Below are 56,734 nucleotides of genomic sequence, written 5' to 3' on the forward strand. Positions count from 1 at the left end.
TCAAGGATTTCGCCATCAAGGACGGGCTGCACGTCTTCGGCCGTGCTGCACCCGGCGAGCCCGAGACGCTGAGGCTGAAGAGCGCCGAGGCCGAGAGGACTGCTCTGCTTGCCGCGCTCGACGGCCGCCATGTCGCCGCTGGGCCGGCGGGCGCGCCGGCGCGCGGCCGTGGCGACGTGCTGCCGACCGGCCGCAACCTCTTCACAGCCGATCCGCGCACCATGCCCACCCCGACCGCCTGCGACCTTGGCAAGGCGGCTGCGGACGAGGTGCTGCGCCGCTATGCCCAGGATCATGGCGACTGGCCGCGCTCGCTAGTGATCGATCTCTGGGGCAGCGCGAGCCTGCGGACCGGCGGTGAGGAGATCGCGCAAGGGCTGGCCCTGATGGGCTGCCGCCCGCAATGGGATGCCGCGACGGGCCGTGTCACCGGCATCGAGGTCCTTCCGCCCGCCGTGCTTGGCCGGCCGCGCATCGACGTTACATTCCGCATCTCCGGTCTGTTCCGCGACATGTTCCCGGCACAGATCGCACTGATCGATGCCGCTGTCCAAGCTGTCGCCTCACGCGACGAGGCCGATGGCGAGAATCCGCTTGCCGAGGCCTTCCGTCATGCAGGCAAGGCACCGCGCCGCGTGTTCGGCACCTCGCCCGGCACTTACGGGGCAGGCATCGAGGAACTGCTTTCGAGCGGCAGATGGGGCGAGCGCGAAGAGATCGGCCGCGCCTTCATGGAGGCGACCTCTCACAGCTTCGGCGGCACGGACGGCGACGGCGAAGCGGCGCCGGGCGCCTTTGCCGAACGGCTGTCCCAGGCCGAGCTGCTGATCCACAGCGGCGACGACCCCGGCCGCGACATACTCGAGGGTTCGGCCGATGTCGCCTTCATCGGCGGCTTTGCCGCAGCCCTTGCCGCGCTTGGCCGCAGCGCCGACCTGATTGCGCTCGACACGACCGATCCAGCTCGCCCACGCGCGCGCTCGGTCGTCGAGGCTGTCGCGCGGGCGGTCCGGGCGCGCGCCGTCAACCCGCGCTTCATCGAGGGCCAGATGCGGCACGGACCGCGCGGCGCGGCCGAATTCGCGGAGACTGTCGACCGGCTTGTCGGTTTTGCTGAGACGACCGGCGCAATTCCGGGCGCGCTGATCGAGGCCGTGCACGACGCCTATTTGGGCGACGCGAAGGTACGTGAATTCATGCTGCGCGAGAACCCGGCCGCGGCCCGCTCGATAGCCGAGCGGCTCGCGGCGGCGCGCCGGCGCGGCCTCTGGCACCCGCTGCGCAATTCGATCGACGACGACCTTGCCGCCCTGATCGCCGAGGCACGCTCTCAGGAGATCGCCGCATGAACGCGCTACTCCGCCGAGGTCTTTGCCCGACGCTTGCTGCGCCGATGCAGACCGGCGATGGGTTGCTGACACGTCTTAATCCTGTCGCTTCAGGATTGTCGCCCAAGGCATTGATCGCATTATCTGAAGCGGCGCAGCGCCACGGCAACGGTATCACCGAGGTCACGGCGCGCGGGAGCCTGCAGATCAGGGGGCTGACGGCGAAGTCGGCCGCACAACTGGCAGCCGAGGTCGACGCGCTCGGCATCGAAGTGCGTGGCGGTGTTCCGGTCGAGACGGGCCCGCTCGCCGGGCTCGACCCAGAGGAGATCGCCGATCCGCGCCCGCTCGCGGCGCGCATTCGTGCCGGGATTGCGGGGGCGGGTCTCGAAGCTCGGCTTGGGCCGAAAGTGTCGGTCGTGGTGGATGGCGGCGGGCGGTCTGGCTTGGATGAGGTGGCGGGCGACGTTCGGTTGACGAGATGCGGCGTCGCCTGGGAACTTGCCGTGGCCGGGGATGCGGCTACGGCAACTCATCTCGGCGAGTTTGAGCAAGATACTGCATGCGACGCGGCGCTGGCGATCCTCAGTGAGATTGCGGCACTTGGCCGAGAAGGCCGGGCGCGAAACTTATCGCCTGAAATCCTGAGAGAGATCATTGTCAAAGTTCGGCGCTCTACGGCGCCCCCCTCTGTCCTGCCGGACATCTCCCCCACAAGGGGGGAGATTGCGCTGTCATCGAGGATTTTGCCAATCGCCAACGCTGCAGGAGATGCGGCTTCCTCAAAGCGGCCGATCTCCCCCCCTGTGGGGGAGATGTCCGGCAGGACAGAGGGGGGCGCCGTAGAGCGGAAGCATCGCAATCATTATGTGGCGCCAGCCGGCATACTTGCGCTGACGAACGGCCAATTTGCCCTCCCAGCGGCCCTTCCCTTCGGCCATCTGCACGCCGCGCAACTGATCGCCTTCATCACGAGGGCCGAATCCCTCGGCGCTACCGAAATCCGCCTCGCACCCCGACGCACCCTCATCCTGCTCTGCCCCTCGGAATCCTCGGCTAACGCCATCCGCGACGCAGCAAGGCAAGCCACCCTCATCATCGACCCCGGCGACCCGCGCTCTCGCATGGCCGCCTGCCCCGGCGCGCCCGCCTGTGCTTCGGGTCATATTCCGGCGCGCGCGATCGCGGCAGATGTCGCCCCAGCCTTGCCATCCGGTTTCGACCTGCACGTCTCCGGCTGCGCAAAACGCTGTGCCAGGCCAGGCCATGCCGGTCTCACTCTGCTCGGCCTTGACGACGGCGCCGGCCTGGTGGTCGAAGCCTGGGGAAAGCAACCGATCGCCAGCGTCGCAAAGAAAGATACCGTGGCCGCATTCCGGCGCGTCGCTGCGCTCATTGCAGCCGAAAGACAGTCCCGCGAGGGCGAAACCGCCTGCCTGAACCGCCTCGGTGCGAGCCGGCTGGCGAACGCGTTTGTCGGCTCGGAAGCCGATGCATTTGTAACCAAGGAGCCTGTGGAAACCCGCCGATGACCGCATATGAGTATATCAAGGACGGCACGGCGATATATGAGCGCTCCTTCGCCATCATCCGCGCAGAGGCGGATCTGTCGCGCTTCTCGCCCGAAGAAGCAGATATCGCCATCCGCATGATTCACGCCTGCGGCCAGGTCGAGGCAACGAAGAATTTCGTCTTTTCAGGAGACTTCGTCGCGGCGGCGCGCGAGGCGCTCGCAGCCGGCGCGCCGATCTTCTGCGATGCCGAGATGGTCGCGCATGGCGTCACCCGCGCGCGGCTGCCAGCTGGCAACGATGTGATCTGCGCGCTGCGCGACCCGCGCACGGCATCGATTGCGGCACGGATCGGCAACACGCGCTCGGCCGCGGCGATCGAGCTCTGGGGCGAGCGGCTCGAGGGTGCGCTGGTCGCGATCGGCAATGCGCCCACCGCATTGTTCTATCTCCTGGAAAAGATTGCAGCCAGCGGCCCGAAGCCGGCCGCGATCATCGGCATGCCGGTCGGCTTCGTAGGTGCGGCCGAATCGAAGGATGCGCTGGCGGAAAGCGCCCTTGGCATTCCTTTCGCGATCGTGCGCGGGCGGCTCGGCGGCAGCGCGATGACCGCCGCCTGCATCAATGCGCTTGCGAGGGCAGGCATATGACCGCGGTCGGCCATCTCTACGGCGTGGGCACCGGTCCCGGCGACCCTGAACTGCTGACGCTGAAGGCTGTGCGCGCGCTGGAAAAGGCGGACGTGCTCGCCCATTTCGCCAAGCGCGGCAATGGCAGCAATGCGCGCAGGATCATCGAAGCATATGTGCGGCCGGGCTGGATCGAATTGCCGCTGCTCTATCCGGTGACGACGGAAATCGACAAGGAACACAACGACTACCGAGTGCTGCTGACGAATTTCTACGAGGAATCCGTCGCCAGGATTGCCGAGCACCTCCAAGCGGGCCGCAACGTTGCCGTGCTGTCGGAAGGCGATCCGCTTTTCTACGGCTCCTACATGCATCTGCATGTGAGGCTCGCCCCTCGTTTCCCGACCGAGGTGATCCCCGGCGTCACCGCCATGTCCGGATGCTGGTCGGCGACAGGCCAGCCGATCGTTCAGGGCGACGACGTGTTGTCGGTGCTGCCGGGCACAATGAGCGAAGAAGAGCTGACGCGGCGGCTCGCGGATACGGATGCCGCGGTCATCATGAAGGTTGGCCGCAACCTGCCGAAAATTCGTCGGGCGCTGGAGACGGCAGGCCGGCTCGGCTCGGCGATTTATGTCGAGCGCGGCACAATGCAGAACGCGGCTTCGATGCCGCTCGCCGACAAGCGGTACGATGACGCGCCCTATTTCGCTCTGGTGCTGGTGCCCGGCTGGGAGGATCGGCCATGACCGGCCGCCTGACCGTCATCGGCCTCGGGCCCGGCAGCGCCAGCCAGGTGACCCCGGAGGCCGCTTCCGCCGTGCGGGCCGCGCGGGAATTCTACGGCTATAAGCCTTATCTCGACCGGCTCGATCTTGCAGACGGACAGATCCGCCATGCATCGGACAATCGCGAGGAGATCTCGCGGGCTGAGGCCGCATTGGCACGCGCCGCGGAAGGGATCGATGTGGCGGTGGTCTCGGGCGGCGATCCCGGCGTCTTCGCCATGGCCGCGGCGGTCTGCGAAGCGATCGAGGCCGGGCCGGACAAATGGCGCGAGATCGAGCTCACCATCATTCCCGGCGTGACGGCGATGCTGGCGGTCGCTGCGCGCATCGGCGCGCCGCTCGGGCACGATTTCTGCGCGATCTCGCTCTCCGACAATCTGAAGCCATGGGAGCTGATCGAGCGGCGGCTCGATGCGGCCTCGAAGGCGGGATTCGTGATTGCGCTTTATAACCCGATCAGCAAGGCACGGCCGTGGCAGCTCGGCAAGGCGTTCGAGCTGCTGCGCGGGAACCTGCCGGCATCGACGCCGGTGATTTTCGGGCGAGCTGCCGGCAGGACCGACGAGCGTATCGAGATTTTTTCGCTCGGCGAGGCTGACGCGGGCAAGGCCGACATGGCGACCTGCGTGATCATCGGCTCGCCCGAAACGCGCCTCCTCCGACGAAAGGGCAGCCAACCACTGGTCTACACGCCGCGCTACGCCACGGAGGCAAGCCGCTGATGCGCAAGCGAGACGGCATCCCTTACGGTCTCGACTGTTTCCACGTCCTGGCGTTCAGGCCGGCGGATCAGAACGACCTCAACGCCGAGCTCGCGCGCCGCGACGATCTTGGCGTAGGTCGCCGCGCCGCCGCTGTTCTTGGCAAGCACCACGTCGATCTTCTCGCCTGCAAGCAGCGTTCGTTCCTCCGCGAGGGCGAAGGGGCCGCGTGCTTGGATGTAGCGAGCATCCGGCACGGCGAGCGGCGGATCGATGGGATCGACGCTGCGCACGATATAGGAGTGGTGCGGCGCGCCCGAGAGCGGCGCCAGTTCCTGTCGGCCGAGCGTCACGAACACCCGGCGCGTGTTCGCTCCGAGCTTGTAGACCGCATCGGCCACCGAGCCGGCTTCGATCCAGCGGTCGCCCTCGGTCTGCCGCCAGGCGGGCCTCGATACTGCGAAGAACTCGACTCCGGTTTCAAGCGCTGCCAGCGCCGCGTGCCTCGACATCTGTGCCGCGAAGGGGTGCGTTGCATCGATCAAAAGGTCGATCTTGCGTTCATCGATATATTCCGCAAGTCCGCCCGGGCCGCCAAATCCGCCGATCCTCAGCGGCACGGGATAGCCTATCGGATCGCGCGTGCGGCCGGCGAGCGACAGCACCACCTCGATATTGCGCTTCGCCGAAAGGTGGCCGGCAAGCTCGCGCGACTCAGTCGTGCCGCCGAGGATCAAAACGCGGTGATTCATCATGGCCTCTGAATTGCGGCTCGAAACTGCTTCGCGCCGTCCATGGCTGTCGATCGTCGGCATCGGCGAGGACGGCGTCGCCGGTCTGGGCAGCGAAGCCCAGCGCCGCGTTTCCGAGGCCGAATTCGTTTTCGGCGGAAAGAGACATCTGGCGCTTGCGGCATCTCTTATCAAGGGCGAAGCACGACCGTGGCCATCGCCTTTCGACACTGCCTTGGGCGACCTTGTCGCTTTGTCGGGCCGCAGGACCTGCGTTCTGGCGTCGGGCGACCCTTTCCTGCACGGTGTCGGCGCGACGATTGCACGCAGGATTGCAGCGGAGGAGATCCATGTCATTCCGGCGCCGTCTGCTTTCAGCCTGGCAGCGGCCCGGCTCGGCTGGCCGCTCGCCGAGGTCGAAGCGGTTTCGCTGCATGGCAAGCCGATCGAACTGATTCGACCCTTGCTCCACCCTTCCCGGCGGGTGATAGCGCTGACCTCGGACGAGAGCGGACCACAGGCGATCGCCGCGCTGCTTTCCGAAAACGGCTTCGGGCTTTCGATGCTGACCGTCCTCGAAGCGCTGGGCGGGGAGCGCGAGCGTATCCGCTCGACAAGGGCGAACCGGTTCGCGCTTGACGATGTAGCCCCGCTCAATGTCGTGGCGGTCGAGGTGGTGGCCGGACCGGGCGCGCGCGTGCTGCCGCTCGCGCACGGCCTCTCCGACGATCTGTTCGAGCATGACGGCCAGATCACCAAGCGCGAGATCCGCGCTCTGACGCTTTCGGCGCTTGCGCCACGCCGCGGGGAACTTCTGTGGGACATCGGCGCCGGCGCCGGCTCGGTCGCCATCGAATGGATGCTTGCTGCCCCCTCGGCGAACGCGATCGCGATCGAGGCGAATACGGAACGCGCGGCGCGGATCAGGCGAAATGCGCTCTCGCTCGGCGTGCCCGGCCTGACCGTGGTCGTGGGCTCGGCGCCTGCGGCGCTTTCCGGATTGGCCCGGCCCAATGCGATCTTCATCGGCGGAGGCGGCAGCGATGAGGGCGTGCTCGACACTGCAACAGACGTGCTGCCCTCCGGCGGGCGGCTGGTCGCCAACGCGGTGACGATCGAGATGGAGACGCTCCTGCTCGGCCGCCACGCCAGTCTCGGCGGTGATCTCACCCGCATTGCCATATGGCGCGCGGCGCCCATCGGCTCGATGCAGGGCTGGCGGCCGGCGATGCCGGTCACACAATGGTCATGGGTTAAGCCATGATCGTGGCGGGCATTGGCAGCCGCAAGGGCGTGGCGACCGAAGACGTGCTCGCTGCGATCGACGCGGCGCTTGCGGCACATGGGCTGGTGCGCAGCAGGCTGGACCGGCTTGCGACGGCGCCGCTCAAGGCCGATGAGCCTGCGCTGCATGGCGCCGCGAATGCGCTCGGTCTCGAACTAGTCGTCGTGCAGGATGCGAAGCTGGCTGAGGTCTCGGATCGGACAATGACACGGTCGGAGGCTTCGCTGGAGAAGGCCGGCACGCCGTCGGTCTCGGAAGCCTCGGCGCTCGCTGCGGCCGGGCCAGGAAGCCAACTGCTCGGGCCGCGTGTGGTTGTGGGAGCAGTGACCTGTGCGATTGCGATTTCGGGAGAGGGTAATCTCCCATGAACAAGCGCTTCATTAAAGCCCCCCTCTCCGGCCCTACGGGCCACCTCTCCCCCACTTTGTGGGGGCGAGGAACCGCTGCCGCTTGGCCGACGCTAATTCAGCTTGGGTTCCTCGCCCCCACGAAGTGGGGGAGAGGTGCCGAGCAAAGCTCGGCGGAGAGGGGGAACGTGAAGAGCGGATACGTTTCCGATCTCGCCCCAGGAAATATCCCATGACCGTCCATTTCATCGGCGCCGGGCCGGGTGCTGCCGACCTTATCACCGTGCGCGGGCGCGACCTGATCGGGCGCTGCCCGGTCTGTCTCTATGCCGGCTCGATCGTTTCGCGGGAGCTTCTGCAATATTGCCCGGAAGGCGCGCGCGTCGTCGACACCGCGCCGATGTCGCTCGACGAGATCGAACTGGAACTCGTGGCCGCCCATCGCGAGGGCAAGGATGTCGCGCGGCTGCATTCGGGGGATCTCTCGGTCTGGAGTGCGGTCGCCGAACAGATCAGGCGCCTCGAAAGGCAGAACATCCCCTACACTTTGACACCCGGCGTGCCGTCCTTCGCAGCCGCAGCGTCAGCGCTCGGCCGCGAGTTGACCATCCCGGCAGTGGCACAGAGCCTCGTGCTGACCCGCGTCTCCGGCCGGGCTTCAGAGATGCCGTCGGCCGAGACGCTCGGTGCCTTCGGCCGTACCGGCGCGACGCTGGCGATCCATCTGGCGATCCACGCATTGCCGCAGATCGTGGCCGAGCTCACGCCGCTTTACGGCGAGGACTGTCCGGTCGCCATCGTCGTCAAAGCTTCGTGGCCCGACGAGCGCATCCTGCGCGGAACGCTGGCGACCATCGAGGCACAGGTTGCGGCCGAGCCGATTGAGCGCACCGCCCTGATTTTCGTCGGCTGGTCGCTGCAAGCCGAGGATTTCCGGGAAAGCGCGCTCTACGATTCAGCCTATCAACGGCGCTTCAGGGGACGGCAGGGGTGACGAAGCTTTCAACTACTGCTCGGCCTGAACTCCGTCCTGCCGACCAGGGCCCCGCCACGGTCGAACACGGCGAGCTCCAACGCGATGTCGGGACGGCGCAGGACCGCGGCGGCCGTCCGCCAGGCGCGCTCGGCGATGTGATCGCCGAGCGCAATGCCCGCTGCCGCTGCGAGCTGGAACGCTTCCGCAACGGTGTTCGCAGCCCGGATCTTGCCGGCAAGCATCTCGCCGCCGCCGGCCTCGACCGCCACCGAGGCGAGGATGTCGAGGTCGGGAGCGCCGCGCTTCGAATGCACGTCGAGCATGCCTTGCGCGAGCTTGGTCATCTTGGCGACGCCGCCGGCCACGCTGACCCGCTTCACCGGATGCGCGCGAATGTATTTCAGCATGCCCCCGACGAAATCGCCCATGTCGATCAACGCGATTTCGGGCAGGCCGTGCAGTGCCTGGATGGCCTTCTCCGACGTCGAGCCGGTCGCGCCCGCGACGTGATCCAGGCCGGCCGCGCGTGCCACGTCGATACCGCGGAAAATCGAATGGATCCAGGCCGCGCACGAGTAGGGAATCACCACGCCCGTCGTGCCGAGGATCGAGATGCCGCCGATGATGCCGAGGCGCGGATTGAGCGTCCTCTCGGCCATCTTCTCGCCATCCGGCACGGCGATCTCGACCTCGAAATCGCCGGCGCTGCCCGCCGCCTCACAAACCGCCTCCGCGATCATCTTGCGCGGCACGGGGTTGATCGACGGCTCGCCGGGCGGGATCGGCAGGCCGGGGCGTGTCACAACACCGACGCCGGGGCCGGCCTTGAAGGTCACGCCGCTGCCCGCAGCGCCGTGCCGGACGGTCACGCGGAGCAACGCGCCATGTGTCACGTCCGGATCGTCTCCGGCGTCCTTCACCACGCCGACGCGGGCAAAGCCGTCGCCCGTTTGCCATTCGGCGAGGGCAAAAGCGACGCGTCGTCCGCCCGGAAGCCCGATCTCGACCGGATCGGGAAACTCGCCCGTGAGCAGCGCCGCGCAGGCAGCCTTGGCCGCGGCCGCCGAACAGGCTCCGGTCGTCCAGCCGCGTCGCAATTGGCTTCTCTCTTCGCTCATGGCCGGAGGTATAGAACCCCGCGCCGTGTTGGACAAACAGGTACTTGAATGAGGCTCGAACAATCGCTTGCCCGGCTTTCGCCCAAGCTTCCCGAATTCGAGGCAGGCCATGTCTGGCTCGCCGGCGCCGGACCGGGCGCGGTCGGCTGCCTGACGCTCGACGTTCTCTCCGCGCTCTCCCAGGCCGACGCGATCGTCTATGATGCGTTGGTGGACCCGTCGATCCTCGACGCCGCTCGCGAGAATGTGCAGCTCCACTTCGTCGGCAAACGAGGCGGTCGCGAGTCGGCGCGGCAGGACGACATCACGGCGCTGCTGATCCATCTCGCCCGCGACGGGCAGCGTGTGCTTAGGCTGAAGGGCGGCGACCCATATATCTTCGGCCGCGGTGGCGAGGAAGCGCTGGCGCTGGCCCGTGCCGCCATCCCGTTCCGCATTCTGCCCGGCGTTACCTCGGGCTTAGCGGCGCTGGCTAATGCCGGCATTCCGGCGACGATGCGCGGCTTCAACAAGGCGATCACGCTGGCGACGGGTCATGCGGCAGGCACGCCTGACGACGTCGACTGGGCGGCGCTCGCCCGGGCCGGCCAGCCTATCGTCGTCTATATGGGACTGAAGAACCTGCCCGAGATCGCCAAGGCGCTGATCGGGGGCGGGCTTGCGCCCGCGACGCCCGTCGCCGTCATCATGGCTGCCACGACACCGGTCGAACGCGTGCTGGTGGCAACGCTCGCCACTGTCGCCGAGCGCGCCGCCGCCGACGGGTTCGTTTCGCCGGCCCTGATCGTCGTCGGCGATATAGTGTCGTTGCGAGCCGAGCTTGCCGGCGCGGCGGCGGAGGCGAAAAGCGCGTGAGGGGGCACGTCGGCATGCCTTGCATGGAAGGTTGGCGCACTGCGCGCGCCCCTCTGTCCTGCCGGACATCTCCCCCACAAGTGGGGAGATTGGACGGCCGCTATGGTTTCGCCAATCGCCAGCGTTGGAGATCGACGAAACCGTCGATGACAGCCAATCTCCCCCCTTGTGGGGGAGATGTCCGGCAGGACAGAGGGGGGCAACGTAGAGCACCGGCCCAACCCGGAGAGCAAAAGTCATGACCGCCCGCGGCCTGATCATCGCAGCCCCTCGGTCGGGCTCGGGCAAGACCAGTGTGACGATCGGCCTGCTGCGCGCCTTCGCGCGGCGCGGGCTTACAGTCGGCGGAGCGAAATCCGGGCCGGACTACATCGACCCGGGCTTCCACACCGCCGCAACGGGACGGCCGGGCGTCAATCTCGACAGCTGGGCGATGCACCCTGCCCTGCTCGCGAGCCTGGCGCACGGCAGCATCGATGGCGCGGACCTGGTGATTGTCGAGAGCGCCATGGGCCTGTTCGACGGCATCCCAGCCGAGCCCGGCCGTTCGGGCGCAGCCGCCGACCTTGCGCGGCTCTACGGCTTGCCGGCGCTGCTCGTCCTCGACGTCTCCGGCCAATCGCAGACGGCTGCGGCAATTGCCAAGGGTTTCGCGGTCTACGACCCCGCCGTCAGGATCGCCGGCGTGGTGCTGAACCGCGTCGCCAGCGAACGCCATCGCCGGCTGGCAGCGGACGCCATCGAAGCGATCGGCCTGCCCGTCGTAGGGGCAGTCATGCGCGATCCGACCCTGTCGCTGCCCGAACGCCATCTCGGCCTGGTGCAGGCGAGCGAGCACAAGGCGCTCGAAGAATTCATCGAGCGCATGGCCGATGTGATGGAGAAATCGCTCGATCTAGGCGCGGTCCTTGCGCTCGCCGCGCCTTTTCTGCCTCCGGCGGGCAGCACCGCCCATGCGCTCGCTCCGCCCGGTCAGCGTATCGCACTGGCCGAGGACGCGGCCTTCACCTTCCTCTACCCGCATCTTGCCGGCCAATGGCGGCGGCAAGGCGCGGAGCTGGTGCCCTTCTCGCCGCTTGCCGACGAGCCTCCGTCGGAGGATTGCGACGCCTGCTGGCTTCCCGGCGGCTATCCCGAGCTTTATGCCGGCCGCCTCGCGGTTGCATTGCGGTTTCGCACCGGAATGGAGCACTTTGCGGCGACAAGGCCGGTCCACGGCGAGTGCGGCGGCTTCATGGTGCTTGGCAAGACGCTCGAAGATGCCAATGGAAAGACACATGAAATGCTCGGCCTGCTCGGTCACTCGACCAGCTTTGCAAGGCGCAGGATGAATCTCGGCTACCGGCAGGCGCGGTTGAGGAGCGACTGTCCCCTCGGCGGTGCCGGCGATACGATCCGCGGCCACGAGTTCCACTATGCGCAGATGCTCGATGACGGAGCCGACGAGCCGCTCGCCGACATCTTCGACGGCCAGGGCCAGCGGCTTGGCGCTTCGGGCGGCCGCCGCGGAAACGTCACCGGCACCTTCTTTCACGCGATCGCCCAGGGTTGAACATGGAGGACCGCTTCTCGCCCTCCAGGCTTCTCGCCGACATTGCAGCCTGCATCGGCTTCTTCACGCGTCTGCCTGTTGCCGGGCTCGGTTTTCGCGAGGTCAGCTTCGCCAATGCGCTGTGGGCTGCTCCGGTCGCCGGCGCGATCGTCGGCATTCTTGCAGGTCTCACCTTCGGCATCGCGAGCTGGATGGCCTTGCCGCCGACGCTGTCGGCCGTTGCGGCACTTGCCGTCGCACTGATAACGACAGGTAGCCTGCACGAAGACGGGGTCGCCGACGTTGCGGACGGCTTCGGCGGTGGCACGACGCGCGAGCGAAAACTCGAAATCATGAAGGACAGCCGCAACGGCACGTTCGGGGTGGTGGCGCTCGTGCTCACCCTGCTCGCCCGCTGGGCGGCAATCGCCGCGATCGGCGCGCCAGGAGCGGCCTTCGCCGCGCTGCTTGCCGCGCATGCTGCCTCGCGCGCCTTGATCCCGGGCTTCATGACTATGGTCGCACCAGCTCGACCGGAAGGGCTGTCGGCCGGCGTCGGCGAGGTGCCGGCCAATGTCGCACTGGCTGCAGCGGCAATTGGGCTGCTTGCGCTGCTTCCTCTTGGAACCGGGAGCGCATTCGCGGCCGTGATCTGTCTCGCCTTCCTGTTTTTCGGCATGAAAAGGCTGACTGAGCGCCAGATCGGCGGCCAGACAGGCGATGTCCTCGGCGCACTCCAGCAGGGCAGCGAGATCCTCGTGCTGTTCGTCGCGGCCTCGCATTTCTCGAGTTAGAGCAGAATGAACTGGAATGGAGTCATTCATCCTGCTCTAACTATTTGTTTTCACAACATGATCTTATCCAAAAAGTCAGCAACTTTTTGGGATCATGCTCTAGCTCCATCAGGGGATTCTCCATGACACGATTTGCTTCGCTTGCCGACCTGCGCGCAGCCTGTCTCGAGCTGACTGACGGTGACGGCAGTGCCGCGGCAGCTGCGCTCGCGCGGCAGGACACTCTGACCAAGCCGCCTGGCAGCCTCGGTCGGCTGGAGGAGATTGCCGCCTGGCTTGCTCGCTGGCAGGGTCGCGTCATACCCAGGCTCGACAAGGTCGAGGTCGCGGTCTTTGCCGGCTCGCATGGCGTGACCGCGCGAGGGATATCGGCCTTTCCGGCCGAGGTGACGGCGCAGATGGTGGCGAATTTCACGACCGGCGGTGCCGCGATCAACCAGCTCTCGCGTGCTGCCGGCGCGACCTTGAAGGTGGTGCCGCTCGAGATCGAGCGCATGACGGCCGACTTCACCATCGCTCCTGCGATGAGCGAGGCCGAATTCCTGACAGCGGTATCGGCCGGCTACGAAAGCGTCTCCAGGGATGGCGACCTGCTTTGCCTCGGCGAGATGGGTATCGGCAACACGACCGCGGCGGCAGCGGTCGCGGCGGCGCTGTTCGGCGGCACGGGCGCCGATTGGGTCGGGCGCGGCACCGGTGTCGATGATGCCGGCCTGGCACGCAAGGCGGCCGTCGTCGACGAAGCGCTGATGCATCACGGCGCTGCCCTCGCCGACCCGCTGGTCGCATTGGCCTCGGTCGGCGGTCGCGAGCTCGCTGCGATCTTCGGTGCGACGCTGGCCGCCCGCAAGCACGGCATCCCGGTCCTCCTCGACGGGTTCGTCTGCACGGCTGCCGCCGCCCCTCTTGCGAAGCTGCACGCCGCCGGGCTGGCGCACGCTATGGCTGCTCATGCGTCGGCCGAGGCCGGCCATGCGCGGCTGCTCAACCGATTGGAGATGAAGCCGCTGCTCGATCTCGGCATGCGGCTCGGCGAGGCCTCCGGTGCTGCGCTTGCCATCAACATCGTGCGTTCGGCAGTTGCCTGCCATGCCGGCATGGCGAGCTTCGCCGAGGCGGGTGTCTCGGAGAAATAGCCGAGGCCGGCTGATAGCCGGCAGAACCATCACATTTCCGTCACGCCGGACGAAAGCCCCGACGCACTCGTTTCCGACGCTGCATGGCGCAGAGGCCGCCCATGCGGTAGCTTGGCACAGCTGTAGCTTCCCGCGGAGGGGATCAGGCTGCGCTCCGGCAGGAGTCGGACATGCTGGACAAGATCAGAGATGGCGTTGCCGCGGTTCGGCGGACCGAAGCGCTCGATGTCGCGATCCTCTCGGTCGCCACCGCGGTTCCGCCGCACGTGCTCTCGCAAGCCGACGCGGCCGCTCGCGCGCTGATCGTCGCGCCGCAGTTCGCACGGCTGGACTGCCTCTATGCGAATACCGGCATAGAGACGCGACATGTCTGTGAGACAGCGGACTGGTACCTTTCGCCCAGGACCTGGGAGGAGCGGACCGCTTCCTTCCAGCGTCACGCCCTCGACCTCCTTGAGGAGGTGGCGGCCGACGCCATGGCGGAGGCGGGCCTCTCCATCGATGAGATCGACGCGCTCGTCGTCAATTCGACGACCGGACTGGCCGTGCCGAGCCTGGACGCCATGCTGATCAACCGGATGGGATTCCGGCCGGATATAGAACGTCTGCCGATCTTCGGCTTCGGGTGCGGTGGTGGCGTGGCCGGGTTGGCGCGGGCGGCGCTCCTTGCTCGCGCCATGCCCGGCACCAATGTGCTGTTCCTCACGGTCGAGCTCTGCTCGCTCTGCCTGAGGGTCAACGATCCGGGCATAGAGATGTTCATCTCGGGGGCGCTGTTCGGCGACGGCGCCGTCGGCGTGGTGCTGAACGCGAAGGCCGCAGGTCGCGCGTTGGGCCCGCCTGTGCCGCGCATCCTTGCCAACGGCGAGCATTTCTGGCCGGGCACCGAGCACATTATGGGATGGGACATCCTGAGCGACGGCTTCGGGATCGTGCTGAGCCCGGACCTGCCGAACCTGATCCGCGCGCGCCTCAGCGACGCGCTGGATGCCTTCCTCGATCGCCACCGGCTTTCGCGCACGGATTTCGACGGCTTCCTGCTGCACCCTGGCGGCCGCAAGGTGATAGAGACGGCCGGCAAGGTGCTCGGCCTCTCCGAGCACGAGCTTCGCCACTCCTGGGAGGTGCTGCGCCGATTCGGCAACATGTCCTCCGCGACGGTGCTGTTCGTGCTCGCCGAAGCTCTGCGCTCGGGCGCGACGGGCCGCCACTTGCTGACGGCCTTCGGTCCGGGCTTCTCCGCCTACTTTATGGTGGTAGAGATCTAGCCCAACTGGCCCGCCAGTCTTGCCTTTTGCCGAACACTGACGGGCCTGATCCATCCTGCTCCTGCCCTTGCCGAACAGGGCAGGAGTCCGTTGGCGCGCGATTGTCGCTCACTGGTAGAGCACTGCGGCGATCTTGGGGTCGTCGACGTTCGTCTTGTCGTACCAGTAGAAGCCGGTGTCGATTGTCTTGGGCAACTTCTCGCCCTTCAACGCCTTCGCCGCCGACTCGACGACACAGGAGCCGATACCGATGGGGTTCTGGGTGATCGCGCCGGCTTCCGCGCCGGACTTGATCGCCTCAATCTGCTCCTTGCCCGAATCATAGCCGATGACGACCAGCTTCTTGTTCGATTCCTTGACGCCGTGCAGGACGCCGATGATCGAGCCTTCATTGGCACCGAAAATACCCTTGAGATCCGGGTTGCCCTGGAGAATTGCCTTGGTGATCTCGGTCGACTTCAACTGGTCGCCCCCGCCATACTGAACGCTGACGATTTTGATGTTGGGGTGCTTTGCCTTCATCTCGTTGAGGAAGCCGTCGCGGCGATCGATGCCAGTGCGGCTGGTCTGATCATGCACCACCAGGGCAACGTCGCCGGAATCGCCGATCAGCTGCGCCATTTTGTCGGCAGCAACGCCGGCAGCCGCGATGTTGTCGGTAGCGCAGGTGGTCAGCGGGATGTCGCTGTCGACGCCCGAGTCGAAGGCAATGACCGGAATGTTCTCCTTCTGCGCCTTCTTCAGCAGGGGAATGGCAGCCTTGCTGTCGAGGGCGGCAAAGCCGATCGCCTGCGGATGCTTGGACAGATCCGCCGCAAGCATATCGATCTGCTTGTCGACCATCGCCTCGGTCTCCGGACCTTCGAAGCTGATCTTGACGTTCAGCTTCTTGGCCTCCTGTTCGGCGCCCAGCTTGACCGCTTGCCAGAACTGGTGCTGGAAGCCCTTGGATATCAGGGCAATATAGGTTTCCTGGGCCCACGACGTGCCGCAAAGTGCACACAGTGCGGCCGCGCCGACCAGGGCGCCGATCTGCATTCTGTTCAACATCGATGTTTCCTCCCTATTGTTGGCTGTTTCCGCCCAGCGAGCATCCTTGCAGTTCGCAGGCGTCGGCAGCTTTGCTGCGTTAACCAGGCTGTGGTTTGAAGGCTCCGAGGGCTCCTTTGGTCGACCTCCCTTCACATTTGCTTGCGCCTGAGAATATCGATGTAGACGGCGAGGATGATGATCACGCCCGTTACGACGATCTGCCATTCCTGCGCGACAGACATGATGCGCAGCCCATTGGTGAGAACGCTCATGATGAACGCGCCGATGATCGTTCCAAGCACTGTCCCCGAGCCGCCGCTGAGCGAGGTGCCGCCGATCACAACCGCTGCGATCGCTTCGAGCTCATAGCCCTGGCCGAGCGCAGGTTGCGCGGAATTGAGGCGCGAGGCGATCAGCAGCCCCGCAATACCGCAAATGGCTCCGGCCAGGACGTAGATCGCGATCTTCCAGCGATCCACGTTGACGCCCGACAGGCGAACCGCCTCCTCGTTGCTGCCCAGCGCGAATGTGTAGCGGCCGAGCGCGGTGCTGCTGAGAACGACTGACGCGCCGATCGCCAGCGCGAACAGGATCAACACGCTGTTGGGGATCGGCAGGCTCGGCAGGATGTAGCTGATCAGCGACCCTTGCGAAATCAGCGAGAAGCTTTCGGTGTCGGTGAAATAGATCGGCTTGTCGCCGGCAACCACCAGGGCCAGCCCTTTGTTCACAAGCATCATGCCGAGCGTGGCGATGAAGGGCGGCAGCTTCAGCTTGGCCACGAGGCTTCCCGAAATCGCGCCGCTTAGCGCGCCCGTAGCAATGGCCCCGAGCACGCCCGTCCACAACGGCAGCTCCCAATTGGTGAGGAAGACGCCGGCCATGACGGCGCATAGCGTCATCAGCGTGCCGACCGAGAGGTCTATCCCGGCGGTGATGATGACAAATGTCGAAGCGATCGCCAGCACGCCGTTGACCGCCGTCGACTGCAGGATGCCAAGCAGATTGTCGAGCTGCATGAAGGCTGGCGAAGCGAAGCTGAAGAAGCCCATCAGCAGGATCAGGCTCGCGAACGCGAACAGCTTCTGGCGCGCGCCGGCGCCGAAGAACCGAGGCCGGAAGATCCCGGCTACGCGCCCTTTCGTCTCGGTCGCAGCCATCTTCGTTTCCGCCATACCGGCTTTCCTCGCGCCATGCGGTCCTTCCTCCGCTCAGGCCGCCTTCTGCTTGTCGCGCCGCGTGGCCAATTGCATGATCCGCTCCTGGGTCGCATCCTTCCAGGCGAGTTCGCCGGTGATGCGTCCCTCGCACATCACAATTATGCGATCGCTCATCCGCAGGATCTCGGGTAGTTCCGACGATATCATCACGATCGCCTTGCCTTCGTCGGCAAGCGAGCGCAGCAGTTTGTGGATCTCGGTCTTGGCTCCCACGTCGATGCCGCGCGTCGGCTCGTCGAAAAACAGCACGTCGCAATTGCGCGCGAGCCATTTCGCGACGACGATCTTCTGCTGGTTGCCACCCGACAGCAGCCGTACCTGCTGCGTCGGCGAAGGCGTGCGGATATTGAGGAGCCGGATGAAAGAGTTGGCGGTCGCTCGAATTGCCTGCCGGCGGAGAAACCCGAATTTGAGATGCCGGGCCAGAGTAGCCATGACGACGTTGGACTCCACGTCCATGCCGATGGCCAGGCCAAATTGCTTGCGGTCTTCGGAGAGGTAGCCGATCCCGACCGCAACCGCGTCGGCCGGCGACCTGATCCTTGCCGTTCTGCCGGCGACGATGATCTCGCCTGTCTCCGCCCTGTCGGCGCCGAATATCGCACGGGCCACCTCGGTCCTTCCTGCCCCCATCAGCCCCGCGAATCCCAGGATCTCGCCGCGCCTGAGCATGAAGCTGATGTTCTTGACCAACGGCCCGCAATTGAGCTCTCTGACTTCGAGCGCGACCTCCCCGTGCCGTGCCACGAGCGGTGGGCGCTTGACGTCATCCGCCAGTGCCCGACCCACCATCATGCCGATGATGGCGTCGAGGCTCGTCGTTGCGGTCGGCACCGTCGCGACATACTGGCCGTCGCGAAGCACGGTCACGCGATCGGAGATCTGCTTGAGCTCGTCCATCTTGTGCGAAATGTAGATGATGCCGACCCCGCGCGCCTTGAGTTCGCGGATGATGTTGAACAGTTCGGAGATCTCGGCGGCATTCAATGCCGCGGTCGGCTCGTCCATGATCAAAACACGGGAATTGAAGGAGAGGGCCTTTGCGATCTCCACCATCTGCTGCTTCGCGACGGTCAACCCACCGACTGTCGCGCGCGGGTCGAGAGCCAGGTTCATGCGAACGAGAATTTCCCTCGCCTGACGATTGAGCTTGTCATCGTCTAGGAAGATGCGCGCCCGCCTGCGGGGCTCGCGTCCGATAAAAATATTCTCAGCTACGGTCAGGTGATTCATCAGCTGCAGCTCCTGATGAATGATCCCGATACCCATCATCTGCGCATCGCGCGGTGAGGTGAAGTTGACCGGCTCGCCATTGTAGAGAATTTCTCCGCTGTCCCGGCTGTAGATGCCCGCCAGGATCTTCATCAGCGTCGACTTGCCCGCACCATTCTCGCCGACGAGCGCGTGGACCTCTCCCGCAAGAAGCTCAAAACGCACGCTACTGAGTGCGCGTACCCCGGGGAAACTCTTGCTGACGTCGAGAACGGAAATCAGTTGCCGACCGCGGAAGTCTTGCGTTGACATAAGCGCCCTCATCGCGGGGCTGCAGCTATTCTGATGTGTGATACCACCTATCGAGCTGCCCCCCTCCTCAACATAGAGTGAGCCCCCGTGCCCGGTGTACGTCGGGCGCGTCGCGACCGCTCTGATGCCGATCGCCGATTTCCTTTGAACGACCCCGGAACTTCAATCGCTTAGCTCAGTTTGGGATGTAAATGCGGCTCCGACTGCTTGCATCGTCGGGACTGCCGTAAAACGACAACCGGGAGTCTATCTCATGGACGAAGACACAACCCGCAGGGGGCCCGACGATCCGTCGGGGCAGTCTGCGACGACAGAACGCAGTGCCGACAATCTGCGCACGGCGGCGGCAAATGCTGGAAATGCGGTCGCGAACGCAGCCGGAGGTATCGGCGAATCCGCCGCGAATGCGGCAGAGACCGCTCGCGACAAGGCCGGCGAGTTTGCCGAGCGAGGCAAGGCCGCCGGCGCGGGGCGCATGGAAGGGTTTGCGCGCGCAGCCCGCAGGGCCGCGGACGACCTCCAGGAGGACTCTCCGCAGATCGCCGGCTACGTTCGACAGGCGGCTGACGGGCTGCAACAGGCGTCGTCGTCCATTCGCAGCCGCAGCGTGGGCGAAATCATGGACATGGTCGAAGATTTCGCCCGTCGCCAGCCGACGGCCTATTTCAGCGGCGCGGTCCTCGCCGGCTTCGTGCTGTCGCGCTTCGTGAAGAGCAGGCCTGACCGCTCGCGACGCTATCCGGGCGCGCATACCTCATGGCAGGCATCAAGGCGGCGACAGGATCCCGCCCCCAACGCCGGCATGCCATCCGCTAAGCGCGATGACTTGCCATCCACGCCCTCCAGCATCGGGGAGATACCGTAATGGCCATGCACCATGACACACGATCCTTGCCGGAACTGCTGTCGTCCCTGGTCACCGAGATGTCGACATTGTTCAGGCAGGAGATCCGCCTCGCCCGCACCGAGACGTCCGAGAACGTCGGAAAGATGACCGGCGCAATCTCGATGCTTGCAGCCGCAGCCGTGCTGTTGATTCCAGGCATCGTGATCGTGCTGCAAGGGATCGTCACGATGTTGGTTGAACGCGGATTTGACCAGAGCTCGGCAATGTTTGTCGTCGGCCTCGTCACAATCGTGATCGGCGCAATCATCCTGTCGATCGGAATGGCCCGCCTCAGGATGTCCACCCTCGCCCCTGATCGGACAATCAATCAGGTGCGTCGCGATGCCCTCGTAGCGAAGGAGCAAGTGAGATGAGCACCAACGGACACCAGTCCAGCCACGACATCGAGCACGATGTCGAGGAGACCCGCGCCCGCATGGCTGAGACGCTGGACGAGCTGCGGGCTCGCATGTCGCCGGGGCAGATGCTTGACGAGGTGCTGGATTACGCAAAGGGTTCAGGCGGCGGCAGGATGATGCAGAATCTCGGCCGCACGCTGCAGGACAATCCGGCGCCCTTGCTCGTGATCGGCGCAGGCATTGCGTGGATGATGGCCGCCGCAAGACCCGGTGGCCGGAGCTATAGCCCGAGCACCGACCAGAGGCGGTTCGGCGATGGGCCCGACAGGGACTTCCGCGCGGCTGCATCCGACTGGACGGGTGGAGGTGGCCGGGAGTGGGCCAATTCCGCTCGCGACACGGCGCGCCGGGCCGGCGAGCAGATTTCGGACAGCGTGTCGTCTGCGACGGATTCGGCTGTCGACACTGCCGCGAGCGTCCGCGATGCGGCCGCCGACACTGCTGCAGGCGTTCGCGATGCCGCTGCGGGCGTCCGCGACGCCGCCGCGCAGTCTATGCAAGACATGCGCGATACGGCCTACCGAACGAGCAGCGCCGCCTACAGCAACGCGCGCGATTTCGCCAGCAGCGCCGCGGACATGCTTCGTGACCAGCCCTTCGTGTTCGGCGCGCTCGGCGTTGCGCTCGGCGCAGCTCTTGGCGCTGCGCTTCCCGAAACCGACCTCGAGGACGACCTGATGGGCGAAGCCAGCGACGCCGTGAAGCAGCAAGCCAGCGAAGCAGGAGCCGCCGGCTATGAAAAAGCCAAGGCCGTCGCGGAGAAGACTTGGGAGAGTGCTAGCCAGGAGGCAGAGCGACAAGGCCTGACGGCCGACAAGGCGAAGGAAGCGCTGGACAATCTCGGTGAAAAAGCAAACTCGGTCCGCGAAACGAGTGTGAATAGCGCGCGCGACGAGGCGTCGCGACAGGGCTTGATGTCCAATGAATCCGACAAGAGCGGATCGCAGGACGCCCGGCCCGGTTCCGAGGCGAGCTGAAGCCAGGCCAGACCAGTAGATCGAGAATGCGGAAAGGTACAGAGCGGGGGTTTTCCGGCTGGCAGATACTTGCTTTGCTAGCCCTGGCTGCAGCGAGCCGGGGTGCGGATGCAGGGGCAGAAGCCGCTGGAGAAGCTGAGCCACATAAATCGGCGGCACCGGAGCGTGCCGTCCCCGACCGAAGCTGGGTGACGATCATCAAGCACACATTTTCCAAGTTCTCGGAAAATCGAATTCTGTCCGTCTCCGCCGGTGTCACATACTACCTGCTGCTTGCCGTGTTTCCCGGGCTTGCCGCGCTGGTTTCGCTCTATGGGCTCTTCTCAGACCCCGCAACCATCCCGCAGCAACTGGACGCCCTTGCCGGCTTTCTGCCTCAGGGGGCGATGGACCTCATCCGGGGGCAGCTGCAGCGGCTCGCCTCGCACCGTTCTTCGGCTCTGGGGCTTGGCTTCCTTATCGGACTGGCAACGGCGCTCTGGAGCACAAGCGCGGGCATGAAAGCACTGTTTGACGCCTTGAATGTGGTGCACGACGAAGTGGAAAAGCGCTCCTATTTAAAGCTTACCTCCATGGCATTGCTGTTCACACTGGGCGTCATTGTATTTTCGCTGTTGGCCTTGGCGGGAGTCGTGGTCGTACCGGTCGTTCTGAATTTGGTCGGGCTGGGCCCTCTGGCGGGGACCTTGATGAAGCTGCTGCGCTGGCCGCTTTTGCTTATAATAGCCATGCTGGCGCTCGCGGTGTTCTACTACTACGGCCCAAGCCGGACGCATCGAATATGGCGCTGGATCAGCTTGGGAAGCGCACTCGCGTCATTAGCCTGGGTCGCAGTGTCCGTGCTGTTCTCGTGGTATGTGCAGAATTTTGGCAGCTACGACAAAACCTATGGCTCGCTCGGTGCGGCTGTCGGCTTCATGACCTGGCTTTGGCTTTCGACGACGGTTTTTCTCCTTGGCGCCCAGCTGGACGCCGTGCTGGAAAATAAATCCGCCGAAGGGAAAAAACGCGCAGCATCGAGAGAGGGGCCCGTGGCATTGCCAAGCAGCCGCCAGCGCCCCGACAACACAGGCGGCAGCCAATGACAGTTGCGCCGCGTCGCAGTTCCGGCTGCGACCGCGGTACCCTGGCGAGATAGGAACCCGGGGCAGACCTTGCCCTATTGAACCGCCACGCTTTCGATACTGCTGTCGAACCTTGCCTCGACAGTATCTCCCGGCATGAGAACGGCGTCTTCATCGACCGGCAGTTTCCGCCACTCTTCGCCGACCTTGCGCACGATCGTCACCTTCGCGCGCATTGTTTCGCCGGCGATCGGCAACGGCCGGGCGGACGCGCCGGCGCGCAGCAACTTCTCGCTGGCGGCGTGGACCTTGGCGGTGAGATCCGCCAGGCGCGCGCTGGTATCCTTCATCTCGGTCAGCAGGCTGATCCTTCGCTGATTGTCATTGCGTTCGTGCTGCCTGATAAAGTCCTCCCGCTGCCGTCTCGTCCTCATGAGCTCGACTGACGTTTGCAGCGCAGCGCTTGAGGACAGAAGCCAGCCGCGCCGGACATCCGCCAGCCTATCATTGGTCAGGTTGCCTGCCTGGAACACCTTGGTGACGCGCGCCAGGATTTCCTCGTCTGCCTTCATATTCTCGGCCTCGACCTGCTGGCGCTTGACCAGAACATCGATTTGGGCTGCTGCGTCCGTCTCGCCCTTCGCGAGATAGCTCTGCTCCTGCTGGAAATCGCTTACTGCGATCTTCAGCGCCTCTGCTTCGGCTTGCGCGATCGCCGCCCCAACGGCGGAAGGCAGAGGCGATCCCTGCGGCGGCTGCTCGTCGAAAGCCGTCTGATTCTGAAATTCGGCGCGGAGGCGGGCGGCATGAAAATAGTCCTTGGTGTAGTCACCCCAGAGAGTCTCGTAGTCACGCTTGAGATCGACGGGGTCGGGTTCCGCTTGACCTCCTCGCGCCCGCAAAAGGCTGAAGCCACCGGAGACGGCAATTGCCTGCCGTACCGTCATGAGCGGACGGTAGGCCTGTTGTCCCGGGGTAAGCACGTCGCCAGTCACATATATCGGGCGATAGTCGGCGATCACGGCAGTGACATCGCTTGGCTCGATTACGACCGTTTGCTGCCGCCCATCGGCCAGATGCTGGTGGAAGATCTTGGTCGGCACAAGCGCTTGGATGCGTGTCTGCAATTCCGACGCCGTCAGGCCCCCGACCGAAACCGTCCCGACTTCGGGAAGCGCGATATTGCCGTCCATCTGGACCACGAGCCGCAGCACCCTGTCCGAAATCGGCGCGATCGCTATCTCGACAGTATCGCCAGGCGCCAGCCGATAGGGTTTGGCGTCTTCGGCGGCAGCCATCGGAACCAGCGACATCAGAGCGACCGAGACGAGAACAATTCGGTGAGCGAAGATCATTTGGGATATCTCCTTCCTGGTCGACACCCCCCTCAAGGCCAATCCACACGGGCAACGAAATCGTACACCGGACCACCCGGTACCCCCCAATTGCTCGACCAGACGACCTGCGAGCCGTCTGGAGATGGCGAGGCGTGCGTCTCACTCCAGTAGTCGAACGGAACATTCCGTGTCTTGACTATAGGCCGCAGCTCTCCACTGCCATCGGTGCGCAACGCAACGACTTCCCGTGCATACGGCGCCCAATCCTGGTGCTTCGCCACTTCGTCGGGATTCCCGGCATAGCTCAGGAACACCCAACCGGGCCGGGCCAGGGACCTGAGGGACGCATGTTGAGCTTCGCCATACCTCATCAGTGAGGTGACCTTGCCATCTGACAGTCTCCGCTTGATCACCTGAAATTTGTCCGGATCCGACTTGCTGATTCCCACATAGATCTCGCTGCCATCGGCATCGACGGTCATGTCGCCGTGGCCGGGTCGATGATTCTCCGTCCACTTCTGGCGCAGCGCGCCATCCACGGAAAAAATGAAGGTCGGCTGGACGCCGTTATGCAATGTTTGGGAGCATAGGATGTTGATGCCGAGCGGAGAGATCGAGCAGGCGTTATTGGTCCCTGGAAGCTGGCCGAGTTCGATGTCCGGAAACTTTTGCCGCGAATTGAGATCGTAGCCAAATACCACCGCTTGGCCATCGCTGCGAACTGCGCGCACGGCGATGCGGCTGCCATCGCGGCTCGGATTGCCTTTGTACGGCCCGAACTGGAGATTGCGATAGGTCTCGGAGTGGAACACGATATCCACATGATCAGTGCGCGGCGCCCAGGTGAAGATCGCTTGGCCACGAACACAGATCATCAGGCTGGGATCCCTGGGATGCCATTCGCATTCGTCTCCACGATCGCGGTGGAACAATGGGACATAGGTGTGCCCGTCGAGAAAGCACATGCCACCACAGCCATTCCCGATGACGAGAAGGCTCTGATCCGCATTCCAAGCCTGGGAGCTTGAGTAGCGGTGGCTGCAGTAATTGTTGCCGCATACGATCCCCTCAGCGAGGACCCCAGGTCTGGTGATGCGGACGAAAATTGTGCCAAAGGCCGGATCCTTTGCCGTGTGCAGATAGTCCGGAAGCGTCGTCGCCGTCGACGGAAGCTGAGCCGCCGGGCTGCTTTGCTGACTTCCGAGCGCGTTCGGGGATATGGCGCCGGCGACACACAGCAACGCCAGGGCACACCAACATTGGGGGGTCATGTCATATAGCCCTTTTCGCGACGCACGCGGCCTTCGCTAAGGCGCGCCCGCCACCAAGCCAGGGTTCGTTCCAGGCCATCGCGCAGGCTGGTCCTCGCGCGCCATCCGGTCTCGGTTTCAAAGCGCGAGGAATCCGCCAGCAGGGCGCGGACCTCCGAGTTTTGCGGCCGCAGCCGGCTCTCGTCGCGGAGCACCGGCTTCTTGGAGCCACTCAGCTCGAGTACGAGATCCAATACGTCTGAGATGGTTACGGCACGCTGGCTGCCGGCATTGTAGGCGTGGCCGAATTCGAGCTCGGCCAGGCCAGCGGTCAGGAATGCCATAGCTGTGTCCTTGACAAAGGTAAGATCGCGGATCGGGCTTGTGTCTCCGACCATGATCGCCGGGCAAGTCGGGTCGAGAGTTTGTCGTATGATCGTTGGCACGATGGCTCTCTCACTCTGACGTGGGCCGTACGTGTTGAAGGGCCGCATGATGACGACGGGGGTATCGAAGGATCTGGCGTAGGACACCGCCATCATGTCCGCACCGATCTTGGAGGCCGAGTATGGCGATTGCCCCTGCAGCGGGTGGGTCTCGCTGATGGGCATAGTCAGCGCGGTGCCATAGACCTCGCTCGTTGAGGTGTGCACCACCCGTTCCGTATCCCATTGGCGCGCCGCCTCGAGCACGTTGACCGTACCCAGGACGTTGGTCTCCACATAGGATTGCGCGGCGACATATGAATGCGGAATGGCGATAAGCGCAGCCAGATGAAACACGATGGCTTGGCCGCGCACGATCCGGTTCACGAAGGCGCTGTCCCGAACGTCGCCGCGGACGAGTTTCAGCCGACTTCGAACGTTGTCTGGCAAATCGTCCAGCCAACCATGGCTGTCAAAGGAATTGTAGGCGGCCAGCGCCGTGACATCCGCCTCCTCGCGCACAAGGGCTTCGGTAAGATGCGACCCGATAAATCCATCCGCGCCTGTCACAAGAACTTTCTTGCCCCTGTAGGTCATGACCAAGCATTCCCGGCTGACGTTAGGCGTCTTCTCTGGAACTCATATGTCGACAGGCGGCGATGGGACGTGACCGAGAACCGCCAGAAAGCCGCGCGCCATCCAGACCAGGTCGGAGGCGATCGTGCGTCGTGGATAGTAGGAAAGGTCGATCCTCGCCTTGGCTGGAAACAGAGCCTCGCGATAGAAACGGATCGGGTCCATGGACTGGGGAAACAAGTAGGCTTCATGCCGGAACAGGACCTGCGTCGGACCCAGCAAGCCCGGCCTGTATTTGAGGACGGCCTCGAAGCCGCCACGGAAACAATCGGCAAAAGCCGGGCTCTCGGGCCGCGGGCCGACAATGGCCATGTCGCCTATGAGGACATTCCACAGCTGTGGCAACTCGTCGAATTTCGTGGCAGCGAGGAACCGACCCACTGTCGTCATACGACTGTCGCCCGCGACGGTCAGAGCGAGGTCATGAGCGCTACATTGCGCATGGAATTTGCGGAACTTGAACATGCGGAAGGGACGTCCACCGGCACCGATGCGGGTCTGCACGAACAGGACGGGGCGCCCCCCTTCGAACAAAAGGGCCGCGGCGATCAACAGCATCAATGGCGCGAAGACTATCGCTACGGCGGCCGCAACGGCGAGATCCATCGATCGTCTCGCAAAGCCATGGGGGGAGCTTGAGACCGGACGCAGGTCAAAAGACAGGTCCAAAGACAGGTCCAACTTGTTCATACGGCAGCTCCCGTCCGGGCGCTGCTGCCAAGCGCGGTTGTCAGAGCAGCCACGACCGCTTCCACCACGGGTGAGGTGAGCTGGGGGTGCAGCGGAATAGTCAACTCCCGCTGGGCAAAGTCCTCTGTCCGCGGCAAGCTGGTGTCGGGAAAAAGCTCTCGATAGAGCGTCAGCTGATGCACCGGCGGATAGTGGATGGTGGTCTGTATCTGCCGGGCGCGCAGGTCGTCGATGATGTCCTGTCGTGTTACAGAACCCGGCAGAAGGATCGGCATGATGTGGTAGGCCGACGTTCGCGGTTCGCTGAATGGAATTGTCACTGCCGGGCAATGTTTCGCGATAAGGCGCCGATACAGGACGACCAGGATGCGCCTGATCTCATTCCATTCCTGCAAGCTCTGCAGCTGAACCAGTCCGATCGCTGCTCGCATTTCGTCCATACGGTAGTTGAAACCGAGCATTGCCACATCATATTGCGGTGTGCGGCTGTTCAGTCGTTGGCGTGTGCCGGTCGTCAGCCGTGACCGCGAGCCAGGCGGATCGTTGCAAGGAGCTTGGGGTCGCGGGCGATCACTGCTCCTCCTTCGGCCGTGGTCATGTTCTTGTTGCCATAGAAGGAGAAGGCAGCCGCGGCACCGTAGGTTCCCACCTCCTTCAGGCCGGGCGCGTGTGCGGCATCCTCGACGAGATGCAGGTCGTGCGCGCGGGCGAACGTCTGCCATTCCTTACGATTGGCGAGGTAGCCGGCGAAGTGCACGAGAATGATCGCCTTGGTTTGTGACGTGCACCGCGCTTCAGCCTGCTCGATGGACATCAGCGGAACGTCGGCTGACTCGATGTCGACAAAAACGGGAGTTGCGCCGACATAAAGAACAGCATTCGCGGTCGCCACGAAGGTCATGGAGGGGACCAGCACCTCGTCGCCTCGCCCGATCCCGAGAGCGTACAGGATGAGATGAAGCGCCGCGGTACAAGAACTGACCGCAACACAATCCTCCGCCCCATGCATCTCGGCAAAAGCCTGTTCAAAGGCTCGCACCTGCTCCCCCATGGTCAGCCAGCCGGTGTCGATGACCTTGGACAAAGCGGCCTTCTCCGGCGCACCCAAAACGGGGGCACTGACCAAGAGCATTATGCCCTCCTAGACAGCTTCCTGCGGGGCGGGATGGTGATGTTCGTCATGCGGCCGCGACCGCGACTTCGACCGAGGCCGACTGCTCCTCCCAGGAGATCGCTTGCGCGCTCTGAAAATCGGAGACGCACCCAATGTCGAGCCAGAGGCCATCATGCTTGTATACGTGGATGGTCTTGCCGGCTTGCATCATCTGAAGCATCAGATCGTCGAACCCGAAGGTAATGCCGGACGGGATGAACTGGAGAACATCTGGGTTCATGCAGTAAATGCCCATGCTGACAAGGTGAGCGAACGTCGGTTTCTCACGGAAGACCTGCACGGTATCGTCGACTTCGTCTATGACGCCGAAGTCGATCTTGGTCAGGCGACAGGCCGTGGCGATCGTCACGGGACCGCCGTGCTTGTGGTGCGCCGCCACAAACCGGCTGAGGCTCAAGTCAGTAAGGACATCACCGTTGAGAACGAGGAATGGTTCCGTCAGTTCGTCCCGGATCAGAGAGAGGGGCCCGATCGTGCCCAACGGGTCCGTCTCCTGCGTGTAGTGAATTCCTAGATTCCACTGCGAGCCATCTCCGCATACGGTACGGATCAGGTGACCGAGATAGCCGGTCGTTATATACACCTCCAGGACGCCATTGCGCCGCAGCCATTTAAGCAGCAACTCGAGAACCGGTCGGGCACCGATCGGCATGAGCGGCTTCGGCAAGACCGATGTGAAGGGGCGAAGGCGTGTTCCCATTCCACCACATTGAATTACCGCTTTCATCCGATCCTCCCGACTTCATTCGACCCCAACGTCATCGTCACGGTCGGCTGCCAGGCAGACGCACGGAAGTCGTGCTCATGTTCCTCCCGGAACGTCAAAGATCGGCACGATCCCTTTCGAACTCGGGTGGGCATCCGAACCCTAGGGGCATGGTATGGGCGTGCTCGGTGGATGTCGTCGTGCATTTGAATGGTGCCATTCAATCAGCTCCGGTGCTCAGATGGCGGGTGCCGCCGAAGGGCCGAGGAGGAGCCGATCGCAAGAGGCCGGATACCGGCGATCAGCACCTGGCCCGAGGCAGAGCTGGAACGTGTGCTCGGAGCGAACAGGAAGCGGCACGGCGCCGAAAACGGGCCTCACATCTCCCGGCCGAGCGGGTGCCGGGAACAGCGCCAGTGTCGTCCGGCAATCAGCCTTGAGATTGCAAAAAGGGAACTTTTTCGCTTTTTAGAATTCGCTTTTTAGAATTATTTATATTAACGATATTGCATGTGCAGGCGCGGAGCTACAAGCTGAGCCTGCGTTGGGTTTGGCGATGGTTTCCAAGGGCCATCGCAGCATTTTTTATCGCAGCATTTTTTGTACATTTCACCACAATGGAGGGTAACAAAAGGGTTGCGGTGAGTTGGAAGGAACCTGCTCACTGAAAACCGGGTAGGCGTTGAGGTGGTGTAATGTATCGGATCGTCATCGCTGACGACCACGGCCTATACCGCCGCGGGCTCCGATTGGCACTGACGGCAGGCATTCCGGATGTCGAGATATTTGACGCTGCATGCTTCGATGGCGTGCTCGCTCTTCTAGAGGAACAAGCATCTATCGATCTTGCCATTTTGGACCTGAACATGCCGGGCCTGTTCGATCAGGAAGTGCTTGGCGATGTTCTTTCGGCCTATCCCCGCACACGCTTCGCAATCGTATCCGTCGACGATTCACGCGCGGAGATACTCAAGGCACTTTCGATTGGGCTGCAAGGCTACATCGTAAAATCGCAAAAGGACGAGGAGGTCGTGCTTGCGGTGAAGGAAATCCTCTCCGGCCGCATCTACGTTCCGGCGCTCCTCTCTCGGGCATCTACGGCACACGGGCCGCATATGTCTCTACCTTTTGAGGCCCCGCCACCCCGACGGCGACAGCCCCCCGACAATCTCACCAGGCTGACATCCAGGGAAAAAGAAGTCCTCAAGCTGATGGCGGAAGGGTGCTCGAACAAGGAGATTGCTCGCAACTTGGATATTGCCGAAGCAACAACGAAAATCCACGCTGCGGCCATTCTCCGCAAACTTGGAGTACGAAATCGGACCGAAGCAGCCGTTTTGCTGCAAACCTCGCTTTCCCGAATGTGACTTGCAGCCGCCTGTTCAAGTCGGATCGCGACGCCGCTCTATTCACTTGCGGGCGCATCGGACTTCTCCGAAAACCGACGCGCCGGATGCGCTAGGATCCAATTTCCTTCCTCGACAGCCGCAACGAATATCGAAGTCCGCGCTCTGATATCTCCAGTTTCGGGGAATGGCCGACAAGCGGGGTGCCGTCCGCGCCGATTATCATCGAGCCGAACCCGTGGCGCCCAACCTTCCCGCTTCTCCCCCGCCCCGATTCCACCCAATCGAATACGATGGACTCATCCGCGCAATCGGATGCGACTCCCCATTTCACCTCGATCCGGCCTTTTGGATCACTTAGCGCCCCATATTTCACGGAGTTGGTCGTCAGTTCGTGAAGAACCATCGCAAAGCTCTCCGCGGCGCCACCTGACATCAGGATGGAGGGACCGCTTATTGTTATCTCCCGCGTCTCGGCAAAGGGCTGCAACTCCCGGTCCACGAGCTCGCGCAGCACCCCAGACGAACTGCCATGACGAGCAAGAAGCAGATGGGTCGCTTCCAACGTTCTGATCCGGTCGATCAGCATCTCCTTGTACCTGGCGACGTCGTTCTCAGGAACATTGATCATGTTTATCAAGGCCGTCATCACGGGGAACAGGTTGCTGAACCGATGGCGCTCCTCGAGTATGATGCGCTCGCGCTTTTTGGCGGCGTCACGCAAAAGGATGATTTGTCGCTGCTCAGTCACGTCGGCGGCCACTCCAACGCGCATCGACCTGTCATCATTGATTTCCTCTCGTCCGCGCAGAGCAACCCAGCGGACGTGGTCGTTCGTCCGGCGGACACGAATCTCGGCGTCGTAGTTCACTGCCGATGAGGGCTTTGCCGGGCCAGCCAGCTTCGGCCAGTCCGCAGGATCGACAACGGCCGAGAGTTCTTCCAAGTGGCGGACCGGGGCTGGCGGCAAGCCCAGAATGTCCCAGAACTTTTCGGAGCCTGCAATGGTCATGTCGTTGAAGTCTATTCGCCATGTACCCAGGCGCCCGGCAGACAGGGCGAGATCCAGCCACTCCTTTTGAGCGCGGAGCGTTTCGTGTGCCTTTCGTCGTTCCGAAATATCGTCGACGACGACGAACACGCTGTCGGCGAAGAGCTCATCCTGCTGCGACGACGAGAACGTCAGACGAGCCCACAATGCCGTGCCGTCCTTTGTTAGCAGACGAACCTCCGCATCGAACGAAGCGGTACTGTTGCCCAGGGATCTCAACTGCTCCAGCACGGCAACTCGATCCTCAGCATGAATGAGTGCCTCGAGCTTCAGCCGAGCAAGTTCGTGCTCCTCTCGGCCGGTCATCTCACAGAAGCGTTTGTTCGATTGCAGCAACTCGCCATGTCGATTGGTGGTTATGAATCCCATGGCAGCACGCTCAAAAGCCCAGCGATACCGGCTCTCCGTCGCCTCGACCGCAACAAGCCTCGCCTCCGCCACCTCAAGCGCCTCATGCAACTCCCTTCGCAGGCGGTGCAATATCACCGCAATTACGCAGCCCGAAACCAGGAGGAAGATGGCGCGGGTCCAATCTTCGGCAGAGATTTGACCATTCTGGATGCTCCGCGCCCACAAGCCGGCGGTCGCCATCACAAGCGTCGCGGCGATCGCGGCCACACGACCTTCAAGGTATACAATGACAACAATCGCGGGGATGAATACTATGAACGCCCCGTTCTGGCCGACATGTATCCAGTTTGTTGCTTCGAATACTATCGAGGCTGCCAGCACCGCTACGGAAGCCACGTGAGCCGGCCGTGTTCCTGGCACGCTCGAATTCAGCCAACGCAAATACGAACCCATGTACCAGACTACATCCTTCTGACTAGCTCGTCGAGACTAGGCCGTGAGGGGGCAACCTAATACCACGGTCGGATTGCCACGCCTTAGCCGACGAATAAGATCAGCTCGCAAGGGCTCACCGGAACCAAATGTTTCAACGAATGCGGCGGATAATTCTTCCGCATATTCCGGCCGCGCCGAATCCAAGGGAGACGAACGCCTCCAAGTCGAAATCGAGGTAGCCGCAAGTAAATTCGCAATATTTACTTCTGCGGAGGCAACGAGCGTTGACGGTGGAAACAATGGCTCTGACTGGCAAGCACAACGATCGGAGTGTGAGCAACCAATACATTTCACTGGAGAAAAGGTATGACTGCCAAGCCCATCCGGCGGCCCCTTCACATGCTTCAAACAATTCAGATCTCTCAGGCGGCTGGGTTGGCAGGCCGGAGCGTCGCAGTTTGGAATCCGTCACAGGCCTGCTTGAGCGCATCGGATGCGGTTATCTTGTACTGAACCGCGAGAAGAGGGTGATCGAATGGAATGCAGCCGCTCAAGAGACACTTGAGCGCCAGGGCGAAACGGCCGAGACGGCCAGCCAGCTTTCAGGCGCGGTCAAGCGGCTCGTGGCGAACGTTCCGGTGCGTTTTGTGCCGGGTTCACTCTTATGGGTTGTGATCCGCAGCGGAGGCGACAGACCGGCGGTATTGAACGAAATGGGCGTCGTCGCACATGACGGAACGAGTATCGTCGCGTTGCTGGATCGCGAGAACAGATCGGCGGCCAATCCCCAGACGCTGCAGAGGATGTTCGGTTTGACGAGCGCGGAGACGCGCCTCGCGCTGCGCTTGGCGCATGGCGACGCGCCGTTGGAGATTGCCCGCAGTTGGCGACTCAGCCGAACCACGATCCGCTCCCAGCTTGCATCGTTGTTCGCCAAGACAGCGACGAAACGACAGGCGGAGCTGGTAGCGCTTCTGGGGCGCATTTCCGTCCTGCCGTGAGGGCCAGGCGCAACCGGCACCTGCAAGACAAACTCAAAGCATCCGCCAGATCGAGGCCTTGGCCGCACGGATGACGTCATCCAGTGGCTGCCCGGCATCGACGCTCACCACAGCGGCGCCCTCGAAGGCCAATTGCTGCAGAGCCGACGTCCGCTTTTGGATGACCAGGGGATCCATGTCCGGCTCGCGCGTCATGATGATTTCGGGCGTCGTCTGCAACTTGATCACGAGATCCGGCGGCAGTTGCCGGGCAAGTGCATAGGCGTTGGCCTCGAACCGTCGAAGCCAGGCCGGAACCTGCGCCAGCCGTGGCAACAGGGGTGCATCGTTGAAATCCGGGATCTGATCCTGGGGAAATCTGTCGACGATGACGACCATTCCTCGATCCGCTCCACGACGGACCGCGATCAGCTTCATCGACTTCTCGGCGGCAACGACAGTTGCCCAGATGGTGAGAAGGATGCTGTAGAACAGCCCAGGTGCGCGACTCGAGACTGGGCCGTGAGAGCTCCCCGCGGGTTTAGTTCGAAGCGCCCAGGTCGCTACCGGCACGAACAACTTGAACGGCAGCAGCAAAAGCGACGGCCTGCCGCCCCCCGTGCCCAAATAGACCGGAAGCACGTCGACCTCCGATCCAAGCCATTGGCGGATCGCTGCGACCAAGGTTGTCTTGCCGCTCCCATCGAGACCAACCACGGCCACAACGATGCCGCCGCCAGGGGCACGGCGGCTCCACGGTCGGGGACTATTGAGGAACCGCTTGTTCAAGGCCCCAACGGTCCAGAGGACGGCTCGGCCGATGCTGCGCAGGCGAACCTCGACGGTGCCGTAGCTGCGATATGCGGCCAGTTCTTTGCGAATACGCCGGCGAAGACGATGCTGGGTTGCGAGAGGCTGGGGCTCGAACAGCTCACCGGCAATCGCCTCGGCCAGGTCGTCATTCATGAGCTTTGCCGCCAGATTACGAACACTGCGCGGATCGACGCGAGATGCCAGATCCAATCGGTCGAGCTCGAATTTCTCCTGCGCCGCCCGCCACCGGCGAAGTGTGACGGGATCCCGAAGCCGCAATTCCAGACTGGCTCGCACCAACAGGAGAAGTGCTTCGCTTACCGGATCCAGTACCCGGATGGGCAGTGTCGGGTGCGGAATTGCCGAGGCCAGAATGATCTGCTCCCATGGAAGTTGATAGTTCTTCAGGAGTCGCTCGCCGACAACGAGGCGGAAGTGAACATGCAGATGGACGATGCGGCCACTCGGCTCATCATAGCCAAGAAAGCTCTGTATCGCGGGATGGTCCCGACAAGGTACGGACTCGAAGCGCTTGAGGCCACAGGTCATTAGGGCTCGGGCAGCCAGATGCTGATCTGACCTGGCAACCAGCAGATCGAGATCCGACTCTCCTCGCAAGACGGCCTGAAGACGTCGGCTGCTCTTCCAATAGCAGCACTCGACGTTGTTTTGGCGCAGGGCAGTGAGCGCCGCGAGCAGAATGTCCAGAACCCCAGATTCCCTGCCCCATGCGACGTCGGCGCCTCCTCCACCGACGACCGCTGGGGCCGCTCGGGAATTGGGCTTTGACCATGGAAGCACACTGTCCAGATAACCCGCGAATGTCATGGTGCCGACCTCCAGCGGAGAGACATGCTGCTATCCCCACCGAACGTTGGGTTGTCCCGGCCTGATCGCCAAGGCTGCGACGATCAGACCAGGCAGGATTTGCATCTGGTTGCGGATAAAGATTGCCATCGCGAGGTTCCAGGCAACCAAAGCAAGCGTAACGCCCGTCGCCGCTCCGATCGTGCCGCCCAGAACCATGCCGGCGGCGCAGGCCACGATGTTGGCCATCGCGCCGAAAACCATCGTCATTGCAGCGGCCCATTCATGTCCGGTCATCGTCAGAAGGTTCTGTTGAGGTCCAAAGAGCGCGGTAAGGACATAACCGACGATGAGTATCCGTGCGACCGGTGCTCCTGACGCAAATTCAGCACCGAACCAGCCCAGGAGCGGTTCGGTGACCAACAGCAATGGGATTGCCACCGCCACCGCACCGACGAAGCATAGAACGGTGGCTCGCGAAAACAGACGTTGCAACGCCTCGTGATCCTTGCGCGCATGAAGATCGGCCGCTGCCGGCGAGAACATCGTGCCGACGGCGAAACGCGAAAGACTCACCAGCAACGCGACGTTCAGGCCTAGGGCAAAAATGCCGGCCTCGCGGATTTGGCCGGTCCAGCCCAAAAGCACGACCCCGGTGCGGCTTATGAAGACATCGAGCCCGGCAATGAGCGTGATCGGGGGGACTGCGGACCACCATTGACGCGCGGCGTAGGCCACTTGCGCGTCTTGCAAGCCCGCCGGCCGAAGTCTCATCGCTGTGACGAGCACGAGCGCCACGGTTGCTGCCGAACTTGCGATGACCGCCACCATTGCGAGCGATGCATCCAGAACCCACCAGTTCGAAAGCGCCGCGCCGCTCAGTAACAGCAGCAAAAGCCCGTCGCGTACGATACGCTCGGGCAAAAGAGCCGACACCACGCCCCCGAAAGCGCGCACGACGGTCGCGCCAAGTGCGTAGGTCGTGATCAACGGCACGGCTGCCATGCCCAGCAGCATCGTGGACCGAAGCTCGGGATCAAGATGTCCCCAGAGATAGACGAGTCCCGCTCCGCCACACCCGGTCAGTATAGCCGCCAGCAGCGACCACCGCAGCGCAAAGATGATTACCCCACGCGCCAGGTCCAAGCGCCCGGCGGCCCTGTATTCCGGCACGAAACGCAGGAGCGAGACGTTGAAGCCGAGCGTCGTGAGGTACGCGAGAAAGGTGCTCCAGGCCAGAGCGTAGGAATAGATACCGTAACTCGTGGCGCCGACAAGACGTGCGATCAGGAGTTGGGCCAAGCTGGTGAGCCCGGCGCCCCCGATATAGACAAGAAGGGCGTAAGCGCTTGCATGAACGAGGCGCCGGCCAACTTCGCCCTGCTGAGCGGACGAGGCACCGCCGACCAGCGGATGCTCTTCGGAATGGTCGTCGCTATCTCGTACCGTCCGTGCCGGAGCCCGGTCGGCAATTCGCTCCGTTTCCGCGCTGTTGATGCCGGGAGCTTCGATCTGAGACAGTCGCGCCAGGATCGCCTGTTCCACCATGTCAAGGCCATCAAAGGTTGATTTCTGATCGACTGGTTGAACCGAAATAATATTTTCGTGGGATCGAGAAAGAATATTTCCAATGTTCTCAAATATGCGAAAGGATTTCATGTTGACGGAGACGTCCGCTTCAAAGATTCGTTCGGCTGCGGGTTCGAACATCATCCTTGCACGCAGCCGCATCTCGACGACATCGCGCGGCACCGCCATCCGTACCGCCAAATCAACTTTGGGGATGAAGCCGAGCGCCTGCGCGATCAGCGCGTCATTTGTCGCACCGCTGAACATCGCCAGAGACCCGACAGCCTGAACAAAGCCTTGGTCAAATATCGTTATGTCAGCCGATTGCTTTGCCCACCTCCAACAACTGGACAGGCGCAAAATATATTGCCAGAGTCTGATGCGCCAGATCTTACTTTCAGCAGGCAGAAGCCTTGTCAGATTACTACTTAAAGTCAGACCGTCCTTTATTTTAAAGTATGATACATATATTATAAATATTGAAAATACAGCTGACAAAATTCTCGCAGAGACGGAATTTATTCCAAAGATATCCCAACCGCCACCCTTGTTGCGGGGTTGATAACAAAGGACGACGTTGGCCTTATATCCTCTGCAGCGCAAGCGCTCGGCGAGCGCCTGCGCCATGGTTGTCTTGCCAGATCCCGCTGGCCCGAAGAATTCAACTATCATGCCAATTCACATCCATGTTGAGGTATCTTGGCACTGTCACCGTCGCACGCTCACAAAGCGGCGGGTAGTTGTCGTCGCGGTCAAGGGCGGGCGAGCAAAAGGTCACCACGGTCCCCGAACCGATAGCTGGCATGTTGCTTTAGATTTACCTGCGTCAGCACGCTGCTGACGGAGGCGGGCAGCTGCCAGGGCAGTTTCTCCTTAAGGCCGATGAACTCGAGGACGCCTCGTGCGGTGTCTCGCCGCGTCTCGCCCCAGCGGACGGTCAGGAGGACGGCGTCCGCCCAACGAGTGAGCAGTCTCGTCTCGGGTCCCACTGGGCCTGACGGGCCATCGATAATCACGACGGTGTATGTCTCGCGCAGCTGATGCATTCGGTCCGCTGTCGATACGAGATGCAGGACATCATCCGAAATCGATGGCGCAGGCATGTAACTGACGTGCATTTCCGGCATGTCTTCAGTCGTTTCGGACAGAGCGCGCTTGCCACTCAGGAAATGGGCAACGGTGCAACTCGTCTTGGACGTGCTGAACTCATCGCGAAACTCGCGCGTTATCCGCGCTCCCTGCTGATCAAAATCCAGGAAGAGCACGCGCTCCCCGAGCCGCGCTGCGGTCACTGCGAGGCTCCATCCAAGCGATGTCTTGTCTTCGCTGCGGCCGCCGGACATGACCAGGATCACGCCGGGCAAGCGCGATTTCGCATTTACCAGGGAAATCAGCAGTGAACCGACTGCGCGAGTGTAGGGGGCCTTGTGTTGCCCCAGCAGCAGATCGCAAAGTCGCCTCGCCCGCGGCCGACCGGTCTTTGGAAGGAGGCCGGCGCACGGGATCCCCAGGGCGGCCTCGGCTTCCGCCTCGGAGCGCAAAGTTCGATCGAGGCGCTGGCGCGCGAGTACAAAAACGGCGGTAGCGAGGCCGAACACGATCATCCCGGGGGGAACCAGAAAAATCGGAGGCAGCGTCTGCGGACGCGTTGGCGGCCAGGCCTGGGACAGGATCGCCAAGCCCGCAGCGGGGGACCCGATCCGCTGGAGCAAATCCTGTTGTCGGGTCAACAATTCGTTGTAGCGCTGAGATATGACATCGACCTGCAATTCGAGTGCGCGCAGACCTGAAAGACGGCTGACCGCATCGGCTGCAGCCGCTTTGAGCGCTTCGCGACGCTCCTCGAGCGATGCTATTTGCGCGTGATAGATGCGCCTTTCGCTATCGAGGCGAGCAATCTGCCCGTCGATCTCACCCGTTATCGTCCGGCGCAGATCCGGGTCAGTCTGGGTCGCAGGGCGGCCGTTGACTTGAGCATGGTCCGTCGCGCGCGCGACGAGATCACCCGGTCCCGGCGACCCGATTGCCGCAGCCAGATCCGCGGCCGGCGCATCGGTCTTGCGAAGATCCTGAACGTGTTCGACACGCGTTTCGACTGCGGCCAGGTCCGCCTTGGCCAAAGATATCTGCCGGCCGAGTTCAGCGATCTCCCGGGCGCTGACATCCGCGCTTCCTTGATCCGGAGCACCGTTGGTCGAGCGATAGGTCTGCAGTCGTTCCGTGGCACGCGTCAGCTCGCCTTGCATCTCGGGCAATCGGGAGACGATCGAGGCGAGCTCACTTTGGTCTGAGGCGAGGTTTTGCCGAACTAGATTGTCGATGTAAACGGCTGCAACTGTGTTCGCAATTCGCGCGGCGCGAACCGGGTCGGTGTCGGTGAACCCGATGCTGATGATTCTGGAGTGCAGCTCTTGGCCGACCCTTAGTCCCGCGTCCAATGTCTTAAGAGCTGCCGCGTCTGCCAATTCAGGCGCTGCGGTGGGACCCTGGCGGTTGAGCAAGGCCCGCGGCAAGAGAGTGCTGACCCACGCCAACGCCTTCCGCGCGATGCCAGCGTCCGAATCTGCCCACGCCAAGCCCGACCCCGCCGGACCTTGCTGCTTGTCCGCCTTTCGCAGAGCCGCGATAACATTCCTCAGATGCGCCTCTGAGGAAAGTTCCGTCAGATGGCCATCGACAGTTGCGGACAAAATGTCCTGCGTCGCATTCGGCCTGCCTGCGGCGGCACTGCTGCTGGGCAGGTCGACGATCACTTGCATGGTGGCTTCGTAAAGGGGCGCGCGCGCCATCCCGGCAAATCCGGCCAGAATGCCGCCCAGGATGGCCATGCCGAAGATGAGCCACTTTTTCCCCCAAATCGCGCCCACGACCTGCTGGAAGGGTGTTGAGCTATCTGTCTTTTCGAGAGATGGCCGCGGCAATCGCACTTCGGATTTGTCAGCCGGAGCCGGCGATTTCTTTGACCGCGGAACTCGAGTGTGGTTCAATCCAGTGTGCCTCATTCAGTCACCCCAGCAGCGCGTACTCACCCGGCAAGGTTTCCTCCGACGCGGCCGACCGCCTGGCTTCATTGCGCCAGGTCTGGAACATCAGCACGGACCACAGTTCGCGAGCATGGTCCTGCCTTCCATCAATGTGGTCACGCCAACAGGCATCGACTTTCGCAAAGTCGAGAAGCTCGTCTCGCGAGAGGCGAATATCGGAGAGAATATCCGAGGCCCAAGCGCGCAGAGGCTCTTTCAGCCAAGCCCCAACCGGAACGTCGAAGCCTTGCTTAGGCCGATCGATCAGCCGCTGCGGAAGATAGCGACGGAGCAACTGGCGAAGGATCCACTTGCCTCTGCCATTTCGAACCTTGGCGGCCGCCGGGAGGCGCCACGAGAATTCGACGACGCGATGGTCGAGAATGGGGCATCGCCCCTCGAGGCTGTTCGCCATGCTCGCGCGATCGAGCTTTACCAGTATGTCGCCGGGCAAATAGCCGGTCATGTCGTCGAACAAGAGACGGGACAGCAGGTCGTCGAACTGGGGTGCGCCGGCATTGTGTGTCGACGGCCCGCAATGAACGAGGTTATCGCTCGGAGACCCCGTTAGCCGCTGGAGCAATTCGTCCTCATCTGCCGCAGCGAGCAGGCTGGCGAGGCGACTTAGCCGGTCGCTCCGCAATGCGTGCCGTAAACTTGGCGAAATCGGCAGGCGGCCAATGACATCGTGCCGGGAGCACCGGGCCAGCCCCCCTGCCCCTGCAGCCAATATCCAACGAAGTCCTGGGGGAAACTCATGCAGATTTCTCAGGCGGTTCGCCAGGAAGTGCCGGGAATAGCCTGCGAAGCATTCATCGCCACCGTCACCCGAAAGCGCCACCGTCACGTGCTCGCGGGCGAGCCGCGATACCAGCAATGTCGGGATTTGCGATTCATCTGCAAAAGGCTCGTCCCAGATGCGCGGCAACTCCGGGATCACGTCGCGCGCAGCGGTCGGTGAAAGGTGAAGTTCGGTATGGTCGGTGCCAAGGTGCCGTGCCACAGCTGCCGCATGCGGGGCCTCGTCAAAGCCCGGTTCCCCAAAAGCTATGGTGAAAGTCCGCACAGGCCTGTCGGATTGCGCCTGCATCAGCGCGACAACGGTCGAGCTGTCTATTCCGCCTGACAGGAAGGCACCGAGCGGCACGTCAGCAACCATCCGTTCACGCACGGCAAGACCAAGCAGATTCTCGAGCTGGGTCGTCAGTTCTTCATCGCCGCAGACAATCTGTTCGCGCCGCGCTTTCGCAGCGACCTCCGCGAGCGACCACCAGTGCCGGATCCGATGCGCGAGAGAGCCGCTGGCACGAGCATCCGCAAAATCCGCGGCAGTCACAGATAGAACCGAACCCGGCGGCAGCTTGAACACCCCTTGCCAAATGCACTTGTCATCAGGCACCCATCCCTTCGAAAGCATCGTCGCCGCTGCATCGAGGTCGAGCTCGGGGGAGAATCCCGGGAAACCATTCATCGCCTTCAACTCCGAGGCGAAGATCAGCGCTTCTCGTGTCGAGGCGATGTAGAGCGGCTTCTTGCCCATCCGGTCGCGGGCAAGATGGAGGACCCTTGTCTTTAGATCCCACAGCCCAAATGCGAACATGCCGGCGAAGCGCTTCAGGGCCGCATCGAGCCCCCAGGTCTCGATCGCACACAGCATGACTTCGGTATCGCTGGTCCCGCGGAAGGAGTGGCCCGTGCTTTCGAGATCGCGGCGCAGATCGCGGAAATTATAGATCTCGCCGTTGAAAGTGATGACATGCCGACCGCTTGCGGAACACATCGGCTGGCGGCCCGCCTCCGACAGGTCGATGATGGCAAGCCGCCGATGACCGAGGGCAAGGCCGGCTTCGCGGTTTACCCAGAATCCCTCACCATCAGGCCCTCGGTGATGAAGGGCTGAGGTCATTTGGGCTATTGCCCTCAGCGACCCCGTATGGACGGCATGGGGCGCCAGCAAAATTCCGGCAATCCCACACATCCTAGTAGCCTCGCTGGGGAACGGTCGCCGGAATAGCTCGCGGAGTTCCGGCCACAAGGCAGATGGACAGCGCGTACCACACGATCGGATGGCGGATGATGAGATGCGGGATGCTGAAGACGACAATCGATGCGACGAGCGCCAAAAGGGCATCCAGCTTCGCGCGCCATGCCGATAAGGTGGCTGAGCCCACGATCCATGCGAGAGCCAGGACAGCGACCAGGCCGCCCTGGGTGTAAACATCCAAGACCGTGCTGTGAGCCTCGAAGGGCCGCGGCAGGAACTGCTTGTCGGTGATCGGGGGACGTTCGAGGTGCGGTCCTGGACCGAGGCCCAGCGAACCCGATCTCAAGCCATACTCCAGAGCCTGACTCCAGAGATACAGGCGAAGCGCGGCGGTTTCCTCGGTAGCTTCGCCGCCTCTGTCCTTTGTCAGGCTCATGGCGTAGTCCTCGACATTGCTGACCTGATCGAGGGCATAAGGGGTGATCGACACTGCGAGTGGCAGGCAGCCGATAAAGAACAGGACGGCAATTTGCCGGCAAAGGCTGGACTTGCCGCCTTCGGCCGCGAGCCAGGTACGAAGCCGAAGTCCCAGAAAAATTAAATAGGTTAGGACCGTTGCGTAGAGAAAGGTATCGCTCTTTGTCAGCCTTCCAACATAGAAGGCCATAACCAGGGTACATAGCCCGAGTAACCTCCCCCATTGATTGCTGGTGGTGGTTGCGAGATGCATGGCCAGCGGCGCAAAGAGGGCGCAATAGATTGCCAGCTGGTTCGGATTGTCGGACCAGCCTTTGAAGCGGTCCCAGAACCATGGCTCGACTCCGGACTGGTGAACCCAACCCCAGCCAAGCCCGACCTGCCACGCAAAGGCTGCATTCGCGAATGCGAGAACCCACCAACCGGTGCGGCGCAGTTGACGATCAGCTTCCGGCTCCGCAACAGCCAGGCATGTCATGCAGACCACCAGCAGGTAGGCGAAGGTATCATGCAGCACAGGGGCGAGCGGCAGGGTGGTCGTCAGATAGCCGACGATGGCGCCCACCCCCAGGGCAAATGTCAGGAGCACCCAGAACCCTGCGAACCGGGTCAGCGCCGGTGAAGCCTCCAGGCGGCCGCCCGCAAGAACCCGCCCGATCGACAGGATAATCCAGAGCGACAGGAACAGCTCGGCGTAGCCTATCGGCAACCTCGGAACGGTGAGTTGGGTCGCATAGGCCATCACGATGCCAAGAGCCATTATCGCGGCGCGGATCATTGTCGCGCCTCATCGAACGGGTGGCGTCCCGTATCCGTTGCTATCAAGGGCTTGGACGCCGAGCGTGGCAGATGGCAACGAACTCCGCCGCTGAGGACGCCCTCGTAGAGCTCGCAATACTGGTCGACCACCCACGGCAGCGAAAACCGCTCCCGGACAAATCCGACCGAACGGGCCCCCATAAGTCTTCCACGAGCGGGGTCGGACAGGATATCGATTATTCGTGATGAGAGAGCTGCTGCGTCACCGGGCGGGACGAGATAGCCGTTCCAGCCGTCCTTCACCACGTCATTGCAGCCGGGCATCCTTGAGGCCACGATCGGCAAGCCGGCCAATCCGGCCTCCAGTAGGACACGCGGGATGCCCTCCCGGTATTGCGTGGGGAATACGAACACATCACCGAGGCCCAGCAGCGCTGGAACATCCCGCCTTGGTCCGAGGGCGACCACATAGGGAGCGTATCGGTCGATCTCAGCCTTCCGGACAGCAAACGGACCCTCGGATTCTCTCGGCCCAACGAGCACGAAACGTGCATGGGGCCTTTCGGAGAGGATGCGGGGGAGCGCCTCGAGGAGGGTCGGGATTCCCTTCTGGCGCGTCAGTCGGCCGACAAAGATCACAACTTCGGCGGACTGAAGCCCAAGCTCGTTACGCATCGCCGTAACCGATGGGGCGCGATGCCTTGCCGCTGCGAACGCATCCACGTCGATTCCGGAACTAGCGATCAGCCGTGCCTTGCCGGCTGCAACCAGTCGATAGCGTTCGAAGAACGCCTGGTCGTCCCGATTTTGAAAGACGGTCATGGCAGTCCAGAACGACGAGAGCCATTGGAGCCCGCAAAAGATCGGGCGCAGGGCCAACGCCCTTGGCTCAAGCGAGGAAAATGTCCAGCCAAGGCCGTTGATGGTGCGGATGACCGGGGCCCGTCCGCGCACGGCCAACGGCGTCAGGAGATTGGGCTTGGTGTCGAAGCTCTGGATGACGTCAGGCCGCAGTTCCGACATCAATCTGCGGACCGAGCGGAGAGCGCTCCATCCCCCGCTGCCGGTTTCGAAGCGATCGAAGCCAAATCGGCGGTGTGGAATGGCATGGGAAGAAAAGGCGGCCCCATCGTCACTCGAGACCGCAGTGACCTGAAAACCCCTTTCTCGCAGCGCCAGCAGGAACGGGATTCTCAAGGGGTGATCCTCGCCACCCATGCAAACCAGGTGCGGATTCATGTCGCCCCTCCTGAAAAACGCGCGGCATTTCGCTTGCGCGACATCGATGATTTGCAGGTGCTCTTTCATTCGTGGGCTCGGCTTTCACGGCTCTCCTCATGCCGCGCAACCCACGCTAGGAGGAGCCTTGCCCACTGTCCTCGTCTGTTTGAATGAAAGGATCAGGGTTGCCCCGTCGCCCGAGGCGATCGTCAGAGAGGGAGGAAGGATCGACAGTCGGGCAGGGCGAGAGCGTTCCGTGGCGTGTCGGCGGTAGAGGTGAGCGCCGACGGCCGAGCAAACTTCAGCCGCGCAAAACTTGCGGCCGGGCCTGGCAGCGCTTCGCGCTGCCGTGGGGTCCGACCGAAAGCCGGGTGAGATTGAGGTCTGCGACGCGCCCGACCCGAACGGATCACAGGATGCGTGTCGTCTTACGCTAGTTCTCGACCTACTACCTCACGCGCATCCCCGCCTTCTCGTCGAAGTGAAGCAGCTTGTCCGATTTGGGCAGCGGCGCCTCGGCGACCTCGCCGACGCTCACGCCATATTTCCAGTCAGGCGGGCAGATAGCGATGTAGCGTGCATAGCCGCCGAGGCCGCCGCCGAACTTGGGAAAGCCGATCGCGACCAGGCATCCGGTTTCGGCAACCTGGTCGAGATTGGTGACGCCTTCCGCTTGCGTATAGCCGTTGTGCATTAGCCAGTACTCGCCTTCGAGCGTCGCCGTGGCGTCCGTATCGAGCGGCTCATGGCCGTGGAAGAGGATCTTGCGGTCGTTGTGGAGGAACTTCAGTGCGTCGAGGCTGACGCCCGGGAACGGCGCCTTCTTGGCAAGCGCGGGATCGGGCCATTCCTTCGACCAGCCCGAGCGGACAAAGACCACGGAGCCTTCCGGAATGCGGCCATGCTTTGCCTCGAACTCCTCGATGTCGGAAACCTTCAGCGCATAGCCGTAATCTTTCGCGACCTTGTCCTCCATGGGGATCACCACGAGGGGCCGGATCGTGTAGGTCGCGGGCAGCTCGTCGATCGCCGGATATTCCGGCGCCCAATGCGCCGGCGGATCGAGCTGGGTTCCGAGCTGGTCGGTCGGCAGCGTGTAGTTCGTCGCCTCGAAGCCATGCTTGTCATAGGTGAAGACGTCGCCCTTCTTGGCCAGGCCTTCAACATCGGTGCCCGCTCCGGCAGGTGCGAAGGTCGCGTCGCCGAAGCCGATCCAGACCGGGATCTTCGGTGTGATGGTGTGCGTGAGGTCGATGTATTTCGCGCCTTTGAGACTGTCGTTGTAGACTTTCCAGAGCCCGGCAGCGTCATCGGCGCTCGCGGGCACTGTGTAGGCCGTGACGAACAGGATCAGCGTCGCCATTGCGTGTCTTCTCGAAAACATAGCTTCCCCTTTCCAAGTTGTAGCGAGACCAGATTGGGCTAGTCGTTCCGCGACGACAGTTTGCGGCAGGGTCCAGCCGTCAGCAAGGAGAGGTGTGCTACGACTGTAGCAGAAGCCGAAACAGGTTTACTGCGACGCTTGGGCAGCGGCAGTCTCTATTTTCGTGCAGCCAATGCCTTGTCTTCGAGCTTGATCTTGTAGGCGATGACGGCTGTCCAAATCGCACCCATGATCACGGCGAGCGCATAGGCGCCGAACACTGCCGGCAGCAGGAATGTCTCGATGATCGTCACCCAGTAGTTGGGGTGATGCACGAACCGATACGGGCCTGCGCGAACAATCGGCGCCTTCTCGAGCGTGATGATGCGGTGCGTCCAGTAGCGGCCGAGCGTGCCGATCACCCAATAGCGGACGACCTGCAGCAGCAGATAGGCAACCAGGAGCGGCGTCGAGAAACCGGCATCGGCCGGCACGAGCAGGTAAATGGATGCAATCCAGGCGAGATGGGCGATAGCCACCACAGGATAGAAATCGCGCCCCTCCTCATGCCCGCCATCGGCAATCAGCCGCGCGGTGTTGCGTTGCGAGTAGAACTCCTCCAGCCCACGCTGCAACAGGAGGAGGATCGCTGCAATCTGTGCGGGGCCGAGCTGGCTCAAGTCGGTTCCCTCAATGCCGAAGGACAACGATCACCTGAACTGTAAATTCCGCGTCTTCCTTGGCCAGCGCAATCGCCTATGAGGTCGACCCCCACTCCGGTTCGCTTCGCGAACCACCTCTCCCCCTGTCGACGGGGGGAGAGGAAGCGCCGGTCGCAAAGCCAAGCGCCCTTCCTCTCCCCTTTTGAGCGTGAGAGGTGCCGAGCGAAGCGAGGCGGAGTGGGGGTCTTGCAGGCCATATGCAATTGCCTTGCCCTTGGCAGGGATCCCTGACAGGGAAGCCCCCCGCTCGAGCCGGCTATTTTTGCCCGCCCCTGACCGGCACCGGCAGGCGCTCGAAATAATCCTGGTGCTCACGGGCGACCTGCGCCGCCTTTTCCGCATCGCCCGAAGCTATTGCGTCGACGATCGGCTGGTGGCTCGCGGCTATCTCTCTGAGATCGAGCCCTTCGGTGAGCATGGTGATGGTGGTTCGGGTCTCGATCTGAAGCGACTGCCATATGTTGAGGAGAAGCCGGTTCTTCGCCGCTTCCATGATGGCGCGGTGGAACTTCACCGAATGCTCGATGATGCCATAGACATCGTCGTTTCCGGCCGCCTCCCGCATCAGGTCGACCTCGCGCTGCAGCACGGCAAGGTCGCAGCCGCCGCGCAATGTGACGATGCGGGTCGCCTGTTCTTCGAGCGCGCCGCGCACCGTGTATATCTCGCGCAGGCCCTCCCCCATTACCTCCGAGACGTAAGTGCCGCGGCGCGGAATATTGGTGACGAGACCGGTAGCCTCCAGATCCCGCAGCGCTTCCCGGACCGGTCCCTGGCTCGTGCCGAATTCCTCGGCAATGCGAAGTTCCACCAGCCGCTCACCAGGGTCGTAATAGCCACCGAGAATACGCCGCAGCAGCGCCTCCTTGAGCGTTTGCCGAAGCGGCGCGTTGACGAAATGCGCGTCAGTCGCGGCGAAAGGAGTTTCGGTCCTGTGCGGCTCGTTCATCATCGGGTTCCGCAATAGCCGACGTCTCGGCGCGTTTCCAGAAAGCCATTCATGCCACGCTGAGGCGGGTTGACAAAGCTCCCGAATTTTATCGATAATCGATGATCAAGAAAAGAGGCCGACAGGCCCGCACGGCGATTAACGCCGGACCCGGGAGGAACAAATGCTGCAAGCAGTGGCACGACCGCGCTCGCTCGCCGAAGCCCATTCCATTTTGGAAAGCTCCGACCGCTCGGCAATCATTGCCGGCGGCACGGCAATCATGCCGGTACTGAACTATGGCACCGACGAGTTCGACAATCTGGTCAGCCTTCGCGGCAGCGGAATTTCGGGGATCGACATCTCCGGCGCTCGCGCAACGATCGGCGCGACAACGACACTGTCGGAGATCGAAGCCCAAGACGAGCTCGCCTTCCTGCGCCCGGCGCTCGATGCGATCGGCTCGCCGACCATACGCAACATGGCGACAGTCGGCGGCAACCTCTTCGTCAAGCAGCCTTACGGTGACTTCGCCGCTTGCCTGATTGCACTCGGCGCCGAGGTGACGATCGCCGGTCCGAATGGCGAGCGCTGCGAGCCGGTGGAGAAGACGGTCGCCTCGCGCCCCGGCCGCGGTGAGATTGTGACCAAGCTGTCGTTCGCGCTCCCGGCCGCCGGCGCATTCAAGTTCTGGAAAGCTGCGCGCAAGGCGTTCAATTCCGCAGCGATCGTGACTGTCGCGGCCCTGGTGGAGATGAACGGGGGTGTCGTGTCGGCATGCCGCATCGCGCTCGGCGGCGTCGCGAATACCGCGATCCGTGCTCGCTCGTCCGAGAAGGAGTTGACCGGCAAGCCGCTCGATCGAATCACCGTCGAGGCTGTGGCGAAGGAGGCCCTGAAGGACATTGCGCCCTTTGACGATGCCTACGCCACCGCCTGGTACCGCGCCCGCGTGACGCCGGTGCACGTCCGCCGCGCTTTGCTCGGCGCGTAAGCGCATGATTCCGGACCGAAGGTCAGCGACAGCAAAAAGCTGCAGACGTTTCGGACAAGATCATGCGGGGAGAAACCGCCAGGCAATCGAGCCACTGGGAGGAAACAGTGAAGAAATCCGTCGTATCGCTCACGATCAACGGCGCCGAAACGCAGATGCTCGTGGCGCCGGGCGCGACGCTGCTCGAAGCATTGCGCGAGGGCCAGGGGCTGACCGGCACGCGACGCGGCTGTGAACAGGGGACCTGCGGCACCTGCACGGTGCTGGTCGACGGCAAGCCGATGCTTTCCTGCCTCATCCCGGTCGAGACGATCGAGGATGCGCGGGTGGAGACGATCGAAGGCGTGACGCCGGCTCAGGGCCTGCACCCGATCCAGGAAGCTTTCCTCGACGGCTTTGCCACGCAATGCGGCTTCTGCACGCCGGGCATGATCATGGCGACGGTCGGACTGCTCGCTGTCAACCCCAACCCAACCCGCGAGGACGCGGTCCGCGCGATCTCCGGCAACGTCTGCCGCTGCACGGGCTATGAGGCCATCATCGACGCGGTGCTCGACGCGGCCGCACGGGTGCGGACGGCGAACGCGCAAGCCAAGGCTGCCTGAGGACGCGATATATGGAAACCATCGACACTTCCTTCTTTGCGAAAGAGCGCGCGGCCGAACTGTCCGTTGTCGGGACGACAGTGCCGCGGGCCGATGCGCGCGGGCATGTCACCGGCCGCACGCAGTTCTACGAGGACGTGACCTTCCCGAACACGTTGCACCTTAAGATGGTGCGCTCGACCCGCCACCACGCGATGCTGAAGAAGGTCGACTGCGAACCGGCGCTGAAAGTGCCGGGCGTGGTACGCGTGCTGACCCACAAGGACGTGCCGAACAACTGGTACACGATCCTTAAGCTGATCGGTGTGGAGCCGGACGACGAGCCGGTGCTCGCCGAGGACCGCGTGCGTTTCATGGGTGAGCAGATCTGCGCGGTGCTCGCGACGAGCCCGCAGGCGGCGCTCGAAGGCGCGCGCCGCGTCGTCGTCGACTATGAGGACCTGCCCGCCGTCTTCGACGTCGAGGAGGCGATGACCGCGCCGCCCTTCACGAAACATGGCACGAACTACTTCGTCTACGAAGGCCACAACTGTCGGCGCATCCGCTTTGGCGACGTGGAAAAAGCCTTCGCCGAGGCCGACCACATCATCGAGCACCGCTACGAATCCGCGCCGATCGAGCACGCGCCGACCGAACCGACCGGCTGCACGGCAAAGCCCGAGGGCGACGGCAGGATCGCCATCTACTCGAACACGCAGGCGCTTTACTTCACGCTCGACAACATGGCGCTGATCCTCGGCGTGCCGTTCAATAAGCTTCGGCTTGTGGGCGGCACGGTCGGCGGCGGTTTCGGCGGCAAGGTGGACGTGATCGTCGAACCGATTGCAGCGCTTGGCGCGATGCTCACCAACCGGCCGGTGAAATATGCCTATTCGCGCGCCGAGGAGATGCAGGTGTCGTCGCCGCGCGCTTCGGAGCGCATCTACATCAAGGACGGCGTGATGAAGGACGGCAGGATCATTGCCCGCAAGATCACGCTCTATGTCGATGCCGGAGCCTATTGCCGCCATTCGACCTACGGCACCACCAAGGCGGCGGCGCACATGCCGGGCCCCTATTCCATCCCTAACGTCCATGTCGACGCCTACTGCGTCTATACGAACCGTACCCCCTCCTCCGCCATGCGCGGCTTCGGGGTGACGATCGGCGACTTCGCGCTGGAATCGCAGATGGACCAGGTGGCCCGGCACCTCGGCATGGATCCGATGGAGCTCAGGCTTCTCAACGCCTATCGCGACGGCGACATGAAGGCTCACCGCAAGAAGGTCGAGGGCGCGGCACTTGTCGAGGTGATCCAGGCGGCGGCCCGCCAGACCGGCAAGGAACTTGCGCCGCGTTTCGCGAAAATGTCGTCCATGACCAGGGAGGCCTGACATGGCTTGGCTGAAAGGGCGCGGCGTCGCCTCCGTTAACTATCCGACAGGCATGAACCTCGGCGGCGACCCGTCGCAGGCGCTGGTCCATGCGACAACGACCGGCAGCTTCGTCATCACACTGTCCTCCACCGATCTCGGCCAGGGCATCAAGACCGTCGGCGCGCAGATCGCCGCCGAGATGCTCGGCGTGCCCTATGAGAGCGTGGTGATCGACACGGCCGACACCGACACGGGCCCGCACTGCATGGGCACTTTCGCCAGCCGCGGCACGCACCGCATCGGCAACGCCATCATGATGGCCGCGAGAGAAGCCCGCGAGGTGATGATGGAGGTGGCCGCGACCGAGCTCGAGGTCGATGCCGGCGACCTGGTCACCGACGGCAAGGGGCGCATTCATGTCAATGGCGCGCCGGACAAGGGAATCTCCGTGCTCGACGTGGCGCTCGCCGCGCATTTCAAGCACGGCCGCACCATTTCCGGCCGCGGCATGTACATGAAGCCGAAGAGCACGGTGGTGCCCGAGACCGGGGAGATGGACCCGGATTCCTGCCAGGCGCACGCCTGCACCGTGGCCGAGGTCGAGGTCGACGACGAGACCGGCGAAGTCAGGGTGCTGAAGCTCACGAACGCCTACGAGATCGGCCGCGCGGTGAACCCGGCGCTGGCGCACCAGCAGATTGTCGGCGGTGCCTGGATGGGCATCAGCCATGCGCTCTACGAGACGACCGAACCCTATTACCCGGACCGCAAATGCGGGCCCCTCGACTTCTCGCAATATCTGATGCCCGGACCGGGCGATCTCGCCGAGATGGATTCCGTCATCATCGAGCGACCCTCATCCAACGGCCCGTACGGTGCGAAGGGAATTGGCGAGATGACGGCGAATTCGCCGATCCCCGCGATCGCCAACGCCATCTTCGACGCGACCGGCGTGCGCGTGACAAGCATGCCGATCACGCCGGAGAAGGTCTTGCGCGGGCTCGATGCGTTGCGCGCGCAGGCTGGCTGACGATTTCTCCCAAGCGAAAGGACCGTTTCGATGATCAAGGTGATGTCGCTGATGAAGCGCAAGGACGGCATGGCATTCGAGGAATTCCGTCACTGGATTCTGGTCGACCACGTCGAGTTTGCCCGCAAGATCCCGGGCATGCGCAAGTACATTTCGAACGTGCTGCGTACGGAGAATCCGGACGCTCCCTTCGACGGCGTCTCGGAAATGTATTTCGACAGCGAGCAGGCGATGGCCGACGCTTTCGCAACCGATGCCGGCAAGGCAGCCGGCGGCGACGCCGCCGCGCATTGCTCCAATCGATTCCGGATGGTGTGTGACGAGAAACTGCAGTTTTGAGGTTTAGGAGCGGGACAAAGCTACAAAGGCTGATGCTCTACGTTGCCCCCCTCTGTCCTGCCGGACATCTCCCCCGCAAGGGGGGAGATTGGACGGCCGCTTTGGTTTCGCTAATCGCCAACGTTGCAGAACGAGTGCCGTCAAAAATGAAGGCCAATCTCCCCCCTTGCGGGGGAGATGTCCGGCAGGACAGAGGGGGGCGCGAAGGGGCGCAAACCTCTCCAATATTCCACAACTTGGGGGAGCAGCCATGCCCTCTCCTTTGACCCACGACGCGCTCGAGGCGGCACTCACCTCGTCCGGCTACTTCGCCGACGAGGCGCTGGTGACCGCGCTCTACCTCGCGTTGGAACTCGGCAAGCCCCTGCTGCTCGAAGGCATGCCGGGCGTCGGCAAGACCGAGGTGGCGAACACGCTGGCAAGGATCCTGCAGCGCACGCCGATCCGGCTGCAGTGTTACGAGGGCATTGACGCGACCAAGGCGCTCTATGATTGGGATCATGCGCGCCAGCTCCTGCATGTGCGCGTGGCAGAGCGCGGCGGCGAAGTCAGCACGGCAGAGCTCTACGCGCCGCAATTCCTGATCGAGATGCCGCTCCTGAAGGCGCTTCGCAACGCCGGCACATCGGTCCTGCTGATCGACGAGATCGACCGTGCCGACGATGCGTTCGAGGCGTTCCTGCTCGAGTTCCTGTCGGACTTCCAGATCTCGATCCCGGAGATCGGCACTGTGCGCGCGGCCCAGCCTGTGATCGCGATCCTCACCTCCAATCGCACACGCGAGCTGCATGACGCGCTACGGCGGCGCTGCCTCTATCACTGGATCGACTATCCGGAGCGGGCCCGCGAGCGCGCCATCATCGAGCGGCACGCGCCGGGGCTTGCCGGAGAAGCAGCCGAGCGACTCGTGGACTCCGTCGCCGCGATCCGTCGCCTGCCGCTCATCAAGCGACCCGGGATCGCCGAAAGCATCGACTGGGCGCAGGCGGCCGACGTGCTCCACCGCGGCGGCGCGCCTTGGCCCGACGCGCTGAAGCGTTCGCTTGGCCTGATCGTCAAGGACCAGGAAGACCTTGATACTGTGCGCGAGGCGGAGCTCATCTGATGGTCGAGGCAACGCCGGTCGCACGGGGGGCCGAGTTACTGGCCGGCTTCCCCGGCGCGCTGCGCGAAGCCGGCTTGGCTGTCGATCCTGGGCGCGCCGCGACCTTCCTGGCGGCTATCAGAAGCGTGCCGTTGCGCAGCCTGGCCGACCTGTCGCGCGCCGGCCGTGTGACGCTGGTCGGCTCGCATGACGATTTTCCGATCTACGACGCGATCTTCAAGGCATGGTTCGCCACCGATCCGATGCCGGAGATCGTCGAATCTCCTGACGAGGAGAAGGCGCCGCCGGCCAACCGTCGCTGCGATCAGGACGCACTGCGCGATATCCTCGAGGGAGAAGCCGCCGGAAAGAATGCCGCAATGGACGAGGCGCTGGGCCGCAAGGCATTCGGTCCCCTGAGCGAACCGGACCGCGTCGCGCTTGGTCGCATCGCCCGCAGCCTCGGCCTGCTGCCGACGCTCCAGGCCCGAAAGCTCGTGCCGTTCGAGCGCGGCCAGCGCATCGACGTGGCGCGCACCGCGCGTGCCGCGCGCCGCACTGCCGGCGAGACGCTGCGACTCCTCAGGAAGATACGTCCCGAAACCCCGCGCCGTATGCTGCTGCTTGTCGACGTATCCGGCTCGATGAAGGCACATTCGGAAACGACGCTGCGCTTTGCACATCTGCTCGCCCGTGCCCGGCCGAAAGTCGAGACATTCTGTTTCGGCACAAGGCTGTCACGTGTCACAAGCACGCTGCGTCATCGCCTGGCTGACGAGGCCCTTGCACGGCTCGCCGATCTGGTTTTCGACTTCGACGGCGGCACCCGCATAGGCGCGTCGCTGGATGAATTCCTGTCGGTCTCGCGGCATGCCGCGCTGGTGCGCGGCGCCGTCACGCTCGTCTTCTCCGATGGGTTGGAGCGCGGCGATCCCGCGCAGATGATCCATGCGGTCGACCGCCTCGCACGGCTTAGCCACCGGCTGGTCTGGCTAAGCCCCCTCGCCGCCGACCCGAATTACCGACCGGTGACGCGGGCGATGGCGGCCATCCTGCCGGCGCTCGACGGCCTGGTCGACGGCAGCAACCTGCCCGCGCTGGAGCAGCTGCTGAAGGCGCTGCCGGCAATCGAGAACGCGCCGCGCGGCGAAGCCTGGCGGCGGTTCGCAGGGAGAGTTGGCGCTCGGGACAGTCTACTTTTTTCCGCTCGCGCCGACCTCGAAGCGAAACCGCCCTTTTGCGGAAAAAAGTAAACCGTCCCCGGAGCTTACTCATGATCCAGATCCCGATCGTCGACGCTCACCATCACATCTGGCGGCAGGCAGATTTGCCCTGGCTGCAAGGCCCGATGGTGCCGCGCATCTTCGGCCCCTACGAGCCGATCCGCCGCGACTACCCGATCGAGGAATTCCTGTCGGACATAGCCGACACCGGAACAGTCAAATCCGTCTACGTGCAAACCAACTGGGCGAAGGCCGACGCGGTGAAAGAGGTCGAATGGGTGCAGGGCGTTGCAACCGTACATGGCTGGCCGCACGCCATCGTCGGCTATGCGGACCTGCTCGACGAGAACGTGTCCGACACGCTGAGGCAGCAGGCGCTCTCGCCGCTGATGCGCGGGGTGCGCATGCAACTCCACTGGCACCACAACGAAATGTACCGGTTCGCGGCCGCGCCCGACCTCATGAACCAGAGCCGTTTCCGCAACAACATCCGCCTTGTTGCCGAGCATGGCTGGTCGTTCGACCTGCAGGTCTTCACGTCGCAGATGGCGGATGCCGCGCGACTCGCTGCCGACAATCCGGACGTCGTCTTCGTGCTCCAGCATGCCGGCATGCTGGAGGATCTATCGCATGAAGGACACGCCGCGTGGCGCGAAGGCATGAAGCGGCTCGCCAGCGAAGAGAACATCGTCTCGAAGCTCTCCGGCCTCGGTACCTTCATCCACCGCAACGACCCGGCCCATGTGAAGGATGTGGTGCTGGAAACTGTGGAGATGTTCGGCGCGCAGCGATGCCTGTTCGGCTCCAACTTTCCGATCGAAAAGCTGTGGACCAGCTATGCCGAGTTGGTCTCGGCGCACCGCGAGGCGGTTGCCCTGTTCCCCGCAGCCGATCAGGAGGCGATCCTCAACGGCACCGCGAAGCGGATCTATCGGCTTTGAGCTATCCGGCGGAGAGTGCCAGGGACGGCCTATCCGGCGGCACGCAACGGCTGAGTCACACCGGCTTCCACACCCGGCACGCAGAGCGTCAACGCATAGACCGGGGTGTCCGTGATCCCTTCCATGGATAGGCACTCGCGGATCTTCGAATGGCTGAGGGCTGCGGTCGGGCATGCGGCTAGCCCGTGCCGGGTCGCGGCAAGCATGATGTTCTGGCCGATATGCCCTGCCTCGATCAGCACCACGCGGTAGCCGTTCGGGTCATCGTATTTCCACATCGTGCGGTCGAGCGAGGCGCAAAGCAGGATCATGCAAGGCATTTCGTCGGCCCAGTCCTGGCCGCCCACCAGCTCTGAAAGTTTCGGCCGCTGGTTCGTTTCGATCAAGCCGAGATCATGGTCGAAGCCCGAATAGTGATAGAAGCCCGGCGTCAGGCCTTCGACATTAGCCGCATAAACATAGGCTTCATAAGGGTTGCGTGCGCCGCCGGACGGCGTCATGCCGAGCGGCAACTTGACGATCCCGTTGCTGGTATGGCCGGTAATGCCCATGCCGGCATATAGACAGTCGGAAAGCTGCTTCAGCGTGATCGTCGGCTCGCCTGCGGCGCGCACCGTGCGGCGTCGCGCCATCAGCTCAACAAGCTCGCTGCCGTCGCGCGGCTCAGGTAGCTCGGTAACGATCCGCCGGTCGTTGCGGGTGAACAGCTTGGGCTGGGGACCCCTTGTCGCCTTCTCCCGCTGCAGTGCCTGGGATTCTTCGAGGCTCATATAGTCGGGATTCTGCACGCAGAAATGCATCATCGCCGCGGGCAGGCCCCATTTCCAGCCCGACCGGAAATCATCCTCGAGTTTGGCAAGCTCCGAGCCTTCTTCGACAACGGCCGATACGTTGACAAGCGCACCGAGCGTCGCTCGCGCATCCTCGCCGCTGAGCTCGCCCATCATTTCGGCGATCTCCTCGAATGTAGACCATTCGGAAAGGCCGCCGAGGAAGGCCACCAGATCGGGGTCGCAATTGAAGACACTCTTGGCGAGGAAATTGCAGCCGACCAGAGCACCCTCGGCGCGCGAATAGACGAGCGTCTGCGCGGCACGATATCTCATGGCTGAAATGTCCCCATCATCGCGGAAAGAAAAGACCGCCGGCCGAAGCCGGCGGTTTAGGCGTTTGGGGCTGTTCCCGCGTCACGCCTTGTTGAAAGCCATGCCGCGCGAAACGAATGCCGTCGCAGCGATGCCCGCGGTCGTCACCTTCAGGTTGATCGCCTTGCCGACGTTTATAGTCTTCGCATTTTTCTTCATGGAAGTCGCCCTTTTTTTGCAGCATCCAACGCCGGATGCGCAGTAAAAATAGCTATTGGCGGATTAACGTCCGGTTAGCGTTAGGCAGACAATGAGAACTATTCTCAGCTGTTTTCGCTGAATTTTCGAAGAATTTGCGCTAATTCCGCTAAATGGCTAAGATTTTTGGTGATCAAATTCGAAACGACTCCGAATCACGCGCGGTTGCAGCCGATCAACTAGCTCTACTCAAAGATCATCTGCTCACAGATCGGCGTCTACCTTCGTCAGCAGAGAACGCCGGTTGAAATCGTTACGCCGAACGAACGTATAGCGAGGGTCCTTCCGGAAGCCCCTCGTGGAAATAGGACTGCCGAGCAGCAGCTCAAAAACTTCTGAGAATTAAGTCGACTGCGTGAGTCTTCAGAAACTTGGCATCGGCATATATTGCCGGCTTAGCGCGAGTTCGACGAGCGGTCCCACCGCAGGGTCGGACGAAGAATACACCCTTGCTGAACGCAATGCGCTCTTGAGGCTCATTCCCTTTGGCGCCGCGCGCATGACCACAGTCGTGACGGACGGGCCGGACGGGGTCACGATCATCGCATGGCCGCAAAGCAGCGGTTCCGGCGAGAACGGTCCCCATTGCACTGACATGAAAGTCGGCTCCTTGGTGCCGCGCCGATTGAGGCCGAGGAAGTAGAACCAGTTGAGACGTTCCAGCACGACGCCCTCGTGGTCGCCCATGAAATAGGACCATGCAGTGCCGCGTGTCTCGGCAAGTCCCGTCATGCGCCGAAACGTCGTCCGCTCGCCTTCGGTGCGTATTGACGTGATGGCGCACAATATCTGCGCAGGCTCGCCGGGAATGGAGAAGTAGGTCTGATAGAAGCCGGAAGCGATCCTCGGCGACGGCGGCGCGAACAGCCGGACTGCGATCGACCCGTCGCCGGCTTGGCCACCGAGCCTGCCGAGCCTTGCCGGCGGATCGATGCCGTCGACCGTGTCAGGATCGCGATAGAGCTCTGCTTCCTCGATCTGGAAATATTCACAGATACGCGCCGTCGTCGCGCGATTCGGCAGCGCGTCCATTGAAAGATAGCGATCGAACTGCTGACGGTTCACGCCCATCTCGCGGCAAACCGCCGCGATCGAGCCATGCTGGGCACAAAGCCGCCGCAGATTTACAGCCAGATTCTCACGCAGACTCATCACCTTACCCCGCCCCCCACAATCCAAGGGACAAAACAGGAGCCACGTCAATGGGTTCCAAGCGGCAAACCCGCTCCACTTTGGTAGTCCAGACCCTTGAGGTCGTGTGAACCAGGGTCTGTCAAACCGTGCGCAACACGTCAGCAGCTTCGGCAACAAGGTCGCCGACTGGGCGCCGCGCATCGAGCCGGATTGCTGCTTCGCCGGGTCCCGGTGGCTCCAGATCGGCGAACTGGCTGTCGATGAGGCTCGCCGGCATGAAGTGGCCCTTGCGGGCCGCTACTCTGGCTGCCGCGGTCGCCTTATCGATGTCGAGATAGATGAACAGGATGCGGCCATCATGGCTCCTCAGCCCGTCGCGATAAACACGCTTCAGAGCCGAGCATGCCGCAACCGAGCCGACACCATCGCGTCCCGCTTCGGCGATCTGCATGCCGATCGCATCGAGCCAGCTCCACCGATGCGCGTCCGTCAACGGCAATCCAGCCGACATGCGCTCGA

The 56,734-nt window shown here is 63.1% G+C and carries 52 protein-coding genes (2 of these 52 cut by a window edge); 27 read left to right on the forward strand and 25 right to left on the reverse strand.

Annotation, left to right across the window (positions count from 1 at the left end; genetic code table 11):
- The 5 genes in view from cobN to SAZ10_RS02110 are tightly spaced (each overlapping or abutting the next) and all read left to right on the forward strand, a layout consistent with a single transcriptional unit that may run on beyond the window.
- Positions 1-1,349, forward strand: the 3' end of a protein-coding gene (cobN, locus tag SAZ10_RS02090; protein WP_318607495.1) for a cobaltochelatase subunit CobN. Its footprint begins 2,212 nt before the window's first position; only the last 1,349 of its 3,561 coding nucleotides appear in the window; its start codon lies off the left edge, out of view; it ends in the stop codon at positions 1,347-1,349.
- Complete coding sequence (gene cobG / locus SAZ10_RS02095; RefSeq protein ID WP_318607496.1) at positions 1,346-2,860, forward strand: precorrin-3B synthase; 1,515 nt, start codon at positions 1,346-1,348, stop codon at positions 2,858-2,860. Before cobN ends, cobG begins: the two co-directional genes overlap by 4 nt.
- The gene (locus tag SAZ10_RS02100; protein ID WP_318607497.1) at positions 2,857-3,489 is read left to right on the forward strand and encodes a precorrin-8X methylmutase; all 633 of its coding nucleotides are present in this window, start codon (positions 2,857-2,859) and stop codon (positions 3,487-3,489) included. The genes cobG and SAZ10_RS02100 overlap by 4 nt, the downstream gene beginning before the upstream one ends.
- Positions 3,486-4,217 carry a precorrin-2 C(20)-methyltransferase gene (locus tag SAZ10_RS02105; protein ID WP_318607498.1) on the forward strand — a complete coding sequence of 244 codons (732 nt, stop codon included), beginning with the start codon at positions 3,486-3,488 and terminating at the stop codon, positions 4,215-4,217. The genes SAZ10_RS02100 and SAZ10_RS02105 overlap by 4 nt, the downstream gene beginning before the upstream one ends.
- Positions 4,214-4,978 carry a precorrin-3B C(17)-methyltransferase gene (locus SAZ10_RS02110; protein ID WP_318607499.1) on the forward strand — a complete coding sequence of 255 codons (765 nt, stop codon included), beginning with the start codon at positions 4,214-4,216 and terminating at the stop codon, positions 4,976-4,978. The genes SAZ10_RS02105 and SAZ10_RS02110 overlap by 4 nt, the downstream gene beginning before the upstream one ends.
- Here the strand turns inward: SAZ10_RS02110 and SAZ10_RS02115 are convergent.
- Positions 4,954-5,712, reverse strand: coding sequence for a cobalt-precorrin-6A reductase (locus SAZ10_RS02115; protein ID WP_318607500.1), 759 nt, complete (start codon positions 5,710-5,712; stop codon positions 4,954-4,956). The genes SAZ10_RS02110 and SAZ10_RS02115 overlap by 25 nt on opposite strands.
- Between SAZ10_RS02115 and cbiE the strand changes: the two genes are divergently transcribed.
- The 3 genes from cbiE to cobM all read left to right on the forward strand — a co-directional run bounded on the left by cbiE (position 5,711) and on the right by cobM (position 8,314).
- Positions 5,711-6,952, forward strand: coding sequence for a precorrin-6y C5,15-methyltransferase (decarboxylating) subunit CbiE (cbiE, locus tag SAZ10_RS02120; RefSeq protein WP_318607501.1), 1,242 nt, complete (start codon positions 5,711-5,713; stop codon positions 6,950-6,952). The genes SAZ10_RS02115 and cbiE overlap by 2 nt on opposite strands.
- Entirely contained in the window at positions 6,949-7,341 is a 393-nt protein-coding gene (locus SAZ10_RS02125) for a cobalamin biosynthesis protein (RefSeq protein WP_318607502.1), read from the forward strand. Before cbiE ends, SAZ10_RS02125 begins: the two co-directional genes overlap by 4 nt.
- A 211-nt stretch (positions 7,342-7,552) precedes the next feature.
- A complete protein-coding gene (cobM, locus tag SAZ10_RS02130; RefSeq protein ID WP_318607503.1) occupies positions 7,553-8,314 on the forward strand; it encodes a precorrin-4 C(11)-methyltransferase in 762 nt (253 codons plus the stop codon).
- A gap of 8 nt (positions 8,315-8,322) precedes the next feature.
- On the opposite strand, the gene SAZ10_RS02135 is transcribed toward cobM, so the two are convergent.
- A complete protein-coding gene (locus SAZ10_RS02135) occupies positions 8,323-9,414 on the reverse strand; it encodes a cobalt-precorrin-5B (C(1))-methyltransferase (RefSeq protein ID WP_318607504.1) in 1,092 nt (363 codons plus the stop codon).
- A 48-nt stretch (positions 9,415-9,462) separates the two neighbouring features.
- On the opposite strand from SAZ10_RS02135, the gene cobA reads away from it, so the two are divergent.
- The 5 genes from cobA (at position 9,463) to SAZ10_RS02160 (ending at position 14,998) form a co-directional block, all read left to right on the forward strand.
- On the forward strand, positions 9,463-10,269 hold the full coding sequence (cobA, locus tag SAZ10_RS02140; RefSeq protein WP_318607505.1) for a uroporphyrinogen-III C-methyltransferase: 807 nt from the start codon (positions 9,463-9,465) through the stop codon (positions 10,267-10,269).
- Between the two features lie 238 nt (positions 10,270-10,507).
- Complete coding sequence (locus tag SAZ10_RS02145) at positions 10,508-11,821, forward strand: cobyrinate a,c-diamide synthase (RefSeq protein WP_318607506.1); 1,314 nt, start codon at positions 10,508-10,510, stop codon at positions 11,819-11,821.
- A 2-nt stretch (positions 11,822-11,823) separates the two neighbouring features.
- Positions 11,824-12,594 carry an adenosylcobinamide-GDP ribazoletransferase gene (gene cobS / locus SAZ10_RS02150; protein ID WP_318607507.1) on the forward strand — a complete coding sequence of 257 codons (771 nt, stop codon included), beginning with the start codon at positions 11,824-11,826 and terminating at the stop codon, positions 12,592-12,594.
- Between the two features lie 122 nt (positions 12,595-12,716).
- Positions 12,717-13,730, forward strand: a complete 1,014-nt coding sequence (gene cobT / locus SAZ10_RS02155; protein ID WP_318607508.1) for a nicotinate-nucleotide--dimethylbenzimidazole phosphoribosyltransferase — start codon at positions 12,717-12,719, stop codon at positions 13,728-13,730.
- 170 nt (positions 13,731-13,900) lie between these two features.
- Positions 13,901-14,998, forward strand: coding sequence for a type III polyketide synthase (locus tag SAZ10_RS02160; RefSeq protein ID WP_318607509.1), 1,098 nt, complete (start codon positions 13,901-13,903; stop codon positions 14,996-14,998).
- A 108-nt stretch (positions 14,999-15,106) separates the two neighbouring features.
- Here the strand turns inward: SAZ10_RS02160 and SAZ10_RS02165 are convergent, their stop codons facing one another.
- The 3 genes from SAZ10_RS02165 to SAZ10_RS02175 form a co-directional block, all read right to left on the reverse strand.
- Positions 15,107-16,048, reverse strand: a complete 942-nt coding sequence (locus SAZ10_RS02165) for an ABC transporter substrate-binding protein (protein ID WP_412535140.1) — start codon at positions 16,046-16,048, stop codon at positions 15,107-15,109.
- Between the two features lie 131 nt (positions 16,049-16,179).
- The gene (locus SAZ10_RS02170) at positions 16,180-17,190 is read right to left on the reverse strand and encodes an ABC transporter permease (RefSeq protein ID WP_318607779.1); all 1,011 of its coding nucleotides are present in this window, start codon (positions 17,188-17,190) and stop codon (positions 16,180-16,182) included.
- 51 nt (positions 17,191-17,241) lie between these two features.
- Positions 17,242-18,774 carry a sugar ABC transporter ATP-binding protein gene (locus SAZ10_RS02175; RefSeq protein WP_318607510.1) on the reverse strand — a complete coding sequence of 511 codons (1,533 nt, stop codon included), beginning with the start codon at positions 18,772-18,774 and terminating at the stop codon, positions 17,242-17,244.
- A 253-nt stretch (positions 18,775-19,027) separates the two neighbouring features.
- Here SAZ10_RS02175 and SAZ10_RS02180 point away from each other — a divergent pair, with 253 nt between their 5' ends.
- From SAZ10_RS02180 to SAZ10_RS02195, 4 genes are read left to right on the forward strand one after another with little or no spacing between them, the layout of a single operon-like run.
- A complete protein-coding gene (locus tag SAZ10_RS02180; protein ID WP_318607511.1) occupies positions 19,028-19,639 on the forward strand; it encodes a hypothetical protein in 612 nt (203 codons plus the stop codon).
- Positions 19,639-20,034 (forward strand): phage holin family protein, encoded by a 396-nt coding sequence (locus SAZ10_RS02185; protein ID WP_318607512.1) that lies wholly within the window; start codon positions 19,639-19,641, stop codon positions 20,032-20,034. Before SAZ10_RS02180 ends, SAZ10_RS02185 begins: the two co-directional genes overlap by 1 nt.
- Complete coding sequence (locus SAZ10_RS02190; RefSeq protein WP_318607513.1) at positions 20,031-21,056, forward strand: DUF3618 domain-containing protein; 1,026 nt, start codon at positions 20,031-20,033, stop codon at positions 21,054-21,056. Before SAZ10_RS02185 ends, SAZ10_RS02190 begins: the two co-directional genes overlap by 4 nt.
- 26 nt (positions 21,057-21,082) lie before the next feature.
- Positions 21,083-22,141 carry a YihY/virulence factor BrkB family protein gene (locus SAZ10_RS02195; RefSeq protein ID WP_318607514.1) on the forward strand — a complete coding sequence of 353 codons (1,059 nt, stop codon included), beginning with the start codon at positions 21,083-21,085 and terminating at the stop codon, positions 22,139-22,141.
- A 74-nt stretch (positions 22,142-22,215) separates the two neighbouring features.
- Here SAZ10_RS02195 and SAZ10_RS02200 read toward each other — a convergent pair whose 3' ends face one another.
- From SAZ10_RS02200 to SAZ10_RS02230, 7 genes are all read right to left on the reverse strand, one after another.
- Positions 22,216-23,475 carry a polysaccharide biosynthesis/export family protein gene (locus tag SAZ10_RS02200; protein ID WP_318607515.1) on the reverse strand — a complete coding sequence of 420 codons (1,260 nt, stop codon included), beginning with the start codon at positions 23,473-23,475 and terminating at the stop codon, positions 22,216-22,218.
- Positions 23,476-23,507: 32 nt separating this feature from the next.
- Positions 23,508-24,728 (reverse strand): hypothetical protein, encoded by a 1,221-nt coding sequence (locus SAZ10_RS02205; RefSeq protein WP_318607516.1) that lies wholly within the window; start codon positions 24,726-24,728, stop codon positions 23,508-23,510.
- A complete protein-coding gene (locus SAZ10_RS02210) occupies positions 24,725-25,729 on the reverse strand; it encodes an SDR family NAD(P)-dependent oxidoreductase (RefSeq protein ID WP_318607517.1) in 1,005 nt (334 codons plus the stop codon). The genes SAZ10_RS02205 and SAZ10_RS02210 overlap by 4 nt, the downstream gene beginning before the upstream one ends.
- A gap of 42 nt (positions 25,730-25,771) precedes the next feature.
- Positions 25,772-26,374, reverse strand: a complete 603-nt coding sequence (locus tag SAZ10_RS02215; protein WP_318607518.1) for a sugar transferase — start codon at positions 26,372-26,374, stop codon at positions 25,772-25,774.
- An 80-nt stretch (positions 26,375-26,454) separates the two neighbouring features.
- Positions 26,455-26,919 carry a DegT/DnrJ/EryC1/StrS family aminotransferase gene (locus SAZ10_RS02220; protein WP_318607519.1) on the reverse strand — a complete coding sequence of 155 codons (465 nt, stop codon included), beginning with the start codon at positions 26,917-26,919 and terminating at the stop codon, positions 26,455-26,457.
- A gap of 53 nt (positions 26,920-26,972) precedes the next feature.
- Positions 26,973-27,590: a DegT/DnrJ/EryC1/StrS aminotransferase family protein gene (locus tag SAZ10_RS02225; RefSeq protein WP_318607520.1), complete on the reverse strand. Its 618-nt coding sequence runs from the start codon at positions 27,588-27,590 to the stop codon at positions 26,973-26,975.
- A gap of 46 nt (positions 27,591-27,636) precedes the next feature.
- A complete protein-coding gene (locus tag SAZ10_RS02230) occupies positions 27,637-28,359 on the reverse strand; it encodes an NDP-sugar synthase (RefSeq protein WP_318607521.1) in 723 nt (240 codons plus the stop codon).
- Positions 28,360-29,033: 674 nt separating this feature from the next.
- Between SAZ10_RS02230 and SAZ10_RS02235 the strand changes: the two genes are divergently transcribed.
- The gene (locus tag SAZ10_RS02235) at positions 29,034-29,705 is read left to right on the forward strand and encodes a response regulator transcription factor (protein ID WP_318607522.1); all 672 of its coding nucleotides are present in this window, start codon (positions 29,034-29,036) and stop codon (positions 29,703-29,705) included.
- A 91-nt stretch (positions 29,706-29,796) separates the two neighbouring features.
- On the opposite strand, the gene SAZ10_RS02240 is transcribed toward SAZ10_RS02235, so the two are convergent.
- On the reverse strand, positions 29,797-31,482 hold the full coding sequence (locus SAZ10_RS02240) for a PAS domain S-box protein (protein ID WP_318607523.1): 1,686 nt from the start codon (positions 31,480-31,482) through the stop codon (positions 29,797-29,799).
- Between the two features lie 497 nt (positions 31,483-31,979).
- Between SAZ10_RS02240 and SAZ10_RS02245 the strand changes: the two genes are divergently transcribed.
- A complete protein-coding gene (locus tag SAZ10_RS02245; RefSeq protein WP_318607524.1) occupies positions 31,980-32,522 on the forward strand; it encodes a helix-turn-helix transcriptional regulator in 543 nt (180 codons plus the stop codon).
- Between the two features lie 33 nt (positions 32,523-32,555).
- On the opposite strand, the gene SAZ10_RS02250 is transcribed toward SAZ10_RS02245, so the two are convergent.
- The 9 genes from SAZ10_RS02250 to SAZ10_RS02290 form a co-directional block, all read right to left on the reverse strand.
- A complete protein-coding gene (locus SAZ10_RS02250) occupies positions 32,556-33,863 on the reverse strand; it encodes a hypothetical protein (protein ID WP_318607525.1) in 1,308 nt (435 codons plus the stop codon).
- Between the two features lie 309 nt (positions 33,864-34,172).
- On the reverse strand, positions 34,173-36,317 hold the full coding sequence (locus tag SAZ10_RS02255; protein ID WP_318607526.1) for a lipopolysaccharide biosynthesis protein: 2,145 nt from the start codon (positions 36,315-36,317) through the stop codon (positions 34,173-34,175).
- 125 nt (positions 36,318-36,442) lie between these two features.
- Positions 36,443-38,557, reverse strand: a complete 2,115-nt coding sequence (locus SAZ10_RS02260; RefSeq protein WP_318607527.1) for an exopolysaccharide transport family protein — start codon at positions 38,555-38,557, stop codon at positions 36,443-36,445.
- A gap of 139 nt (positions 38,558-38,696) precedes the next feature.
- The gene (gene asnB / locus SAZ10_RS02265; protein ID WP_318607528.1) at positions 38,697-40,691 is read right to left on the reverse strand and encodes an asparagine synthase (glutamine-hydrolyzing); all 1,995 of its coding nucleotides are present in this window, start codon (positions 40,689-40,691) and stop codon (positions 38,697-38,699) included.
- A 1-nt stretch (position 40,692) separates the two neighbouring features.
- On the reverse strand, positions 40,693-41,952 hold the full coding sequence (locus SAZ10_RS02270; protein ID WP_318607529.1) for an O-antigen ligase family protein: 1,260 nt from the start codon (positions 41,950-41,952) through the stop codon (positions 40,693-40,695).
- Positions 41,949-43,172: a glycosyltransferase family 4 protein gene (locus SAZ10_RS02275; protein WP_318607530.1), complete on the reverse strand. Its 1,224-nt coding sequence runs from the start codon at positions 43,170-43,172 to the stop codon at positions 41,949-41,951. The genes SAZ10_RS02270 and SAZ10_RS02275 overlap by 4 nt, the downstream gene beginning before the upstream one ends.
- Before the next feature lie 430 nt (positions 43,173-43,602).
- Positions 43,603-44,517, reverse strand: coding sequence for a cyclase family protein (locus tag SAZ10_RS02280; protein ID WP_318607531.1), 915 nt, complete (start codon positions 44,515-44,517; stop codon positions 43,603-43,605).
- 176 nt (positions 44,518-44,693) lie between these two features.
- Positions 44,694-45,197 (reverse strand): isoprenylcysteine carboxyl methyltransferase family protein, encoded by a 504-nt coding sequence (locus tag SAZ10_RS02285; RefSeq protein WP_318607532.1) that lies wholly within the window; start codon positions 45,195-45,197, stop codon positions 44,694-44,696.
- 298 nt (positions 45,198-45,495) lie between these two features.
- Positions 45,496-46,188 (reverse strand): GntR family transcriptional regulator, encoded by a 693-nt coding sequence (locus tag SAZ10_RS02290; protein WP_318607533.1) that lies wholly within the window; start codon positions 46,186-46,188, stop codon positions 45,496-45,498.
- A gap of 163 nt (positions 46,189-46,351) precedes the next feature.
- On the opposite strand from SAZ10_RS02290, the gene SAZ10_RS02295 reads away from it, so the two are divergent.
- From SAZ10_RS02295 to SAZ10_RS02330, 8 genes are all read left to right on the forward strand, one after another.
- Positions 46,352-47,161, forward strand: coding sequence for an FAD binding domain-containing protein (locus SAZ10_RS02295; RefSeq protein WP_318607534.1), 810 nt, complete (start codon positions 46,352-46,354; stop codon positions 47,159-47,161).
- A 107-nt stretch (positions 47,162-47,268) separates the two neighbouring features.
- Entirely contained in the window at positions 47,269-47,766 is a 498-nt protein-coding gene (locus tag SAZ10_RS02300; protein WP_318607535.1) for a (2Fe-2S)-binding protein, read from the forward strand.
- An 11-nt stretch (positions 47,767-47,777) separates the two neighbouring features.
- Positions 47,778-49,139 carry a xanthine dehydrogenase family protein molybdopterin-binding subunit gene (locus SAZ10_RS02305; protein ID WP_318607536.1) on the forward strand — a complete coding sequence of 454 codons (1,362 nt, stop codon included), beginning with the start codon at positions 47,778-47,780 and terminating at the stop codon, positions 49,137-49,139.
- Between the two features lies 1 nt (position 49,140).
- Positions 49,141-50,151 (forward strand): xanthine dehydrogenase family protein molybdopterin-binding subunit, encoded by a 1,011-nt coding sequence (locus SAZ10_RS02310; RefSeq protein ID WP_318607537.1) that lies wholly within the window; start codon positions 49,141-49,143, stop codon positions 50,149-50,151.
- A gap of 30 nt (positions 50,152-50,181) precedes the next feature.
- On the forward strand, positions 50,182-50,490 hold the full coding sequence (locus SAZ10_RS02315; protein ID WP_318607538.1) for an EthD family reductase: 309 nt from the start codon (positions 50,182-50,184) through the stop codon (positions 50,488-50,490).
- Between the two features lie 250 nt (positions 50,491-50,740).
- Positions 50,741-51,595: a MoxR family ATPase gene (locus tag SAZ10_RS02320; RefSeq protein WP_318607539.1), complete on the forward strand. Its 855-nt coding sequence runs from the start codon at positions 50,741-50,743 to the stop codon at positions 51,593-51,595.
- Positions 51,595-52,827 (forward strand): vWA domain-containing protein, encoded by a 1,233-nt coding sequence (locus SAZ10_RS02325; RefSeq protein ID WP_318607540.1) that lies wholly within the window; start codon positions 51,595-51,597, stop codon positions 52,825-52,827. Before SAZ10_RS02320 ends, SAZ10_RS02325 begins: the two co-directional genes overlap by 1 nt.
- A 20-nt stretch (positions 52,828-52,847) precedes the next feature.
- Positions 52,848-53,738, forward strand: a complete 891-nt coding sequence (locus SAZ10_RS02330; protein ID WP_318607541.1) for an amidohydrolase family protein — start codon at positions 52,848-52,850, stop codon at positions 53,736-53,738.
- A gap of 29 nt (positions 53,739-53,767) precedes the next feature.
- On the opposite strand, the gene SAZ10_RS02335 is transcribed toward SAZ10_RS02330, so the two are convergent.
- The 3 genes from SAZ10_RS02335 to SAZ10_RS02345 all read right to left on the reverse strand — a co-directional run.
- A complete protein-coding gene (locus SAZ10_RS02335) occupies positions 53,768-54,844 on the reverse strand; it encodes a SagB/ThcOx family dehydrogenase (RefSeq protein WP_318607542.1) in 1,077 nt (358 codons plus the stop codon).
- A gap of 600 nt (positions 54,845-55,444) precedes the next feature.
- Positions 55,445-56,233 carry an XRE family transcriptional regulator gene (locus SAZ10_RS02340; protein ID WP_318607543.1) on the reverse strand — a complete coding sequence of 263 codons (789 nt, stop codon included), beginning with the start codon at positions 56,231-56,233 and terminating at the stop codon, positions 55,445-55,447.
- Between the two features lie 121 nt (positions 56,234-56,354).
- On the reverse strand, positions 56,355-56,734 hold the 3' portion of the coding sequence (locus SAZ10_RS02345; protein WP_318607544.1) for a gluconokinase. 163 nt of this gene lie beyond the right edge of the window; the window shows 380 of its 543 coding nt (coding positions 164-543); its start codon lies off the right edge, out of view — the gene reads right to left on this strand; the stop codon is at positions 56,355-56,357.

It is taken from the genome of Mesorhizobium sp. BAC0120 (genome assembly GCF_033542235.1).
In the GTDB taxonomy this organism is placed as follows: domain Bacteria; phylum Pseudomonadota; class Alphaproteobacteria; order Rhizobiales; family Rhizobiaceae; genus JAWRCU01.

Excerpts from the sequence above, each read along its gene's own strand:
- SAZ10_RS02185 (WP_318607512.1), top strand. The coding sequence starts at position 19,639 with ATGGCCATGCACCATGACACACGATCCTTGCCGGAACTGCTGTCGTCC.
- SAZ10_RS02295 (WP_318607534.1), top strand. The coding sequence starts at position 46,352 with ATGCTGCAAGCAGTGGCACGACCGCGCTCGCTCGCCGAAGCCCATTCC.
- cbiE (WP_318607501.1), top strand. The coding sequence starts at position 5,711 with ATGGCCTCTGAATTGCGGCTCGAAACTGCTTCGCGCCGTCCATGGCTG.
- SAZ10_RS02205 (WP_318607516.1), bottom strand. The coding sequence starts at position 24,728 with ATGACCCCCCAATGTTGGTGTGCCCTGGCGTTGCTGTGTGTCGCCGGC.
- SAZ10_RS02270 (WP_318607529.1), bottom strand. The coding sequence starts at position 41,952 with ATGATCCGCGCCGCGATAATGGCTCTTGGCATCGTGATGGCCTATGCG.
- SAZ10_RS02320 (WP_318607539.1), top strand. The coding sequence starts at position 50,741 with ATGCCCTCTCCTTTGACCCACGACGCGCTCGAGGCGGCACTCACCTCG.
- SAZ10_RS02225 (WP_318607520.1), bottom strand. The coding sequence starts at position 27,590 with ATGCTCTTGGTCAGTGCCCCCGTTTTGGGTGCGCCGGAGAAGGCCGCT.
- SAZ10_RS02325 (WP_318607540.1), top strand. The coding sequence starts at position 51,595 with ATGGTCGAGGCAACGCCGGTCGCACGGGGGGCCGAGTTACTGGCCGGC.
- SAZ10_RS02315 (WP_318607538.1), top strand. The coding sequence starts at position 50,182 with ATGATCAAGGTGATGTCGCTGATGAAGCGCAAGGACGGCATGGCATTC.
- SAZ10_RS02250 (WP_318607525.1), bottom strand. The coding sequence starts at position 33,863 with ATGACCTGTGGCCTCAAGCGCTTCGAGTCCGTACCTTGTCGGGACCAT.
- SAZ10_RS02135 (WP_318607504.1), bottom strand. The coding sequence starts at position 9,414 with ATGAGCGAAGAGAGAAGCCAATTGCGACGCGGCTGGACGACCGGAGCC.
- SAZ10_RS02145 (WP_318607506.1), top strand. The coding sequence starts at position 10,508 with ATGACCGCCCGCGGCCTGATCATCGCAGCCCCTCGGTCGGGCTCGGGC.
- SAZ10_RS02110 (WP_318607499.1), top strand. The coding sequence starts at position 4,214 with ATGACCGGCCGCCTGACCGTCATCGGCCTCGGGCCCGGCAGCGCCAGC.
- cobA (WP_318607505.1), top strand. The coding sequence starts at position 9,463 with ATGAGGCTCGAACAATCGCTTGCCCGGCTTTCGCCCAAGCTTCCCGAA.
- SAZ10_RS02280 (WP_318607531.1), bottom strand. The coding sequence starts at position 44,517 with ATGGCGACGCTGATCCTGTTCGTCACGGCCTACACAGTGCCCGCGAGC.
- SAZ10_RS02195 (WP_318607514.1), top strand. The coding sequence starts at position 21,083 with ATGCGGAAAGGTACAGAGCGGGGGTTTTCCGGCTGGCAGATACTTGCT.
- SAZ10_RS02115 (WP_318607500.1), bottom strand. The coding sequence starts at position 5,712 with ATGATGAATCACCGCGTTTTGATCCTCGGCGGCACGACTGAGTCGCGC.
- SAZ10_RS02340 (WP_318607543.1), bottom strand. The coding sequence starts at position 56,233 with ATGAGTCTGCGTGAGAATCTGGCTGTAAATCTGCGGCGGCTTTGTGCC.
- SAZ10_RS02230 (WP_318607521.1), bottom strand. The coding sequence starts at position 28,359 with ATGAAAGCGGTAATTCAATGTGGTGGAATGGGAACACGCCTTCGCCCC.
- asnB (WP_318607528.1), bottom strand. The coding sequence starts at position 40,691 with ATGTGTGGGATTGCCGGAATTTTGCTGGCGCCCCATGCCGTCCATACG.
- SAZ10_RS02215 (WP_318607518.1), bottom strand. The coding sequence starts at position 26,374 with ATGGATCTCGCCGTTGCGGCCGCCGTAGCGATAGTCTTCGCGCCATTG.
- SAZ10_RS02180 (WP_318607511.1), top strand. The coding sequence starts at position 19,028 with ATGGACGAAGACACAACCCGCAGGGGGCCCGACGATCCGTCGGGGCAG.
- SAZ10_RS02160 (WP_318607509.1), top strand. The coding sequence starts at position 13,901 with ATGCTGGACAAGATCAGAGATGGCGTTGCCGCGGTTCGGCGGACCGAA.
- SAZ10_RS02175 (WP_318607510.1), bottom strand. The coding sequence starts at position 18,774 with ATGTCAACGCAAGACTTCCGCGGTCGGCAACTGATTTCCGTTCTCGAC.
- SAZ10_RS02305 (WP_318607536.1), top strand. The coding sequence starts at position 47,778 with ATGGAAACCATCGACACTTCCTTCTTTGCGAAAGAGCGCGCGGCCGAA.
- cobT (WP_318607508.1), top strand. The coding sequence starts at position 12,717 with ATGACACGATTTGCTTCGCTTGCCGACCTGCGCGCAGCCTGTCTCGAG.
- SAZ10_RS02210 (WP_318607517.1), bottom strand. The coding sequence starts at position 25,729 with ATGACCTACAGGGGCAAGAAAGTTCTTGTGACAGGCGCGGATGGATTT.
- SAZ10_RS02335 (WP_318607542.1), bottom strand. The coding sequence starts at position 54,844 with ATGAGATATCGTGCCGCGCAGACGCTCGTCTATTCGCGCGCCGAGGGT.
- SAZ10_RS02165 (WP_412535140.1), bottom strand. The coding sequence starts at position 16,048 with ATGTTGAACAGAATGCAGATCGGCGCCCTGGTCGGCGCGGCCGCACTG.
- SAZ10_RS02330 (WP_318607541.1), top strand. The coding sequence starts at position 52,848 with ATGATCCAGATCCCGATCGTCGACGCTCACCATCACATCTGGCGGCAG.
- SAZ10_RS02170 (WP_318607779.1), bottom strand. The coding sequence starts at position 17,190 with ATGGCTGCGACCGAGACGAAAGGGCGCGTAGCCGGGATCTTCCGGCCT.
- SAZ10_RS02125 (WP_318607502.1), top strand. The coding sequence starts at position 6,949 with ATGATCGTGGCGGGCATTGGCAGCCGCAAGGGCGTGGCGACCGAAGAC.
- SAZ10_RS02310 (WP_318607537.1), top strand. The coding sequence starts at position 49,141 with ATGGCTTGGCTGAAAGGGCGCGGCGTCGCCTCCGTTAACTATCCGACA.
- SAZ10_RS02200 (WP_318607515.1), bottom strand. The coding sequence starts at position 23,475 with ATGATCTTCGCTCACCGAATTGTTCTCGTCTCGGTCGCTCTGATGTCG.
- cobS (WP_318607507.1), top strand. The coding sequence starts at position 11,824 with ATGGAGGACCGCTTCTCGCCCTCCAGGCTTCTCGCCGACATTGCAGCC.
- SAZ10_RS02105 (WP_318607498.1), top strand. The coding sequence starts at position 3,486 with ATGACCGCGGTCGGCCATCTCTACGGCGTGGGCACCGGTCCCGGCGAC.
- cobM (WP_318607503.1), top strand. The coding sequence starts at position 7,553 with ATGACCGTCCATTTCATCGGCGCCGGGCCGGGTGCTGCCGACCTTATC.
- SAZ10_RS02275 (WP_318607530.1), bottom strand. The coding sequence starts at position 43,172 with ATGAATCCGCACCTGGTTTGCATGGGTGGCGAGGATCACCCCTTGAGA.
- cobG (WP_318607496.1), top strand. The coding sequence starts at position 1,346 with ATGAACGCGCTACTCCGCCGAGGTCTTTGCCCGACGCTTGCTGCGCCG.
- SAZ10_RS02190 (WP_318607513.1), top strand. The coding sequence starts at position 20,031 with ATGAGCACCAACGGACACCAGTCCAGCCACGACATCGAGCACGATGTC.
- SAZ10_RS02100 (WP_318607497.1), top strand. The coding sequence starts at position 2,857 with ATGACCGCATATGAGTATATCAAGGACGGCACGGCGATATATGAGCGC.
- SAZ10_RS02255 (WP_318607526.1), bottom strand. The coding sequence starts at position 36,317 with ATGGCGCAGGCGCTCGCCGAGCGCTTGCGCTGCAGAGGATATAAGGCC.
- SAZ10_RS02235 (WP_318607522.1), top strand. The coding sequence starts at position 29,034 with ATGTATCGGATCGTCATCGCTGACGACCACGGCCTATACCGCCGCGGG.
- SAZ10_RS02220 (WP_318607519.1), bottom strand. The coding sequence starts at position 26,919 with ATGCTCGGTTTCAACTACCGTATGGACGAAATGCGAGCAGCGATCGGA.
- SAZ10_RS02290 (WP_318607533.1), bottom strand. The coding sequence starts at position 46,188 with ATGAACGAGCCGCACAGGACCGAAACTCCTTTCGCCGCGACTGACGCG.